Here is a 52,606-nt window from a genome sequence, read left to right as displayed (position 1 = left end):
ACCTATTTCAGGACGGGACAAAAAAGTATTATTTTAAGAGGCAGCAATGGCATTTAAACATATTTCAATCGCCCAAACTCAAGAGCTACTTAATAAAGAAGACGTGGTGATTGCAGATATTCGTGATCCTAATTCATATCAAGCAGGCCACATTCCTGGCTCTGAGCATTTGTCGAATACTAACATTGGCGAATTTATGATGAACAAAGAGTTTGATCAGCCAATCATTATTGTTTGTTACCACGGTATGAGTTCGCAAGGTGCTGCTAACTACTTATCAGAGCAAGGGTTTGAAGACGTATATAGTATGGACGGCGGGTTTACACAGTGGGAAGTACAGTTGCCGGAGCTAGTTGAAAAATGATAGAGCTTGGCAGTATTAATAATCCTCGCGCGGCGCAAGGTTTTATCGACTATATAAAAAGCCAAGGGCTTAGCGGCGAATTGCGCTCGAGTGATGGCCAAAATGTGATTATTTGTATTGCCCCCGAGCACTTTCATCAAGCTAAACCTTTATGGCAAGAGTTTGTTGAAAACCCTAACCATACCCGTTATCAAGATGCATCGTGGCAGGTTGGTAACACGCAATCGCCTCTTAGTTACCAAGGGCAGTCACTTAATTTAAAAGAACGCTTTAAAGCACTTAGCTGGCTCAACCAAACCGTCACTTTATTATGTGTAGGTATTTATATCGCTTTCTTACTCGGTGGTTTTGAGTCAATTTATGGTGTATTACAATTTAACCCTAATCAGCCCCTTACTTGGTTGACGCCTGCTATTGTGCACTTTAGTGCGATTCATTTAATTTTTAATATTATCTGGTGGATCTCACTGGGAGACGGTATTGAAAAGCTTGCTGGTAAAAGCACGTTAATAGGTTTGTTTTTAGTAACCGCTTTGTTTAGTAATTGGGCTGAGTTTCTAATGGTAGGCCCTAACTTTGGTGGTTTAAGTGGCGTGGTTTATGGTTTATTAGGGTATAGCTGGATATACAGTGCCCTTAACCCGCAACAGCCTGCACTTGTAAGTAATGCGATTATTGGTTTTATGCTTATTTGGCTTATTTTGGGCTTTGCTGAGATGTTGCCTGTAGGCATGGCTAACTGGGCACATTTAGGTGGATTACTCAGTGGCATGGCTTATGCACTAACCGCACAATTTTTTATAACTAAAAAAACTAATGGTAAAGGTATTTAGTAAATAGTACTTCACGAATAATCTCTTGCCCTGTTTCTTGTTTGAGCAGGGTTTTTAGTCTTTGCGCGCAACGCTTACGAATTTCTTCACGCCCTGTCAGTGACTTGATATTTTCTTCAGGTTCTTTTGATAAAATTTCAATAATCGCATCACGAAGCAATGGTGTGTGGTGTTCTACAACAGCAATATTAGCCATATCACTTAGCATTAAATCTACTGTTAAACGAACGTAACCTAGCTTTTTATTATTCTGAGCAATGTAATTAGCAATAATATCAGGCTCAAAACCAAAGTAACCGACGTTTGACTCTGCACGGCTAGTAAAGCTGGTTAATAAACCAAATAACATTGTTAAGAGTAAAATGCTTGCGTAGAGCGTTTTTTTCATATTAAGTAAAGTAATCCATATTCCTGCCATGATTAACAGTTTATACGTAATACCAATTAATATACAGGCTGAAGAGGCTATTATATTCATTAATCATCACTTTTTCATAACAGCCGCCAGTGGTATCATTTACTCGGTTGTTATTAAGTAGAGATATCGTGATTACATTCCCCCTTTCATTGAACGCTAATTGGCAGCATGGTGCCACTGTTAAGCCGCTTACTCATCATGAGAAAGATTGGCTACTTGAGCCGAATTCACTAACGGCTAAATTAAAACATCATGGCTGTAACTTTCATGTGCAAGTGCTCAGTGAAAAAGTATTTAAACTAAATGTTGAGCAACAATCGTTACTCGATGGTCAGTATAAAGAGGGCGTTAACCGCGAAGTATTACTTTGGTGTAATAATCAGCCAATGGTTTATGCGCAAAGCTGGTTGCCCGTAACCAAAAGTATGCAACAGCAGCAATTACTTGAGCTGGGCGATAAACCGTTAGGTGATGTCATTTTCCAACACCCTGATTTAAAACGCACTGAAATTGAAGTCGCCTGTTTTGATGAGCATCACCCAGTGCAGCAATTGATAGATCAACCTTCCGAGGGAAAGCGAACATTGTGGGGGCGCCGGAGTGTTTTCTCTCTAGCGCAAAACCGCTTTTTGGTTTGTGAAATATTTTTACCTAAGGCCTTTATATACCAATGAAACTTGCTTCATTAAAAGTTGCACACACACCCTATTACAAGCAACTAATGCGAACAGATAAACCAATAGGAACGTTACTGCTTCTTTGGCCTACTTATTGGGCTCTTTGGCTTGCAAGTCAAGGCGTTCCTAGCTTAGTAAATTTTGTTGTTTTTACTTTAGGCGTGTTTGTGATGCGTAGTGCCGGGTGTGTGATCAATGATTTTGCTGATCGCAAAATAGATGGTTCAGTGAAGCGCACGGCTCAGCGACCACTCGCCGCTGGGCTGGTGAGTAGTGGGGAAGCATTAAGCTTATTCGCGTTGCTGATTAGCATTGCTTTTGGGCTTGTATTGTTACTAAGCTGGCAAACAATTTTGCTCTCGGTAGGAGCGCTTGTATTAGCGTTTAGTTATCCTTTTATGAAGCGTTTTACCCATCTACCGCAAGTGGTTTTGGGGGCTGCGTTTAGTTGGGCGATACCCATGGCATATATGGCATGTAGCGGTTATGTTCCAGTTGCAGCATGGCTACTGTTTTTGGCTAATATTATTTGGACAGTTGCTTACGATACAATGTATGCGATGGTTGATAGAGATGATGATTTAAAAATAGGGGTTAAATCAACGGCGATTTTGTTTGGCTTTGCAGATAGAGCGGTGATCTTTTTACTTAATTGTTGTTTTGTAGGGTTGCTTGCGATTGTAGGAGTTATCTATCAACTAAGTTTTTATTATTGGCTTAGTTTATGTGTAGCGTCTGGCTTTTTAATTTACCAGCAGTGGTTAATACATAGGCGTAAAAGAGAGCAGTGCTTTAAAGCATTTTTGAATAACCACTATGTAGGGCTAGTGATATTTATTGGATTAGCAGCCTCCTTGCCACTCACTTTTTAAGTGAGTAAATGTCAACGAGGAGGATCAATAATTCCGCTGATAGACGTATTCATTCTAAACCAACCAGCGATAGAGTAACGATCATCGACAGCAGGAAGTACTTCATGCATAAAGCGATCGCTTTCAAACATCACGAGCGTGCCTGCTTGAGGTTTAATATTAACCTCGACTTGCTTGCTTTGCGGTTTGTAGATTACTAATTCGCCCCCACTAGGAGGAGTATTTAAATATAGTACCGTTGTAAAAATACGATTAGAACGACCCTTAAATGCATCATAGTGTTTTTTATAAAAATCCCCATTAAGGTACTTAGCATAATGGCATTCGTAGTCGAATAGGCCTAAAAAGAAACTGCGATTCAGTACTCCCCTCATTTCTTCCATAAGCGCTAAGTAATGAATCTGTGCCTCGCTACTGGCATCAAACCAAAATGTTTTATCTTTACGGATAGTTTTATCAACGTGTAAATCACTTTTTCGACCAATACCCGCAATATTAAAGTCAGGGTTTACTCTATAGCAATCAAGCATGAGTTGAGCAATGAGGGTCTTAGAGACCGCATTGTGAATTATTGTAAAACCGTGCTTCTCGATATCATCTAAATAGATTTCTGAAATGAAATAGGGGATCATTTTACGTACTAAGTATGAAAGGTTAGCCAGTTTAGCCTATTAAGCCGTTTACGCGAACTTAAATCTACTAAAAAGAAGCAAAAAAAGCCTGAAGTAATCAGGCTTTTGATTTATGTTTATTCACTAATAGACAGCGCTGTCTTTTTAATAAGTGAAAGCAGCTGATTTACATGGTCACCCTGAGGGACATGGTGGCTTGTTTTAACTATCAGTTGTTCTTGCGTTAAATCCTTATTTGTTTTCAATTGCACCAAACCAGTATGCTCTGCAACTGTGTTAGCATGTTCAATACTGGCAATTGCAAAGTGATTTGATTTACATAAACCATCCATCACTTGCTCAATGCTGCCCACTTTAATTGACGGTGTTTTATTTAGCCCCTCAATAGCTTCGTTTAACATGGCTTGGATTTGCTTAGACTGTGAGAAACAGCCATACATTGGGTAGTCAATAAGATCTTGTTTACTAATATCACTTTTTTCAGCGAGTGGGTGAGTTTTAGCTACAAATAAAATAAGTTGATCAGGTAAATGAATATCAGTACCTATGCTATTAATTGCTTGTGAGCATACGCTAATATCAATTTCACCAAGCTGAAGTTTACGCATTAATTCACTTGGTTCTTGAAGTTGCATCTCGATTTTTACATGGGGGTATTGTGCTAAAAACTGACCACAAGAAACAGGGACGATCGCACTTGCTTTATTGGTATAGCCAATTACTAACTTTTCATCAGAACAACCATTAACAGATTGGTATAGACGTTTTTTAGTTACTTCAAGTTCATTCAATGCCGCTTGCGCATAGCTTAAAAACAATTCACCTTCAGTGGTTAATTTTACCGAACGAGTAGAGCGTTTAACTAGCTCGTAACCCATTTCATCTTCTAATGTTTGGATGCTGCGTGTTAACGCTGATGTACTAATTTTTGTTGTTTCAGCTGCTTGGCGAAAGTGCCTAAGCTGACCTAGTGCTACAAATTGTTCTAGTTGTTCAAATCTCACTTTTATAGTCCTTTGTAATAAGTAAGCCACACGGAGGCGAACATAGTTGAAATAAACCTAATAGATACTAATGCATTGTACCTAATTTGAAAAGGCAATTTTACACAAATGTTACAACCATTAGTCTGGGTATTGTTTATTTATCTGTAGAAAAAGTGCTAAATTTTCGATGAATAAATCGACTAACTTGGGGTCGAATTGCTTGCCTCTTTGTTCTTTAATAAGCGCTATAACGTCATCCATTAACCATGCTTTTTTATAGCATCGTTCGCTGCCAAGCGCATCAAAGACATCAGCAAGCGCTGTAATGCGTCCCGTAATATGTATTTCTTCTCCTTTTAATTGATTAGGGTAACCAGTGCCATCCCATTTTTCATGATGAAGATAGGCAATAAGTGAACCGCATTTTAAAATTTCATTATTGGACTTGTTAAGAATGTCGTATCCAATTTGAGCATGAGTCTGCATGATTTTCCATTCTTCAGCATCCAGTTTTCCGGGTTTATTTAAAATGCTATCAGGAATGCTGATTTTGCCAATATCATGAAGTGGTGAGGCCAGTTTGATTATTTCACATTCAAATTCATTTAATCCGTATAGCTTGCCTAAAAGTTCACTGTATAAGGCAACCCTTTTAACGTGAGAACCGGTTTCTTTAGAGCGTTTTTCAACGGCTTCACCTAAAATATAGGATAACTCTTTTTGTGAATCTTTTACCATTTCACGCATTTTTAAATTATCGTAGGCAAGGGCGATATTGTTGGCAAAATATTCTAAAAGTTGGTGCTCCGTGCCTCCTAGTTGAGAACCCTTATGAATGTAAAGCATAGCTTCAAGGCCTGCTTGAGTAGAGAAATAGCCTACATAGTCATGATTTGTTTTATAAGAAGATTTACGATTATGCGCATCAATAAATAGCGCTTTTACATTCTCAGGAATATCACTATTCATTGGTAGGGATTTTACGCCCGAGGCAGCAAGCAACTCAAAGTCAGTTGCTGGAGATGTTTGCTGGTTTACTGCCGCGGCACAATAAATTTCGGTTTCATCTAAACCTAGTACATTTTTTACATGAGTTAAAATTGTTGATGCAAATTCATTAACACTGCCACACATTAAAAATGAACTTGAAGCCGTAATTATTCTTTCTAACCCTTTTTTATGGCGCTCAATAATTTGAATATCTCTGTGGGCTCGAAGTGCAGAATAAAGCAGCGTCTTCATTTTTATAGCGGTCAGCTCAGTTTTGTTTTTGTAGTCATTTATATCGTAATCACGAATGACTGCTTCTTCAGGCGCTTCACCTGGCTGTCCGGTCCTAAGGATTAAGCGTATATCGTGATTATTAATATCTTCGCGGATAAACTTTATGAGCTCTAGCCCAGCGTGACTAGTCTCCATCACAACATCAATTAAACCCACAGAAAAGTCAGGGTGTTGTTGTAATAATTGCTTGGCCTCTTGGGCAGAATATGCATGATGAAACCTGAGTGCTTTATTCTCAAACTTAAAGCCGGATAATACCAATTTGGTCACTTGATGAATGTCATCTTCATCATCGACAACTAATACATCCCAAAAATCGGGCTCGCTATTAAGTGTGGCCTCTTGAATTACCTCATTTGAAAATAAAAAGTCACTCAAATGAATACCCTTAAGTTTAATTATTCACATATAGAGTATAGTGTCTGTTTTTTAGTCTGCCTGTTTGCTGTGTGGTTTTTTTTCAATATTCTTCAACTCGATCTCTATAGCATCACAGGAAATATGAATTTCATATAAAGAGGTTAAAAGTGACAAAGCTAAGCATCCTAGGCTAATACCAAAGAGGACTACGCCAACGGTTTTAAACTCAATAAATAATGCAAACATCGAAATAGTACACATTAAAAATGAGGCTACACCATAAACTTGCATGGTTCTTATAAGTTTAATACGCTTTCTGAGGTTCGCTATTTGCTCTACGACAATTGGGCGAATCGTTTTCCCTTCACGGGCATTTAGCTCTCTAATTAATTGCGCTAATACTAAAAAACGATTTGTATAGGCTAACAGCAACAAGGATATTGCAGGAAAGAGTAAGCCAGGGGTTGTGAGGGTCATAACTAGGTCCAGTATAGCTGTAGGTTTAAACACCCAGCCTAGCAATCAAGTAAATGAAAGTAAAAGAGTTCGCTTATAAAATAACAGGAAAGTAATAAATGAATAATCCATTTCAATGGCTCACCATTTATAGTGCCGCGGATGCTGTAGAGGCGAATATTGTTAAAGGCTTACTTTTAGCCAATGACGTGAATTGTCAATTGTTAGGCGAGTCTTTACAAAGTGCGGTGGGTGAAATACCCATTGCACAAACTGAAGTTCGTGTTCAGGTTTATGCGATTAAAGAGCGCCAGGCGCGAGAAATATTGATAAACTATACACAAGAACAACAATCCGCTCCTGATTGGGTTTGCCCTAATTGTAATGAGCATAATGGGTCAACATTTGAAATGTGTTGGTCCTGTAGGACATCAAAGAATGACTAAAGCGAATAATTTTCAGCGAATTCGAGAGCTTAACTATTTACAGCAAGCGGTGTTAGCCGCAGCACTTATTGAGCGAATGCTACCAAATTACGGTTTATTTAGTGAAGCGACAGGGTTTGGTGATGAAACAACGCTGCGCAGTGCACTTAATGTATGCTGGGAAAAAATTCTTTTACCTAAAAGTAAAATTGATTTAGAAAAACAAATTGAAAAAATTGAACCTAATGTACCTGAGTTAGCAGACTTTGACATGTTTGGAACCTACCCAGCAATAGATGCTGCTACCGCTTTACTTGGTTTAATGCATGGTTTAATTGCTCAAGATGGCAGTGAGTTCGTTAGCATAAGTAAAATATCGCAAGCGACGGTGGCACGTTTTATTGAATACCAACTCACCGTTGAAGGTGAGATTGCTGATAACAAAACGGTGCGAGAGCATCCCCTTATGCAATATGAAATTGATGTACTCAGCGAAATGATTGATTATGTTGAGCAGATGGGAAGAGTGACGTCACAAAGTGTTAAATCACTTAAGCAGCATGCCATTGCTGATGGCCAAACAAACATTGGTTTAGCGTTATAAAATTAATCTAAGTAAATCTACTCGTTAGGAGAAAGTTGCAGTGCGAATTTTAGGCATTGAATCATCATGTGATGAGACTGGTATTGCTATTTATGATGATGAGCAAGGGTTACTCGCGCATCAATTATATAGTCAGGTAAAAGTGCATGCTGATTATGGGGGAGTGGTTCCAGAGTTAGCTTCACGTGACCATGTTCGAAAAACGCTACCGCTTATTGATGCAGCATTTGCTCAAGCCGGTTGTGGTCCTGAAGATCTTGATGGTATTGCCTACACCGCAGGCCCTGGTCTTGTTGGAGCTTTACTTGTTGGTACTTCAATCGGGCGCTCATTGGCTTATGGTTGGGGAATTCCTGCCGTTGCAGTACATCATATGGAAGGGCATTTACTGGCTCCAATGCTTGAAGAAGATGTACCAGGGTTTCCATTTATTGCGCTTTTAGTCTCAGGTGGCCATACCATGATGGTTAAAGTCGAAGGTATTGGTCAATATGAAGTGTTAGGGGAGTCTGTTGATGACGCCGCAGGAGAAGCGTTTGATAAAACTGCAAAACTCCTTGGTTTAGATTACCCAGGTGGGCCTCGGTTAGCGAAACTGGCTGAGCAAGGTGAGCCTAAGCGATTTATATTTCCACGACCAATGACTGATAAACCAGGGCTTGATTTTAGCTTTAGTGGTTTAAAAACGGCCGCGGCTATCACGATTCGTGATAATGATGATGCTGAGCAAACCAAAGCCGACATTGCTCATGCCTTTCAAACCGCCGTCATTGACACACTGGTTATCAAATGTAAGCGTGCGTTAAAACAAACGGGTATTAAGCGCCTTGTTATTGCTGGTGGCGTAAGTGCAAATGTGCAATTGCGCGCACAACTTGAACGCGTAATGCAAGGCATGAAAGGTCAGGTGTATTACCCAAGAACTGAGTTTTGCACGGATAATGGCGCAATGATAGCGTACGCAGGCATGCAGCGTTTAAAAGCAGGGCAATTTGCAAGCCTTGATATGAAGACTAAGCCACGTTGGCCAATAGATAGTCTTGAGGCGATTTAATTCGCGTTGTGATCATTTTGAGTTGGCGGCTTTTTTTTGTCGCCAATTTTAGGCTCTTGCCCACTGAACAAGCGTTTAATATTGCCGTGATGACGGATAATAATTAGCACAGTTAAAAACGTAACAGGTAATGTATACAATGGTTTTATCCACCATGTGTACAGCGGTGCTAATGCAACCGCAGTGAGTGCTCCCAAGGATGAATAGCGAGTGAGTGCAACTACAGCAACCCACGTTGAAATTAATAGCCCACCTAGCGTTAAACCTATCGGTAACAGGGTACCAAACGCTGTTGCAACCGCTTTTCCCCCTTTAAAGTTAAAGAAAACGGGAAACATATGACCCAAACAAGCAGCCACACCAATTAGTCCTAGAATTAGCGGATCTAACTTTAAAAAATAAGCGCCCCAAACAGGAATCGTGCCTTTAAGAATATCAAATACCAAAACTAATACGGCAGGTAAAGCTCCCCCTAAGCGAAATACATTCGTTGCGCCTGGGTTGTTCGAGCCATTCAAGCGTGGATCAGGTAGTTTAAAAAGCCGAGACACTAGAATAGCCGATGAAATCGACCCCAGTAAATAGGCTAAAACTAACATTAATACAGCTATCACGCGGTTCCTTATTTTTTAATTATGTATTTTCGGCTATCATTGGCGACAAAATTAACATCACAAACACGTGCGTTCAATATTTAGGTAATTCCTTTGCACCTACTGCACATTGTATTGTTAAATTTCTCATAGTTAAACACGCTAAAAGTATATAAATGATATAAATATAAATTATAGCGTGTGTAAACTCATTAAAGAGTTTAAATTTCCAGTTGGAGCAGTTATGGACAAGGTTTTTATATCACAACTACATGTTGACACTATCATAGGCGTTTATGATTTTGAAAAAGAAACTAAACAGAGCTTATTTTTTGATATAGAAATGCTATGCGACATCAAATCAGCTGCCACAACAGACGATATAAGTCTTGCATTAGATTATTCAAAAGTGAGTGAGCGTGTTATTGAGCACACAACGGCTAAGCCCGTTGAACTGTTAGAAACGCTTGTAGAGCAACTAGCTGCACTCATATTAGTAGAATTTAAGACCACTCAGGTAACGATTAAAGTAAGTAAACCTGCCGCGGTGGCGCAAGCACAAACAGTAGGTGTTGAAATTACACGCCAAAAGGCAGCCAATTAATATGGCCCAGATTTATATTAGCCTTGGCTCAAATGTAAATAAAGAGCACTACATTAGCCAGGCTTTGAAAACGTTAACATCATATTTCCCCCATCTTGAACATTCTAGTGTATTTGAAAGTGAGGCAGTAGGATTCACTGGTAGCAATTTTTATAATTCTGTTGTGGGTGCGCAAACAGAGATGCCGCTCGAGCAGTTATGTCAGTTACTCAAAAATATTGAGCAAGAAAATGGCCGAACAGCTAATGATAAGAAGTTTAGTCCGCGCACATTGGATTTAGATTTACTATTTTACGACGATATTGTCTGCGACTCACCAGCACAACTTCCGCGCGATGAAATAACAAAAAATGCATTTGTACTGCAGCCACTGGCAGAAATAGCCCCAAATTTTTATCACCCTGTTGCTGAGCAAACGATTGCCCAGTTATGGAGTAATTACAATAACCCCAATCAAAAACTATGGAAGGTGGAGTTTACTAACCCATGAGTATTATAGAAATTATTGTTTTAGCCCTGATCCAAGGATTGACTGAGTTTTTACCTATTTCAAGTTCAGCACACTTGATTCTTCCTTCGCAAATATTAGGGTGGGAAGACCAAGGTTTAGCCTTTGATGTAGCTGTACATGTTGGAACGCTTGTTGCGGTTGTAATCTACTTTAGAAAAGAAGTAGTCGAAATCTTAGGTGCCTGGTTTAAATCATTTGGTACACAAGGTGCAACCGATGACAGCAAACTCGGCTGGTGGATTATTTTGGGGACTATTCCTGCTGCTGTACTCGGGTTAATTTTCAAAGATTTAATTGAGTTATATTTGCGCAGTGCATGGGTTATTGCTGTAACGACCATTTTATTTGGTTTACTCCTGTGGTACGCAGATGTGAAAGGCAAGCAAACAAAAACAATTTACCAATTAAACTGGAAATCAGCCCTTATGATTGGTATGGCGCAAGCTATGGCAATGATCCCGGGTACGTCACGTTCAGGTATTACAATGACCGCTGGTTTATTGCTTGGAATGAATAAGCAAAGTGCGGCACGTTTTTCATTTTTACTGGCCATTCCTGTTATTTCGATGATGGGGTTGTACTATACAGTTGAGTTAGCGTTGGGTGATGAAGTTGTGGATTGGACTACGCTAATTTTAGGTGCGGGTTTATCATTTGTTTCTGCATACGCTTGTATCTTTCTGTTTTTAAAAATCATTGAACGTATGGGCATGATGCCATTTGTTATTTATCGTTTATTACTCGGTATTGGTTTAATTGTATTTTTAATGATTTAGGCAGTTATACATACAAATAAAAACGCCTTAGCTCACTGAGCTAAGGCGTTTTTTGTTATTAGCTAATACACATTTAGAATGTGTATTTAGCGCCTAGCGATAAACGGCGGCCTTTAACATCAAAGAACTCACCATCGTCGTACGTGAACGGGTTACGTGGTGGCTCACGGTCTAGGATGTTGTTAACACCAACACGTAACTGTAGCTCATCCATTAGGTAAGTTTTGTACATGAAATCAAATGTTGTGTAAGACGGGATATCATTGTAGTTGTTGTCTTCAATGGTCCAGTCATTATCATTAACAGTTGCATGACGGTAGTTCATGGTTAGCACATACGCTGAGTCATCATGAGAATAAACAGCATTAAAACGGCCCTTCCAGCGAGGTGAAGCTGTTTCGCCTACATCAGTTCTAAAATCTTCAGCACGGCCTGTAGAGTTATTGTTGTCCTCTATTAGGTAAGTTGCTGTTAGTTTCAATGCCAAGTCACCAGAGAACAACTCAGTGCGGTATGCAGATTCAACATCGATACCTTTGATTGCTACAGTTGCAGCATTGATAGGTCGATTGTAGAAGTTTGTGATCTCTCCTGTTTTAGAGTCTCGCTCCACGTTGTTACAGAATAGATTGTCTAATGATGTTGATTCATAACAAAGTTTAACATTATCTCGGCCATAATATTCAATAGCATCATCAATTTCAAATGACCAATAATCAAGTGTTAAATCTAATCCTTCAATAAACTCTGGAGTGTAAATAACACCGATTGTGTAATCGTTTGACGTTTCATTTTTAAGGTCTTGGTTACCTTGAATATAGCCAGGAAGACTACCGCCAGCTAACCACTCTTCAGAAGGCATCCAACCTTGAGGCAGGCCAGCAGCTTGGCAGTTTTTGATTACGTTATCTTTGTATTTGCTGCCTGACTCAGCGATAGAATCAGCTCTACACACATCCGCGCGACCTGAGCTAAACGTTTTTGAGTTAGGCGTAAATAAATCCCCTAGGTTGGGAGCGCGTACTGATTTAGAACGGTTTAAGCGTAAACGTAACTCATCAGTTACACCCCAGTTTAGGGCTATCTTCCAGGCATTATCTTCACCCGTTACCGAGTAATCCATGTAACGAAATGCTGTTTCAAGGGTTAAATCCGTTGTTAGGAAGGTTTCTTCTAATAATGGAATTGAAATTTCAGCTGAAAGTTCGTTTACATCTATTTCGCCGTCCATTGGTGAACTTGAGTTACCAAAGATCAGGCCTTTTTCCATATTTTCAGACGGTGTAATAGTTGCTGACTCGCGGCGGTGCTCAGCAGTAAAGGCCGCAGCAACATATCCTGCTGGTAGTTCAAATAAGGCGCCATCTACAGTAACAGCAAACACGGCTTGATCGTGTTGTGCAAAACGCGTTGCATCAGTCGCTATATAGTCTAGCTGTGCTTGTGTTGCCGAAGTCGCGCCCATTGTGTTAAATGGTGTACACCCTTCAATAGCCCCAATAACTTCGCCATCTGCATTACGCTTAGCACATACTACATTGCCTTGGTATTCAACGGCATCAATAGAGTTAGCCAAGTTTTGCGTTAATACTTCGCCAGTCCAAAGAGTATCTTGCTCGATACGGCCAAATTGTGCGTAAGCAGAGTAGCCCCAGTCATCGTTTAAGATACCTTCAGCGCCGATTGAAGTACGGAATACTTCACGCTCTTGGTTATATGCACGATCGCCCCATAAGTTTTCGTTAGCTTGGCGAAGTGTGACTGATGTTAGCCCATTGTCGTCCATTACTTTAGCCATATCGCTTTTTACAAATGCATTGTCGCGACGTATTGTATGGCGGAAGAAGGCAGGAGAGCTCTCTGTGGTTGCATCAGTTTTTGAATAAGTAAAGTCAAAAGTAAGTGCATGGTCGTCATTAAGTTCATAAGTACCATACGCTGAAGCAATCATACGCTCTAGTGGCGTTTGAAAGTAATCTTTATAGCCGTGGCCAAAAACACCATCGCCTTGATTTTGACCATCTTGGAAGTAGCTTGTAGCGTCTCGCCCAACACCTGGGTTTGGAATACGACCTAAACCATAGTCAAACGGTTTTAGGTTACCATTTGCATCAAAAGTGTAGTGGTGATTGTCATAGCCGTTATCAGCAAAGGCGTCTTTGGTAAAAAAGTCACCACCTTCTGAGTAGTAAGCAAGGCCAGTTGGTTGGCCTAAAACAACACGTGAAGGGATACCGTCGTCACCACTGGTATTTGCCGGGTTTGCGTACGAGTTAACAGGGTTGCGGTAAAAATCACGGCTCAGCTTGCCATAGCTTTTGTTTTCTGTGTAATTAAATGAAGCAATAAAAGAGAGTTTATCGCCTTCCATACCACCTGTAATTGAGAAGTTGTTTTGCTCGCCGCCACTTTGCTCTGGACGTACAGTAGAAACATCAAGTTCAATTCCATCCATTGATTTTTTAGTAATGATATTTACAACACCCGCTACAGCATCTGCACCGTAAACGGCTGCAGCACCACCTGTAGCAATCTCGATACGCTCAATCATTGTGGTAGGAATGTTGTTTAAATCAACCGCAGTGTCACCCACAGAACCTGGTACAAAACGACGACCATTAACGAGTACTAATGTACGCTCTGACCCTAAACCACGAAGATCGGTTGTGTTAAGACCTGACGCATAAATAGTATTAGTCGTTGTTTCTGGTGATAAGCCAACCGTCGCCTGTGGCATTTCTGCAAGCAAATCATTAACGTTAGTAATACCTTGGTTTTCCATCTCAACACCGCTGATCACAGTCACAGGCGTTGGCGAGGTTAGGTTAAAACGTTTGATTTTGGATCCAGTCACTTGAATTCGTTCAACAGGTTTAGCATCTGCCGTTGACTGAGCGAATACACTCGATGCGCCAATAGCACCTGTTACAAGTACTGTATTAACCGCTGCTGCGATAAGATTTAATTTTTTCAACATAACACCTTTTAATTTCGACAAGCTTTAAAGACTGATTAAAACTTGATGGAACTTATTTACTTTCACTACTGAGCCAGTTTTGGCTGACACCAAATAAACGTCAGAAAATGTAAGTAAATGTAACTTGCAGATGTTTTATCACAGTACCTAAATTGAGTCTTGAAAGGAGGGAATGTATCAATTGTTTCTTAATTGTGTATTTTGTATTTATTATGGGTATTTTTTGGTATGGTTTTGATTTTATAGTTTTTAATTTGTAATCATGGCTTTACATGGTTATTTGCAAGCTGTTTTCTTGAGCTGACTCACTTTGTTTATTAACTAAAACTAAATTATTTATAAATAACTTAGTCTGTTAATTGAGCTTTATTTAAGGTTTTGTATAAAAAATGACGCATGATTTTTGCGCACTTAAACCGTTGGCAATGAACTTTTTTGAAATTACTGTTTATGTGTCACTTTTTTGCAAAGGTGTTGTGCGAGATGGCAATGGTAACTAGGCGCTAAATTTGGCATTATATCAGGCCTATTATCGCTAATATTAATTGTGCTGCGCACCTAAAAATGCAGCAAAGGAACACAAATGCATATTCATATCTTGGGAATTTGCGGTACATTTATGGGTGGTATTGCCGCAATCGCTAAATCATTGGGTCACACTGTAACAGGGTCTGACCAAAACGTATACCCGCCAATGAGCACCCAACTGGAGTCGCTCGGTATTGAACTCACCCAAGGTTATGACACCGCCCAACTTGAGCCTGCACCAGATATGGTGGTAGTTGGCAATGCAATGAGTCGTGGTAATCCGTGTGTAGAATACGTGTTAGATAAAGGCCTTCCATATACATCGGGTCCTGAGTGGTTAAAACATAACTTATTACAAGACTCCTGGGTACTTGCTGTTGCTGGAACGCATGGCAAAACAACCACCGCCAGTATGCTTGCGTGGATATTAGAATATGCGGGCTTAAAACCCGGGTTTTTAATTGGTGGGGTTGTGCAAAATTTCGGAGTGTCAGCGCGTGTTGGCGAAACGCCCTTTTTTGTCATTGAAGCTGATGAGTACGATACGGCTTTTTTTGATAAACGAAGTAAGTTTGTTCATTATTTGCCCAGAACGCTCATTTTAAATAATTTAGAGTTTGATCATGCTGATATTTTTGACGATTTAAATGCAATAAAAAAACAGTTTCACCATTTAATGCGTACATTACCCAGTAGTGGAAAAGTCATTTGGCCTAGTGACGAGCTCGCCCTAGATGAAGTCATACAACAAGGTTGCTGGAGTGAAAGCGAAACATTGGGCGGTGACTGGGGCTATAACCTACTTAAAGGTGATGGCAGTGAGTTTACTGTATTACTAAACGATAAAATTGTTGGCACGGTTAAGTGGCAAGCTATTGGTGAGCATAATGTTAAAAATGCCATTATGGCGATAGCAGCAGCGCGCCATGTGGGTATTGCAATTGATCATAGCATTAGCGCATTAGCTGAGTTTATTAGCCCAAAACGACGCATGGAGCTCAAGGCGGATATCGCAAATATTAAGGTGTATGATGACTTTGCGCATCACCCAACAGCCATTAAAACCACACTGGCGGGACTGCGTGCTAAGGTTGGCGACGAAAAAATTATCGCGATTTTAGAGCCACGTTCGAACACCATGAAAATGGGCGTGCATCAACATACACTGTTAGCGTCGCTGAGGGATGCTGATGAGGTTTACTTATTTGAGCCAGATAATCTTAACTGGTCGTTGAATGAGCAAGCTCAGCAAGCTGGTATGAATTGTTTTACCAGCACCAACGAAATCGTTACGAAAGTAGTGAATGACGTAGTACCACAACAGCATATTTTAATTATGAGTAATGGCGGTTTTAATGGTCTGCATGAGCAATTAATTCGCGCGATTGAGACGAAGTATAATTAACTTAAAAAGTGAGAGCTTAAGTGCAATATAAAGAAACCATCACGCTTGCTTTTAGTGGGGCATCCGGTGCTCCCTATGGTTTACGTTTACTTGAAGTGTTATTAGCACAGCAATTTAAAGTATATGTGTTGATCTCAAGCGCAGCGCGCGTTGTACTGGATACAGAGTCAAACATTAAACTCTCAGCCAATGAAGATAAAGCAACTGAGCAATTGTGCGCGCTTTTTAATGCGCTACCTGAGCAGCTTCAGGTTTTTGGTAAAGACAACTGGTTTAGCCCTGTGGCGTCAGGCTCGGCAGCACCTAAAAAGATGATTGTTTGCCCATGTAGCGCAGGCTCGGTGTCTGCTATTGCTGTTGGTGCGTCAGATAACTTACTTGAGCGAGCGGCTGATGTGGTTATCAAAGAGCGTGGGCAACTTATTTTAGTGCCGCGCGAAACACCGTTTAGTGAGATCCATCTTGAGAATATGCTTAAACTAGCTAGGTTAGGCGTCACTATTATGCCAGCAGCACCGGGATTTTATCATCAACCAGAGTCTATAGGTGACTTAGTTGATTTTATGGTGGCACGAATTTTAGATCATTTAAACATTGAGCATACCCTTACTAAGCGATGGGGTTATGGGGAAGGTAAAAAGTGAGCGAACAAACCACAGCTTTAAAAATTAAGGGCCTCAGAAAGGTCTACAAAAATGGTGTTGAAGCAGTTAAAAATATTGACCTGCAGGTGCAAAAAGGGGACTTTTTTGCTTTGCTTGGTCCAAACGGAGCGGGTAAATCAACGACGATTGGCGTTATTTCGTCGCTTGTGAATAAAACGGCCGGCCAAGTAGAGGTATTTGGTCATAACATTGATACTCACTTGGAGGCCGCTAAATCAGAATTGGGTTTAGTGCCGCAGGAGTTTAATTTTAGCCAGTTTGAAACACTCACCCAAATATTAGTGAACCAAGCTGGGTATTATGGTGTGCCACGTAAAATAGCTCATCAGCGTGCCGATAAATACCTGGAGCAGCTAGGTTTACTTGAAAAAAAAGACAAGCAAGCACGTACTTTGTCAGGCGGGATGAAACGCCGCTTGATGATTGCTCGTGCGCTGATGCATGAACCAAAGTTACTTATTCTTGATGAGCCTACAGCGGGTGTTGATATTGAACTACGTCGCTCAATGTGGGATTTTTTAAGGCAGATTAACGAACAAGGTGTGACCATTATTCTTACCACGCATTACCTTGAAGAGGCAGAACTGCTTTGTAAAAACATTGCCATTATTGATTCGGGAATTATCGTTGAAAATACCACGATAAAAGCACTACTGGCGAAGTTGGACAAAGAAACTTTCATTTTAGATTTAAAGCAGCCTGTACAACCAGTTTCACTAGAGGGGTATCAATTTTCTATGGTAGATGATCATACCATTGAGGTTGAAGTGGCTAAATCACAAGGCCTTAACGCTGTATTTAGTGCGTTAACAGAGCAAGGAAATACGGTGCTAAGCATGCGCAATAAGGCAAATCGTTTAGAAGAGTTATTTGTCGGCTTATTAGAACAAGGGCGGGAGAAGTAAATGTTTAAATACGGCGTAGCCTTAAAAAGTTTATGGATAAAAGAGTGTATCCGCTTTTTACGTATTTGGGTACAAACACTCGTGCCACCTGCTATTACAATGAGCCTATACTTTGTTATTTTTGGTAATTTAATTGGCTCTCGCATTGGTGAAATGGGGGGCTTTAGCTACATGGAATTTATTGTTCCTGGCTTAATAATGATGTCGGTTATTACCAACTCATATTCCAATGTTGCATCAAGTTTTTATTCGACTAAATTTCAAAAAAGCATAGAAGAGCTTCTGGTTGCCCCAGTACCTAACTATATTATTGTATTGGGTTACATGGGAGGGGGGATGACCCGAGGTATGTTGGTTGGCTTAATCGTCACCTGCGTTTCTTTGTTGTTTGTCGATATTCAAATTCATAATGTGTTTGTTATTATTGCTACAGTTGTATTAACTTCAGCCGTGTTTGCACTGGGCGGTTTAATTAACGCGATTTATGCAAACAGCTTCGATGATATCAGCATTATCCCGACCTTTATCTTGACGCCATTAACCTATTTAGGCGGGGTGTTTTATTCAATAACTCTGTTACCTGACTTTTGGCAGGGCGTGTCACAAATCAATCCGATTATTTATATGGTTAACGCATTTAGGTTCGGGTTTTTAGGTGTATCAGATGTTGATTTATCAGTCGCATTTGGTGTGTTGTTTTTATTTATTACGGCCTTATTTACATTAGCGTTAACGCTAATCAAAAAAGGCGTGGGGCTTAGACACTGATGAGTGATGCAAATTCACGAAGTATTGTATCAAACCAAGATGGCTTGAATGAAAAGCTTGATGAGATTGTCAGCAAGCACTTAAAAGCTGAGTTTAAAAAGCCGATTGCCGCGCATACTCAATCTGCGTTTGATGAAGTAAACGAAAAAGTACACGCGTTTAGTGGTCCTTTGATTCTTGACTCATGCTGTGGTGTTGGTGAAAGTACAGCTAATTTAGCAAAGCGTCACCCTGATGCATTAGTCATTGGTATTGATAAGTCATCACATCGTTTAGATAAGCATGATGTGGAATATAAACAAACCGATTCAGGTCATTATATTCTAGTGCAAGCAGATCTAAATGACTTTTGGCGTTTGGCTGTGGCTGCGGGTTGGCAACCCTCTCATCATTACCTACTGTATCCAAACCCATGGCCTAAAGCGAAGCACATTCAGCGACGTTGGCATGGTGCAGCAATCTTTCCCTTTATTGTTAAGCTAGGTGGGCGTTTAGAGGTTCGCAGTAACTGGGATATCTATGTTAAAGAGTTTGCCCAAGCACTGCGCTTAACTGGGCACAATTGCGACGTTGAACTGTTTGAGAGTGACACTGCGATCACTCCATTTGAGCGTAAATACTGGGCGAGTGGTCAACAGAGTCACCGTTTAGTGATTGATTTAAGTTAATCGCTTGTATGAGTGGGTTTATTTGTGGAGCCGGTGCGGCAAAGTAATTGCCCTGCATTAAATGTACGTTGGCTTTTAAGAGTGTGTTGATGGTTGGTTTATTTTCAACACACTCGGCAATTAGCTCTAAATTTAATTGCTTTGCAAAGCTCGCAATATGTTCGATATACAGATAAATGTCAGTGTCATGGGCAACCTGTTTAACTAGTGAACCGTCAAGCTTGAGCCCATCGACATCAAGTTTTAGCACGTTAGAGATATTTGAATAACCTGCTCCAAAATCATCAATAACGACTTTAACACCACGTTGTTTAACCAATGCGATAAATGCTTTCACTTCAGAGAAGTTTGCAATAGCTTCGGTTTCTAAAAGCTCTAATGTAATGTTACTAGGTTGGGGGTAGCGATTAAGCTCTTGTTCAAGGTATTCGCTGAGGCCTGGATCTAACATATCGTGTACAGTGATATTAATGCTCCAACAAAAACTTGTCCGCCTAAAGCGCTCAAAACATTGAGTGAGCATTGTGCGGGTAAGAGCACCGTCCATGCGAGAGCGATTCACAACATTTAAAAATGACTCAGGCAGTAATATTTCACCATGGCAGGTGATCATACGTGCTAAACATTCGTACTTTAGAACATTACCACTGCTGTAGTCATATACAGGCTGGAAATACGCAATAATACGATTATTATCAAATGCTTCTCTGACCTCTTTAGCCATTTCAACATTATATTGATACTGATTTTTCACATCATGTAATGCATTTGAGTAATTAATAACGTTAAAGCGCCCTTGTTTCGCTTGCAGCGCAGCAATGTGGGCATTTTCAAGCAGCATTGCCTTGTTTCCGTGAGCAATACCTGCACATAGCGTAATATAAATAAACGGCTCCTTAAGCAAAGGAGAGCTGCAATTATAACCTTGAACTAATTCATTGAACCCGTGATGCTTTTCTTCAAATGGACCTATTAGGACCACTTTGTTCGTTGATAAACGAAATATCTCACTGCCTGCGGGACGGCGTTTAGCAAAGTACTCAAGTAAGTTTTTCATAACTTTATCACCTACTTTTGTACCGTAAAAACTATTAATATCCTCAATTTCATTGATCCAAATAACGGCAACTTGTAAATGAAAGTGAGAAGATTTGCTCATGTAATATTCAAGTGCAATGTGGTTTGCAAAACCGCTACTACTGTCTGTTGAAAGGGCGCGTTTGAGCAAATAAATATAAATGCTTGCGACTAATAAGGCGATAAAGAAGAAAAAACTCGCAAGTGCAGCCGCTTTTGACACGCTTTGGTTAAGGTGTTGATTGAGATCATATATTTTAATATCAGCACCCGTAAGGTAAGTATTGCCTGCGTTATCAATGTAAGGCACGAAAATGCTTTTAAAATGCCCCCATTGATCTTTTGAAATCTCAAATACAGGCTCGGTCGAATAAAATGCGCTGATATTGGCTTTAGTTGCTTCAGGGTAGAGATCAAAAAATTGAGTGACTTTCCCTGAGTTTTGATCCTCTTGGGTGTAGCTTGACGCAGTGAAATGTACACGGTTATCTTTTAAAACCATGGCATACACATAGGCAATATCAAGCGCGTTAGCGAACTCTGAAAGTTGACGGCTTTTTTGCTGAAACACAAATTGTGGGATCGATCTTCCAGACTTTAATGACTCATGGTAATCATGGCCTAATATATGTTTTACGCTTACTGCTGCATTTAATAACCGTGTATCTAGCTGTTGCATGATTTCTGCACGGGCAGTGTGGTAAGTATAATAAACGTAGCTGAGCAAACTCACTAAAAATATTAAAAAGCCTGCAACAATCCAGTTTGTCCTTAAACTCGTATTTACCATTTTTGTCCCTTATTTGTTTACTTGTGCATTATACAAAAAAAGGAACTGCTGCCTATAATTAAATCTTTCTTGGTTTATTAACTAATTTATCATTAATTTGTCATGCAATTGTCGGCTTTTATGGCTTTAAACGAGACATTTATACTCTATTGCAGTAAAGTTAGCGCATTTCGTGGAAACATTGCGGTTTAGTTTATTATTCAAAAAGCTATAAATGCTAGGTAATTTGATTATGAAAAACTGCACTTACTGGGTATTAAGATGGATCAAAAGCGTTGTGCCGTCGCCTCTAAAGAAACTCTGATGCGTATATTTACCGTGCCTGAAGCACCGGACTCAACATTGAGTAAAATTGAACTTGAGATTTCAAGCAATTTGGCTGGCTTCTTAAATGAGAACATCGCGGCTATAGAAAAGCCACTGCATGAAATTGAAAAAGACTTTCAATCGGCAGTGATCCCAGAAGATCCAACGTTTGTTTCTGCTTATGCACAAGACATAATGGAGCAACTGGTTGCACACTCTGTGCATACTGCTGCGCCTAGCTTTATTGGTCACATGACTTCTGCATTGCCGCACTTTGTATTGCCATTATCAAAATTAATGGTGGGGCTAAATCAAAACTTAGTCAAAATAGAAACATCAAAGGCATTTACCCCATTAGAGCGTCAAGTGCTTGGTATGATCCATCACCTTGCGTATGGGCAAAGCGATGCCTTTTACAGCAAGTGGATGCACAGCGCTAAAACCTCATTGGGAGCGTTCTGCTCTGGTGGCACCGTAGCTAATATCACAGCGTTATGGATAGCACGCAATCGCTTGTTAAAAGCCGATGGCGAGTTTAAAGGAATTGGCTCACAAGGGTTAATAAGTGCAATGATGCACTATGGCTACAAAGGGTTGGCTGTATTAGTTTCAGAGCGTGGGCATTACTCATTGGGTAAATCAGCAGATTTATTGGGTATAGGTCGTGATAATTTTATCGCGATAAAAACAGCCAATGACAATAAAGTAGACATTGCGGCGATGCGAGACAAAGCGCATGAACTTCAATCCCAAGGTATTAAGGTCATGGCGATTGTGGGCGTAGCAGGCACAACTGAGACAGGCAACATTGACCCCCTTAACGATATGGCTGATTTAAGCCAAGAGCTGGGGTGTCATTTTCATGTAGATGCAGCATGGGGTGGTGCGACACTGCTCTCACAGACATACAGACCTTTACTCAAAGGCATTGAACGTGCTGACTCAATCACAATTGACGCACACAAGCAAATGTACGTTCCTATGGGCGCGGGGTTAGTGTTATTCAAAGACCCAGCAGCTACTGATGCAATAGAGCATCATGCAGAGTACATTTTACGTAAAGGCTCAAAAGATTTAGGTAGTCATACACTTGAAGGTAGTCGCCCTGGTATGGCGATGCTAGTGCATGCTTGCTTACGTGTAATAGGCCGTAAAGGTTATGAAATACTGATCGATAAAGGGATTGAAAAAGCGCGTTACTTTGCTTCACTTATTAGTGAAAATGAGGATTTCGAGCTAATCTCTGAGCCAGAGTTATGTTTGCTGACCTATCGTTATGTGCCGAAGCAAATTCAGCAAAAGATCACTAATGCAGATGAACAAACTCGATTAGAGATATTTGCGTCATTAAATCGATTTACAGCTAGTATGCAAAAGCGCCAACGTGAAGCGGGTCGATCTTTTGTATCGCGTACACGTTTAACACCAGCAAAGTATGATCATCAACCAACCGTGGTTTTTCGGGTTGTACTTGCGAACCCACTTACATCCGAAGCTATTTTAAAAGAAATTTTAGCTGAGCAAAAAGAGCTCGCTAAAACAGATCCTGTCTTTAAAAAGTTTTTATCTAAGTACATGGATTAATTTATTGCTGGCGCTAGCCAAAAGCGCGCCAGCATAGCGTTATGAATGAAAACAACTGGCTCTGATCATCTCACTGATAATTTTTTGCGAAGGTTTAATTTTCTCCATTGCTAAAAACTCATCTGGCTGGTGGGCTTGATTAATAGAGCCTGGCCCCATTACGATAGTTTCACAGCCAAGCTGTTGAATAAACGGCGCTTCAGTACAATAATTTACAGCCACAGCTCGCTCGCCAGATACTCTTTCGGCCAGTTTAACGAGTGCAGAATCCGTACTGCCTGTAAAAGCAGGGATGGGTTCATGCATATCAATCACGCTCACCGCATCAGGGTATTGGTTATTAATATCTGCAGCTATATTTAACAGCATCGCTTGTAATTCTTGTACACTTAAACCTGGTAATGGGCGCATATCAATGTGCATTTCACAGCAACCACAAATACGATTTGCGTTGTCACCACCATGTATGTGCCCAAGGTTAAGAGTAGGGTAGGGTATAACAAAATGCTCAACTGAATATTTATTCTTTAATTCTTGCTTTAGCACTAGTAGCCTTGAGGTAACTTGATGCATAACTTCAATGGCATTCAAACCACGCTCAGGATCAGAGCTATGGCCTGAACGACCGACGACTCTAATTGCTGTACTCATATGCCCTTTATGCGTAAATACAGGCGTCATGTCGGTAGGCTCACCGATTATACAGCGTGCAGGTTTTAAATTTGAATGCTTACAAACTTGCTGGGCGCCCGCCATGGTAGTTTCTTCATCGGCAGTGGCTAAAATTAAAATCGGTTGCGATTGTTTGCTCTCATCAAGCTCACTTATCGCTTGCAAAATAAAAGCGAAAAAACCTTTCATATCAATACTGCCTAAGCCGTAAAGTTTATTATCTGACTCGTTTAATTTAAATGGATCAACGCTCCATCTGCTGTCATCAAATGGCACGGTATCAGTATGACCAGCAAGCATTAAACCGCCATCGCCTTTGCCGCGCTTTGCTAATAAGTTGAAACGACCTTTAGGACCTGAAAGCTCAGTTATTTCACACTCAAATCCGAGCTCTTGACACCAATTAGCAAGTAAATCGATAACCCCCTTATTACTCATAGACAAAGATTCATCTATTGAACTAATTGAAGGCGCAGCAATTAATTGCTGATACATAGACATAAAAGAAGGGAGTGACATAAAAAATTCCAAAATAATTATTCATTCTAATTGCATAACAATATAAAAGTATTTATGATGAATATCAATTCACTTTTTAAGCATAAATATATCAAAGTAGAGCCATGACTAATATACGACGATAACGAAATTTCATTCCTCAAAATAGTGCCTTGCAACGCACTTAAAATCTATATGTATACTTAATTATCACTAGAAAGAGTAACGAATGAACGTAGTAATTATTGGCGCGAGTGGTTATAGCGGTGCTGAGTTAGCCAGCTTAGTAGTAAAGCATTCCCAGTTATCCTTAACCGGTTGTTATGTGTCTGAACAAAGTTTAGATAAAGGCAAATTGTTAAGTGATTTATATCCAGAGCATCTAGGTTTATTAGATACCCCTTTATTACCGCTAAGCGAAGCCGCCTTTAATGAGATTAATAGTAATGCTGATTTTGTTTGTTTATGCACAGATCACAAAGTAAGTGTCGATTTAGCGCCACGCTTTTTAGCTATGGGCAAAAAGGTGTTCGATTTATCTGGCGGTTACCGTTTAAGCAGCAACGAAGATTACCAAACTTATTATGGTTTTGAGCATCAGCACACTGACTTATTAGCACAAGCTGCATATGGTTTAGCTGAATGGAATAGCGAAGCCATTAAAGAGGCCCAGTTAGTAGCGGTTGCAGGCTGTTACCCAACCGCAGCACTCAACGCATTAAAGCCATTACAACAAGCGGATTTATTAGCTGATCAACCAATCATAATCAATGCTGTATCAGGAGTAACAGGTGCTGGGCGTAAAGCCAGTATTGCCACTCATTTTTGCGAAGTGTCACTGGCACCGTATGGTTTATTTAACCATAGGCACAGCCCTGAGATTGAACAGCATTTGGGCCATAAGGTTTTATTCACGCCACATTTAGGGAATTTCCCTCGCGGTATCCTTGAAACTATTTATGTACAGTTAAAAGCAGACGTAACACCTGAACAAGTTACACATGCTTATCAGGTATTGGCAGATGAGCCGTTAATTCGTTTGTTGGGCAGCAAAATACCTTCTATTAAAGGGGTTGCTAAGCAGCCATATGTAGATATTGCATGGCAGCAACAAGGTAGCCAGTTAATTGTAATGGCGGCGATAGATAATTTATTAAAGGGCGCGGCTGGCCAAGCATTGCAATGTATTAATTTAGCTATGGGCTTGCCCCACAGCACAGGTTTAAAAGGGTAGTTTTAGTAATGCAGACATGGGTTATTAAATTAGGTGGCGCAGTACTAAATACTGAAGATGCAGCAAAAGCATTATTTGAAGCTTTAGCATCTCAGACGCAATCGCAATTTGTGATTGTTCATGGCGGTGGTGCACTTGTTGATAGTTGGTTAAAAGATGCTGGCTTTGCAACAGCCAAGCACCAAGGTTTACGTATTAGTCCAAAAGAACAGATGCCCTATATTGTTGGTGCATTGGCAGGGTGTGCCAATAAACAATTGATGAGCCAAGCAATCATTGCAGGGCATAAACCTGTGGGGCTTAGCTTGTATGAGGCCGGTATTATTTCTACACAAAAGCTAAAAGCATTAGGTCAGGTTGGTCAATGCCAAAGTGGAGCGCAAAGCGTTTTACCTGAGCTTTTAAAGCTAGGGCGTTTACCGTTAGTTAGTTCGGTTGGATTTGGTGAAGATGGCCTTTGGTATAACGTAAACGCGGATGAAGCAGCCGCAGCGATAGCCAAAGAGCTCGATGCTGAAATTATTTTTATGACGGATGTAGAGGCGGTTCTGGATGGCAATAAACAGCCTTTACATCAACTTGACACAAATCAGATCAATACTTTAATTGCAGAGGGAGTAATTGTGGGCGGGATGGAGGTCAAAGTTAAGACCAGTCTTCACGCTGCCCAACATTTACGACGAGGTGTGTATATTTCGAGCTGGCAAAAGCCAGATAATTTAATTGCTTTACTTAACGGTGAGCACGTCGGAACAAAAATTACACCATAGGTTTTACATGTTTAATCATTTTTTATCAGGTCTAGAGTTAGATCAAAAAGGCGCACTTAAATTACTCAATCTTGCGCAAAAAATTAAAGCTAATCCTGCTGATTTTAGCCAAGCGCTCGCGGGCAAATCAATTGTTACGTTGTTCGAAAAGCCAAGCTTACGTACCCGCTTATCGTTTGATATTGGTATTAACAAACTAGGCGGCCATGCGGTTTATTTGGATTCGCAAAATGGGGCTATGGGCGCTCGTGAGTCAGTAAAAGATTTTGCATTAAATATTGCTAGCTGGGCTGACGGCATAGTAGCACGGGTTAATCAGCATAAAACGCTGACTACACTGGCTGAGTTTTCTAGTGTGCCAGTGATCAATAGTTTATGTGACTTATACCACCCATGCCAAGCCTTGGCTGATTTTTTAACACTGCAAGAAGTATACGGTGATGTAAGCCAGCTGAAATTAGCCTATTTAGGTGAAGGCAACAATGTGACTCATTCACTTATGCTACTGGCCGCAACGCTTGGCACTGATTTTGTTGCAGTCTGCCCTAAAGGCAGCTCACCAGATTCGCAAATATTAAAGCAAGCAGAGCAAATCGCTGCAATGAATGGCGCATCAGTGATGGTGAGCGACCGTGTTGAAGCTGCGGTAGGTGCTAATGTTGTGTACGCCGATACCTGGGTATCAATGGGTGATGACACACCGCTTGAACAAGTTAAAGAAAAGTACATGCCATATCAGTTAAATGCAGCATTACTCGCACAAACAGGGGCTGACACTGTTTTGCATTGCCAGCCAGCACACCGTGAATTTGAAATTACCTCTGAGGTAATGGATGGCCCGGCATCAAAAATTATACAGCAAGCAGAAAACCGTATGCACGCGCAAAATGCACTGCTTGTTACATTACTAAATCCAAATTTTGTTTAAGGTATTATCAATGAGTTCAATTAAAAAAGTCGTATTAGCCTATTCAGGTGGTTTAGATACATCAGCTATCGTGCCGTGGTTAAAAGAAAACTATGGCTGTGAAGTTATCGCGTTTGTGGCTGATGTAGGTCAAGGCGCTGAAGAGCTGGAAGGCGTTGAAGAAAAAGCCATCGCATCAGGTGCATCAGAATGTTATGTGGTTGATTTGAAAGATGAGATGGTAAGTGATTACATTTACCCAACGTTAAAAACTGGCTCAATCTACGAAGGTACTTATTTGTTAGGTACTTCGATGGCACGCCCAATCATTGCTAAAGCACAGGTTGAAATTGCACGTAAAGTCGGTGCCGACGCGCTTTCTCATGGTTGTACAGGTAAAGGCAATGACCAAGTTCGTTTTGAATCGTGTTTTGCAGCCCTTGCACCTGACTTAAAAGTAATTGCACCTTGGCGTGAGTGGGATTTATCAAGCCGTGAATCGCTATTAGATTACTTAGCTGAGCGTGATATTCCTTGTTCAGCATCAGCTACCAAGATTTATAGTCGTGATGCTAACGCGTGGCATATTTCTCATGAAGGTGGCGAACTTGAAGACCCATGGTGCCAACCAAGTGAACAAGTATGGACATGGACTAACTCTCCTGAGCAAGCGCCCAATGAGGCAGAACTAGTTACCTTAAATGTAGTAGAAGGTGAAGTGGTTGCCGTGAATGGTGAGCAACTTAAACCTTACGACTGTTTAGTGAAACTTAATGATATAGCATCGCCGCATGGTGTGGGTCGTGTTGATATTGTTGAAAACCGTTTAGTGGGCATGAAGTCACGTGGTTGTTATGAAACACCTGGCGGTACCGTGATCATGGCTGCACTACAAGCAATTGACGAGCTTGTACTTGATAAATCAAGCCGTAAATGGAAGGAAGTGCTGGGCGGTGAGTTTTCACACCTAGTTTATGATGGTCGTTGGTTCACACCACTCAAAGACTCAATCTTAGCAGGCGCAGAAGCGTTATCAACACTGGCTACGGGTGAAGTTGTGCTTAAGCTTTATAAAGGTCAAGTTTCTGCGGTGCAGAAAAAATCACCAAATAGTTTATACAGTGAAGATTTCGCGACCTTTGGTGAAGATGATGTGTACGACCAATCACATGCTGAAGGGTTTATTCGTTTGTTCTCGCTTTCAAGCAGAATTTCAGCATTAGCGAAGAAGTAATTTAATACGCCCCGGTCGAACGGGGCAATTTCAGGGTTTGGAGATATTTCATGGCATTATGGGGCGGACGTTTTTCTACGGGTCCAGATGAAGCGTTTAAGCAATTTAACGACTCACTTCCCTTCGATTACCAACTCGCAGAGCAAGACATTGTTGGCTCTGTGGCATGGGCTGGGGCGCTTAAGCAAGTTGATGTACTAACAAGTAGCGAGCATGAAACGCTTGTTGCTGCACTATATGAATTACTCGATGAAGTTAAAGCTGACCCACTTGCAGTGGCGACGTCAGGCGCTGAAGATATTCATTCACATGTTGAAGCAGCATTGATTGAAAAAGTGGGTGACTTAGCTAAAAAGCTGCATACAGGGCGCAGCCGTAACGACCAAGTTGCGACAGATTTTAGATTATGGTGCCGTGATACTGCCGATCATTTGCTCGAGGCCTTAGGGCAATTAAAAGGCGAGTTTATTGCACTTGCTGAGCGTGAACTCGGTACTATTTTGCCAGGTTATACACACTTACAACGCGCTCAACCATTATTGTTTAGCCACTGGTGCATGGCGTACGTTGAAATGCTTGAGCGTGATGAAAGTCGTTTAAATGATGCCAAAGCGCGGATGAACTTTTGCCCGTTGGGAAGTGGTGCACTTGCGGGAACGGCGTACCCAATAGATAGGCAAACACTTGCCACGGGGCTAGGTTTTACCGCTGCGACTAAAAATAGTTTAGATTCGGTATCTGATCGTGACTTTGTTTTAGAGCTATTAAGCTGTGCATCTATTTCAATGATTCACTTATCCCGTATGGCAGAAGATTTAATCTTTTATAACTCAGGTGAAGCAGGGTTCATTGAGCTTGCAGATAATGTGACATCTGGCTCATCTTTAATGCCGCAAAAGAAAAACCCAGATGCACTTGAACTAATTCGTGGTAAAACTGGCCGAGTATTTGGCTCGTTTAGCGCCATGATGATGACCCTTAAAGCACTGCCTCTTGCGTATAATAAAGATATGCAAGAAGATAAAGAGGGTTTATTTGATGCCATGCCAACTTGGCTTGCGTGTATACATATGGCGCAAGCGTGCATCAAAGGTGTAAAAGTAAATGACAAACGTACGCTTGCTGCAGCTAAAGGAGGTCATTCAAATGCTACCGAGTTGGCTGACTATTTAGTGGCTAAAGGTATTCCATTTAGAGAAGGTCATCATATTGTTGGTGTGTTGGTTCAAATGGCTATTGCGCAAGGGAATAACTTAGAAGATTTAAGTTTAGAGCAATTTAAATCAGTGCATAGTATTTTTGAACAAGATGTATATCCTGTACTAGAGATTGATGCTTGTATTAAAGCACGCCAAGCTTTAGGCGGGACCTCGTTGGAGCGAGTGTCTGTTGCTGTTAAAGATGCCAAAAAAAAACAGCAAATAACGGTACGTGATGCAAACTTAGATGATGTTGAATCTATCGCTAAACTAATTCAGCATTGGGCAACAGTAGGTGAAAACTTACCGCGGGCCAAAAGTGATATGGTGCACTCAATTAATGAATTTGCTGTTACGGAAGTGAACTCAATGGTAGCAGGCTGTGCTTCTTTGTACATTTATGATACTGGTCTTGCAGAAATCCGCTCTTTGGGTATAGATCCTGAATCGGGGGTTTCTGGTCAAGGACGTCAGTTAGTTGAGCACTTACTAACAAAAGCCAAAAAATTGGCACTTAATCGCATCATAGTGTTAACGCGAGTACCAGATTTTTTTGAGAAACAAGGTTTTACATTCTGTACCAAAGAAAGCTTACCAGAAAAGGTAATGAAAGACTGTGAACTGTGTTTACGCAAAGACAATTGCGATGAAGTTGCAATGGAATTTATTTTGAAGCCAAGTCGGAATGCGGCGATCCCGTGTAAAAACGTAGCTTAAAATCCCTGGATATAAAAAACGTACGGTTACCCCTGTGCGTTTTTTTATACCTTACGCTATCTGGTATGACCACTGCAGGCTCAATATATAGAAAAAGATCATAAGCAGATCAATGTTTCTTAAAAGTTGGATCGCTATTTGCTTTATATTTATCAGATGGCTCAGTTAGGGTTCATCTTTGCAATACGCCAAAAAAATATCATAGCGTTATGCAATAACAACTTAAATTGCTTAAGTAATCTCAACATTTAACGAAAGGAACACTCTCATGCAAGTTACAGGTAACAGCCAGCTGCAAATGCAAGCATACAACACAATGCAACAATCTAAGCCGGCTTTGGAACAAAGCGCTAGTAATAAAACCCTACAATCTGATACAGTGTCTATATCACAAGAAGCACTAGCGGCAGCCGGTGGTGCTGAAATTCAACGCGGTGGCGGTATTATCGTATTAGACCCTGATAAACGCCCAAAATAAAATGTTATGAGAGACTGATGTATTTAACAGAACATTTTGGATTATCCTTGGGTGCCCTTGTAGTGTGGGGATTCATGATGGCGTTTTTCTTTAATCTATTTTTATGGTTTGCAGATCTAAAACGCAATAAAGTTTTGTTAATTACATCTTTCGTGGCATTTATTTCATATTTTGTAAGTGATCATTTATTTACATGGTATGAGACATCTAATATATATTTACAATGGGCTATTTACGATATATTGACACTTAGCTTCATATTAATAGGTGCCTTTTTCGTTAAGGGAGATAGTAATTCACCTGCATATCAATATGTGGTTTTAGGGTTGATAGTAAATACCTTATTATTCTTCTTTATGTACTACGACCTTCACGTAGTTGAAAACACGACACCATGGATCCTTTGGGACATATACTCTTTCGGGGTAAATATTGTCGACTTTACAATGATTGTGGCCTTAATTGTCGATCGTGACATTTTAGGACTCATTAGGCTTAAAAACGGAATTAAAGCTCTATTTTCAGCGCGTAAAACCAGTCATTCACTTTAAAGTTCATGTATATCAATGATGTTATAGGCCCCTATATCGGTGTGTTTATCGAATGGGGCTTTTTGATGGCTTTTTTATTTAAGCTTGTATCTCGCCTTAATAACCCTGATAAATCGATAGTTCAGTTAAGCTTTATTATGGCTTTTTCTTATATGTTGAGTGGCGCATTTAGCTTCTCATATTCAACCTACCTAAATTGGTTTATATACGATCTAATAACGATATTTTTTATTGCTTTATGGTTTCTCGTTATTAAGAAACAGCGTTTTCTTGCGCTTGTTTATATATTACTAGGTTTAGGACTTAATTCATTACTCATGATAACTACCCATTATGATATTTATGTTCGTCATAATAATGAGCATTGGTTCCTTTGGACTGTCTATTCTTATGGTGTAAACATCATAGACTTTTTAATGATAATGGCACTGACTACAGAAAAAGATTTTTTCTTTTTTAGAAAAGTCGTAAACGCACCGAGGTCAGGTTATTCGCACAATATAGATAAGCAGCCCTTGGATAACTGATGAGCTCAATAGGGTATTATTTTGAGCTTTATCTAGCTTCATTCATTATGTGGAGCTTTTTGATGGTTTTTCTATTTAATTTGGTAAGAAAATCAGCCCTTCCGAAGGGGGATACTGCTTTGATGGCGATATCCTTGACTATTTTTTTATTTTATTTGTTCTCAGACCCTCTCATTATTACGGCGATTGGCTTCGACATATTACACAGTAGTGGTACCTACCTGTTTTGGTTTACGTTTAATTTAGCTTGCCTATTAATAATCTTACGGCTCACCAGTGGTGCAAATCTTGGCAAACTCCCCGCTAAACTTTACGTCATTATAGGTTTAACGGTGAACATGCTGTTGTTTTTGGCAATGCATATCGATATTAATGTATTAATGCATTACGAGCATTGGTGGTTTTGGACTTTTTACTCGATTACCGTCAATGTTATGGATGTGATGATGATTATTGCACTGTTAACTAACAAAGACTTTTTAGGGCTGTTAGGGTGTTATAGATGGGGGGTTGAGACCAAGCAAAGTGCATGATCTCAATGTATTCACAGATCGTTTAAAAAGCTTTAAAAACGGTATTCCCAACTGGTTTTAAGCGCTGTATTTGTATCAGAATCACTATTAAGTTCGTCTTTAAACACAGAGCCACTCACTTTCCAAAGACCCGAAAAAATTGCTTGTTGATAACCTAGCTCTAACTGTAAGCGTTCAAATGAGCCTATCTCTTTTGCTGGTGCGGTTATGAGTGATTCTCCCTTCAACCAACGCACCTTTGCAAAACCGGCATAACCTTGCATTGTGTGATACTGAGCACCTAATACAGCTGATTTGCTGTTATAAGGTGTTGAACTGCCAATTAATCGGTCTTTATGGTTATAACCAGCACTTATGCTTGTTAAAGTGTCATTGCCATAGTTGCAATCCATGTTTGTGATACATTCTTGCTGGGTGTTTGTATATTCAAGGTAAGTTTTCAGTAAGTGCTTTTGATTACCATAAAAATGTTCAATGCCCAAGGTATAAAATGGCTCACTTGGTGCAAAGCCGCTGTCATTTCGGCCCATTATCTCTGCATAAACGCCAACCGCTTGACCTGCTATTTGCGTTGAATATTTGGCATCTAGACTAGTAAGTTGTTGTTTTTTATTTTCTGTTTCTAATGTTGCAGTATCAATAAAAGAGCTGGTTAAAAACTCAGATCCAGATGTACTGAACGCAATTTCTAAACCAGGTAATGGTGTGCTGGCAAAGCGCACCGCCCAATAATTACCTTCATCATTACTGCTAAGAGTTGGTTTTTGTTTAGCGAAAATACCAGTAAGTTGCCAGTTTCCCATGAATGAGAGAAAACTTGGCCCATCATATTGAGTATTAGCACGGTTAACTCTAATACCCTTCATGGGAGCTGCATTATTTGAAAGTAGTAGGGCGTTATCATTACTTGGTCCCCACCAGTGGCTTACTTGCTCAGCACTAATTGACCAGTCAGCAATTAAAACCGCTAAATAGCTCCCCTGATTGTTTATGTATTTATCATCAAGCGCTTCATCTGCATAATTTACACTGACTTTAGCGCTGACTCTATTACCAGTAATAGAGCCATAGCTATTTACTCCGCTTTTTTGCTGAGCGCGGCTGCCAAAACTTTGTTGTAAGCTTGTATCACTATTGTAGTGTGCTTTAACACCTGAACTGGTGCTTTGCTTTGCATTTGCGAGGGCATGTTTTACATGCTGTAAAGCAAACTGGCTTTGCACAGGTAAGGTATCAACATTGACATTGTTTAGGTCGCGCGCAATACCTTGCCACATTAAAGGGTAACTATTAATCGGTTGCTTAATAACACCTTGGTTAAAGAGCATTTCAATTGAAGCACGTAAAAGTGGATCATCTCCCTCAATCCACGGTCCAGCTAAACTCGGTAAAGAAAATGTGAGTAACGCGGCACAACTGGCAAGTTTAGTTAACTTCATCCGTGTAACTTTTCCTCTAAAGCTTTAACTACAATTGGATTAACAAACTCACTAACATCGCCTTTATGACGCGCTACTTCTTTAACAAGCGTTGAAGAGATAAATGAGTTCTTTTCTGAGGGGGTTAAAAATACACTTTCTAAATCAGGGTTTAGGCGTCTATTCATATTCGCTAATTGAAATTCATAATCAAAATCTGATACTGCACGAATACCACGGATCAACACATTTGCGTTGTGATCGCGAGCAAGATCAGCAAGTAAACCTGAAAAACCAATAACGCTTACATTTTCAATATGATTTAAAAGGCTATTAGCCAATGCAACGCGTTCTTCCAAACTAAAGCAAGGTTTTTTACTGGGGTTGTTAGCAATAGCAACAATCACAGTGTCAAACATTTTTGCCGCACGTTGAATTAAATCTGTGTGGCCATTGGTTAATGGGTCAAAGGTACCCGGGTAAATTGCTGTGACTTTCATAGAACTTAGCTTAGTGTTATTTTGTTGGCTATATTAGCAGTGTTTGCAGTGCAAATCAGCCCTCTTACTTATTCAGCTTTAACGTAAAGTTAGTTTAATTCATTTTCACTTATGTAAACGTTGATTTTAAGATAGAAATTTTCATGGTGGTGTTTTATTCGAATGGATTTGTATATACTGCGCCGCTAATATTAATTGCGTAAACTTTGAGCATTTGCTTTAAAAAAATCTAGAGTAGCCTAATATGAGTACCAAGGACAAAATAATTAAGACCAGCATTGCGCTGTTTAATGAGCACGGGGAACGTGCAATCACTACAAACCATATTGCTTCTCACATGGGGATCAGCCCCGGCAATCTTTATTATCATTTTAAAAATAAAGAAGACATTATTCGTCATATATTTGCTTTATACAGTGAGCACCTTCATACCCAATTTAGCCCTGTAGATGAAAATACAGATGGTTTTGTTCAATTAAGTGGGTACCTTGATGCCTTATTTGAATTGATGTGGCGATTTCATTTTTTCTACGATAATTTAGGTGATATTTTATCGCGTGATGATGAACTTAAAAAGAACTACATTGAGTTTCAAGCAGCGCTCTTAACTCAAGTACGCGGTATAATAATTAGCCTACGTGACAGTGGTTTAATGGAACTTAATGACGAAGATGCCACTGAACTTGCACATATGCTAAAGCTTACAGTGAGCTTTTGGACGCCTTACATCAAAGCGCGTCGTTTAAGTGGGGAGCTCGCTCAGCAAGATATTTATAAGGGTATTTTAAAAGTGCTTATGCTTTTTAAAGCGTATGCCGCCGAACAAAGTATTCCTAAACTCAATCAATTAAAAGAAAAGTACACCCAGCTATCGCAGCAAGCTATACCTGCTTAATTCAAACTAAGTTATGCGGTACTTGTTTATTTCCTAGACGCTAGATTTTTTGCTATAATCGCGCGCCCAGCACGTGGGTGCGTGAATTCTTAAATTGCCAAACGAGTAAACTATGCTTAAATTTATCGTCAAACTTCATCCTGAAATAGCCATTAAGAGCCGTTCAGTTCGTAAACGTTTTACAAAAGTGTTAGAAAATAACATTAAAATCGTGCTACGAAAGCTAGACGAGAAAGTGCAGGTTAAAAATAACTGGGACAATATTTCGGTTGTCACAAAAAGTGATAGTGCGCAGATGCGCCTTGACTTTATCGACGGTTTACAACGAATTCCAGGCATCGTTCAGTTTATTGAAGTAACAGAAACCCAGTACGATAACCTTCATGATATTTACGAAATTGCGTATGACTTAATTGGCCACACTATTGCAGGCAAATCATTTTGCGTGCGTTGTAAACGTCAAGGTAAACATGAATTCACCTCTACAGATGTTGAACGCTATGTCGGAGGCGGGCTAAACCAGCATGTTGAAGGTGCTCGCGTACAACTTAGTCGCCCTGAAGTGACTATTCGCATCGAAATAAAAGATGATAAAGCCTACATTGTTACGCAAACTCACTTTGGGATGGCAGGCTTTCCACTGCCAACGCAAGAAGATGTGCTATCACTTATGTCAGGTGGTTTTGACTCGGGTGTTGCTAGTTACCAAATGATCCGTAAAGGTGCGCGCACTCACTTTTTATTCTTCAACCTAGGTGGTGCCGCCCACGAGATTGGCGTAAAGCAAGCCAGTTACTACATTTGGAAACAGTTTAGCTCTACGCACAAAGTGAAATTTGTTAGCGTAGACTTTGAACCTGTGGTCGCTGAAATTCTTGAAAACGTTGAAAACAGCCAAATGGGCGTAGTGCTTAAGCGAATGATGATGCGTGCAGGTAGTAAAATAGCCGAGAAGATGGGTGTTCAAGCACTCGTCACCGGTGAGAGTATTGGTCAAGTTTCAAGTCAAACATTGGCTAATTTAAGCGTGATTGACCGTGTAACAGAAACGCTAATTTTGCGCCCGTTAATTCAACATGACAAACAAGAAATTATCAATATTGCGCGTAAAATTGGCACTGCTGAAATGGCAGAAACGATGCCTGAGTATTGTGGTGTAATTTCTAAAAAGCCGACTGTTAAAGCAAAAGTACAAGTCATTGAAGCAGAAGAACAAAAGTTCGATTTTGATGTGCTTGATACCGTTGTTAGCAATGCACGTGTGATGGATATTCGTGATATCGATGTAGAAGCCAAGCAAGAACTTAAAGAGGCTGAATCAGTATCCGAGCTTCCCGCCGGAGCTGTTGTTTTAGATATTCGCTCACCAGAAGAAGAAGATGCAAATCCGTTAGAGATTGACGGTACTGAGGTTGTGCATTTACCCTTTTTCCGCTTAGCAACTAAGTTTGGGGATTTACCGCAAGATAAAGACTACTACTTGTATTGTGCAAAAGGGGTAATGAGTCAATTACAAGCCCTTATAATGCATGAAAACGGCTTTGCTAATGTAAAAGTCTATCGCCCATAACGAGTAGAGCAACTTATTGTGAAAGCGCGAATTAATTCGCGCTTTTTTTATGCCTGATTACATCCAAATAATATTGATTGTATGGTGTTTTTATACCGATCAATTCAGCTTGTTGGCAAATATAGCCGCACATAGCATCAATTTCAGTAGGGCGATTATGCATAATATCCTGATGCATGGATGAAAAGTTATTTGCAGTCGCACCCATTACCTTATAAGCGCTTTCTAATGAGTCAGGTAGTGTTACAGCAATGCCAAGTCTGTTGGCTACTAAGCAAGCTTCGCTGAGTAAGTTGAAAATATCACTGTTGTATTTAGGTGAATTAAGCTCTCCATTTTTCACATTATAAAATCCACTTAGTGGATTAATTGCTATATTTATTAATAATTTCTGCCAGCGAATAGTGTCAATCTGCTTGCTGTAGCTAAGGTCAGGAATTGCGCAAAGAGTTGATACCAATTCGCAATATTGTTGATCGGCAGGGCTATTATAGGCCCCTAATATACTCTCGCCGTTTCCAGTATGTATCACCGTTGTTGAGTTTGCCTTGAAGCCCGCTAATCGTGTTGTTAAAAAATAAATGGGTTTGTTGTTTAATATGTTGTTCATAATAGGCGCTAAATCAGTCATCCCATTATGAGATAAAACCACTTTACATGAATCATTTAGGTAAGGGGATAATTGACTTAAAGCAGTCTCAACTTGATACGCTTTAACCGCAATAATAACAATGTCAATATTGCCTAAGCTGGCTAAGTGCTGGTTATTGAGAGTTTTAATATTGATTAAATGTTTGCCACTGCTGCCTTGATAATAATATTGCTTGCCTGACTTTTCGCTACGGGTGATTAAAGTTACATGGTTTGAAGTACTTAAAAAATAACTATATAACAGCCCTATAGCGCCATCACCCACAATAACAACATTACTCATGGCTCGGCTTTTTTCCAATATGAAATGCTAACTTGATAACAAAATAACTGGCGGCCCCAGCAAAGTCAGCAATAAAATCGGCCACAGAGGCTTGGCGGTAAGGGAGCATACCTTGCATTACTTCAATGGCAGCCCCATATCCGGCAAGCAAAAATATTTGCACCCATAAAGGTAGTTTAAATGCTTTGTCCATTACGACAGCAAGGGCAAAAAAGATTCCAAAGTGAGCTACTTTATCAACATGCGGAAATAAGCTTGCAGCGCCTTTTATTTCTTTGGCAAATAAAAAAGTAAAGGCCACTATGCTGACTAAAAAGAGTACTTGATAAACACGCCGAGTCACAAAAAAATCCTACATTGGCTATAAATAGAGCCACAGTATATCAAACTAATTTTGCATCGCACCTGAACGATATGCAGAAATATGTAAAGATTTATAATTTTGGCGTTATAATCCCAAGCATATTAATTTTTAAATCTTGTTAGGAGAGACGAATGCCTTCTTTTGATATTGTATCTGAAGTAGAAATGAACGAAGCACAAAATGCGGTTGATAATGCAAAACGTGAACTTGAGACCCGCTTTGACTTTAGAGGCGTTGACGCATCAATTGAACTTAACGACAAAACCATCAAATTAAAAGCAGAAGCTGATTCACAAGTTCTACAGTTATTTGATATTTTAGCGAACAAAATTTCAAAACGTGGAATGGATGTATCAAGCCTTGAGTTGCAAGATATTTCGCGTGCAGGTAAAAACGTGTTTCGTAATGTCGCGCTTAAGCAAGGTATTGAAAAAGACGTAGCTAAAAAAGTAGTCAAAGCCATTAAAGACTCAAAAGTAAAAGTACAAGCCGCTATCCAAGGTGAAGAAGTACGTGTAACAGGCAAAAAGCGTGATGATTTACAAGAGGCCATGCAAGTTGTACGTAGCGCTGAGTTAGGTCAGCCGTTCCAGTTTAAAAACTTTAGAGATTAAAAAGCTCGGTTGCTAGGAGCTAGAAAAAGCCAAACTACAGTATTGTAGTTTGGCTTTTTTAGTTTGGAGCTTATGATGATTTTTTAAATCTAGAACCCAGGACCTATGACTCTGAATTCAGAATATTTAGATGTATAGCCGTCCATTGACATTTATCCCTAAAATCATCACAATGACGGCCTATTTCCAAGGTGCTTACTAAATATTAAGGTATAGGTTTCAAGGTATTGAAATTTTTAGTGAGATAATCGGGAAGTTGGTGAGTAGCCATGAAGACTGCAACTCCAACACTGCCCCCGCAACGGTAATGCAAGTGCTAAGCACACGCTGAGTCCGGAGACCGGCCTTGGAGTAATTTACTATTTGCGTGTGCGGTGGGCACAGGCTTGGGGAACTCATGCTAAACAAATCGATTTTAGGCGTAGCTATCGCAGCTGCGTTATCATTTTCAGTGTCTGCTGAACAACAACCTATTGAACATATTACGGTTTCTGCTAATAAGTTTGAACAAAACATTAATGATGTACTTGCCAGTGTCACGGTGATTGACCGTGCAGACATTGAATCAAGTTATGTACGTGACCTACCAAGCTTGTTATCAAAAGAAGCCGGTTTTCAAATCAATGCAAATGGTGGCTTTGGTCAAAGTGCAGGGTTGTCTTTACGCGGCGCAAGCTCACGCCATACACTTATCTTAATTGACGGGGTTCGCACTGGCTCAGCTACTCTTGGCTATAAGAGTATTAATAATATTCCACTTAATAGCATTGAAAGAGTCGAGATAATAAAAGGCTCACGTGCAGCTGTTTATGGATCTGATGCGCTAGCGGGCGTAATAAACATTATCACCCGAAAAGCACAAAACACGACGATCGACCTTACTGCTGGTTCCGATTCTTATAAACAGTTACAACTTGCAACTAGTGGGCAGTTTAGTGATGTAGATATAGCTTTAAACGCAGGGTATGAAAAAACCGATGGCTTTGACGTATTGCAAGGGTTGGCGCCTGATGAAGATGGTTTTGAAAATAAAAACATCGGCTTTAATATCGCATATCAAGATGAGTATTTAGGTACATTTTTAGCCCAGGGGCAGTATGCTCAAGGGGAGGCTAGCTATGACAGTGCTTATAGTCCCGCTGACAGTACCGTTGAGCAAGGTGAATTTGAGAATTATCAAACATCATTAGGCTGGAAGAAAACGTTTGAAAACCACAGCCATTCGATTGATATTGCCACTTCAAACGACAGTTCTGATGATTCAAGAGTGAGTTATACCGGCGATACGGTTGTTGATAAGTTTGAAACTGAGCGTGAGCAAATTGATTACAATGGTCAATATTTTTTAAATCAAGTTTTGACTTTGAGTGGTGGTTTAAACTGGTATAAAGACCAAATAAACACAAGTTCAGGCAGTTATTTAAAAGACAGCCGTGAAGTGTTTGCAGCTTTTGCTGGTGCTTATTACGATGATGAGCAGGTGCTTGCTAATTTAACGCTCCGTCAAGATGATGATCAGCAGTTTGGTAATGAAACAACTTACACAGCCGCTGTGGGTTACCATCTAAACGATATAGCAACGTTTAGAGTGAGCCAAAGCACAGGTTTTAAATCACCTTCGTTTAACGACCTTTACTACCCAGGTTCAGGCAATCCAGCCCTAAACCCTGAGACTTCTGATAACCAAGAGCTTGGTTTATCACTAAACGTGAAAGACATTAGCTTAGATGTGGCAATTTTTAGAAGTGACATTGAGAATAAAATTGCTTGGGCACCTAATGCAGCTGGCAAATGGGTACCTACCAATATTAATCAAGCACGCCATGAAGGGGTTGAATTTAGCTTTATTCAACAGGTATTTGGCTTTGATCACGCATTCAATATGACTTACTTATCTGCTGATGATACACAAACGGGTGAATCGCTGACTTATGTTTCTAAGCAAAGTATAAATTGGTCGCTTAATAAAGCGTGGGGTGCATTTGATGCTGGCCTTGAAATGCAATACCGTGGTGATCGCCGTGGTAAATTAACTCAATTACCTTCTTATACGCTGTGGAATCTAGTGGGTCATTATCAAGCAACGGATAACTTAACTGTGTCGCTGCGTGTAGAGAATCTATTTGATAGAAGCTACAGCGCCGTTGATGCATATGGTAAAGATGTTGATGGCGATTATATAAATGACGAAATTTATTACTACAACACAGCAGAGCGTCGTGTGTTTGTTGGAGCCCAATACCAGTTCTAATAGTAAGGAAAATTAGCACTGAGTTTAAAGCTCGCCACCTACTTGGCGAGCTTTATTTACTTTAATTTATCAGCATAAAGTAGCTCAAACTTTTTAAGTTTAGGTGCAATCAATATACTGCAATATCCTTGGTTTGGATTTTCGTTGTAGTAATCTTGGTGGTATTGTTCTGCCGAGTAAAAATGACTCGCTGCGCTTATTTCGGTAACAATTGGTTCACGGATCTGTTTCTGCAATTCATTGATCATTGCAGTTGCTTGTACGTGTTGCTGCTCATCATGATAATAAATTACGCTGCGATACTGGGTGCCAACATCGTTACCTTGACGGTTTAGTTGGGTAGCATCATGCAGAGTAAAAAACATCTCTAGTAACGTGTTGTAGCTTATTTGGTTTACATCAAATTCAAGCTGAACAACTTCTGCATGGCCTGAGAGTCCAGTGCATATCTGTTTGTAAGTAGGGTTATCTGTTTCGCCACCAGTATACCCAGAGCTTACGTTCATTACGCCTTCTACACGGCGAAAAGCAGCATCAATACACCAAAAACAGCCTCCACCAAACGTTGCTACTTCAATTTTTTTGCTCATTGTTTACTCCCAAAAACGTTAAATCGCTAACATGTTCTAGCCTATCAGAAGAACGGTAACAGCAGGATTTTATTTCATAGATTAGATAGAGCAAGGAGAGGAGAGAAGCGTTGCTGCAAAGTGTAGCAACGCTCAACGCTTTTGCTTATATTTCTTTAAGCGGCTTTTCAGCTTCTTGTTGATTAAGCTTTTGTTGTAAAAACTCTGGTGACTGAGTATTACGTGCAAGCGCAGAGTAAGCCGCAGGCACAATAAACAGAGTTAGTAAGGTCGCGACAATGACCCCTGTAAATACCACAACACCTATTACCATTCTACTTTCAGCGCCAGGACCACTGGCTAACACTAGCGGCACTGAACTCATAACCGTGGTTAAAGAGGTCATGATGATAGGACGTAAGCGTTGTGTTGCAGCTTGAACAATAGCCTCACTAAACTCAACGCCTTTGTCACGCAGTTGGTTGGTAAATTCGACAATCAAAATACCATTTTTAGCACTGAGGCCAATCAGCATAACAATACCAATTTGGCTATAAATATTAAGGGTTAAACCTGTATACCATAAGCCAAATAGTGCCCCTACTAAGCCAAGAGGCACCGTAAGCATGATGACAAATGGGTGAACAAAACTCTCAAACTGCGCTGCAAGTACTAAAAAGGTCACTGTTAATGCTAAAATGAACACATATGTCATGGCAGATGCGCCTTCATAAAACAGTTGAGATTCACCTTTATAATCTACGGCACCGTCTATGTCGTTTTCTTCTGCTGCGACTTTGTTTAAGAAATTAAGCGCTTCTTCTAATGTATAACCATCCGCTAAATTTGCACTTAAAGTAATAGAGCGCATGCGGTTGTAGCGGTTTAATCGCGATGCGGTCGCTTCTTCTTTTAAGCTAATAATGCTATCGAGTGGAACCAACTCACCGCTACGTGATTTCAAATAGATATTTGAAATATCAGTCGGGTCGGTAAAATCAGCTTTAGTTCCTTTGAGTATTACATCGTACTCTTCACCTCGGTCAATAAAGGTCGTAGCACGGCGTTGACCAAGCATGGTTTCAAGCGTGCGGCCAATATCAGAAACTGATACACCGAGATCCGCGGCTTTATTTTTGTCGATGTTGATCAAAAACTGCGGGAAAGTTTCTTTGTAATCATGATCAATACGCACCAAGCCCGGGTTCTTCTCTGCTCGTTCAATGATTCTGTCACGCCAATCAGCTAACTGAGCGTAGTCATTGCCTTGTAACACAAACTCAATAGGGCGAGATGAGCCACCACCGCCAATGCCGCGGCGCATTATAGCAAAAGCGCGCACGTCAGTGACTTCTCTCATCTTGCCACTAATTTCACCCATCACTTCCCAAGTTGAACGCTTGCGCTCATCCCAGTCAGCCATGCCAATAATCGCAACGCCACCATTGCCACCCCAGCCCGGAACTCGCACAAGTACGCGGCTTAGTTCGCCTGACTCAGAGTACGGTAAGAGGCGATCTTCTATCTTCGCCATATTGGCGGCGTTATTTTCATAACTGGCACCTTCTGGGCCACTCATCATAATAAAAAAGGTGCCTCGGTCTTCTTTCGGAGTCAGCTCAGAGGGCACTTGTTGATACAGCATAAAGCTTGCCAAACCAGCCAATACCATGGTGAGTATTAAGCTCCACTTTCGGGCCATATTTGACCTCAGTGAATTACTGTAGGCATTTTCAATTTTGCCAAAAAAGAGATCCATTTTTTGGCTGAATTTACTCTCTTTTTCGGATGGTTTAAGAACTTTTGAACATAATGCAGGGGAGAGTGTTAGTGCCGTAATACTTGAGAAGAATACAGCTGCACTCACGGCCATAGCAAACTCAGTGAATAACGCGCCAATACGGCCATCCATAAACACTAAAGGAACAAAAACAGAGATAAGCACTAAGGTTGTTGCAACAATCGCAAACCCTACTTCACGGGCACCACGATACGCAGCTAAAAGTGGTGGCTCTCCAAGCTCTATTCTGCGGTGAATGTTTTCAAGCATGACAATTGCATCATCCACTACGAGTCCGATTGCTAAAACTAACGCTAACAGGGTTAGTAAGTTAATAGAGTAACCCATTGCGAGTAAAAACATAAAACTACCCACAAGCGCTACGGGGACCGTAATTGCAGGAATAAGCGTTGCACGTATATTCCCCAAGAAGAGATAAATAACTAATACGACCAATGCCATTGAGATTGCTAAAGTACGATACACCTCATCGATTGACTCTTTGATGAAGATCGAAGAATCATAGCTGTCTTCAATCGTCGTACCTTCAGGCAGGTTACGCTTTATTTTTTCAAGTTCAGCGCGTGCGTTATCAACCACGGTTAAGGTGTTTGCTTTTGCTTGCTTTACAATACCTAAACCAATCATGTTTCGGCCATTACCACGGAATAGGCTTTCATCATCAGCGGCTTCAAGGTGTACATCGGCCACTTCACCTAGACGAACTAAGTAGCCATCTTCGCCACGCTTAATGACTAAATTTCTAAAGTCTTGCTGGTCTTTGTAACTACGCGCTGTACGAACAGTGAAGTCGCGATCGATAGATTCAATCTCACCGGCTGGTAATTCAACGTTTTCTGTGCGAAGCGTATTTTCTATATCACTTGAAGTAATACCGCGCGCTGCCATTGCTTGGCGGTTTAGCCACACTTTCATGGCATATTTACGTTCGCCACCAACTCGGACATTAGAAACACCATCTACAACAGCTAAGCGGTCAACAATATAGCGTTGTGCGTAATCTGAAAGCTGCAATGAGTCCATGGTTGTACTGTTAAGAACAAACCAAGCGATAGGGCTCTCATCACTGTTTGATTTTGACACCTCGGGTGGTCGTACTTGCTCAGGTAGACTATCTAGCGCACGAGCAACACGTTCTCTCACATCATTGGATGCAGCATCAATATCGCGGCTAATATTAAACTCAATGGTAATGTTAGAACGGCCATTTCGGCTCGATGAGTTAATACTTTTTATACCTTCAATACCTGAGATACGGTTTTCTAGTACTTGCGTTATTTTGGTTTCGATAATTTCAGCTGACGCCCCAGTGTAGCTAGTACTTACACTCACTATAGGTGATTCTATATCTGGGTACTCGCGCAGTGGTAGCATCGAAAATGCCACTAAACCGAAAGTCAGTAGTAATAAGTTAATAACGATCGCAAAAACAGGGCGTTTGACGCTGGTATCAGTAATTTTCACTGTTTACCCCTTCACTGTGACTTTGCTACCAGAACGAATTTTAATAATTCCTTCTGTTACTACCTGTTGACCATCATTGAGGCCTTCATCAATTGCTACCCAGCCGTTGTGTCGGCCAGTAACATGGACTTCTACTTTTGTAGCAACACCTTCGGTTATTTGGAACACGTAGTGTCTATCTTGCTGAGGGATAATAGCCTTTTCAGGCACCATTAGTGCTTTATTCGTACTTAACTGTAAGGCGGTTTTTAAAAGCATGCCTGGGCGTAATAATCCAGATTTATTAACAAAGCTCGCAGTAACTTCAATGCTGCGCGTAACAGAATCTATACGTGAGCTTATGTGAGTTACTTGACCGGAAAATGTTTTATCAGGGTAGGCATCATTTTGTGTCATCACTTTCATACCAAGTCCCAGTTGAGCTAAGTATTTTTCTGGGACTTTAAAATCAACCTTGATTATACTGATATCATCTAAACTGGTTAATATCGTACTATTATTTACAAAGGCACCCACTGAAATAAGGCGTTTACCTAAAACACCAGAGAACGGTGCGGTTATAGTCATTTCGGCGAGTTTAGTTTTTGCATTTTGCAGTTGTGCTTTGGTAGCATCAACGCGAGATAACTGTTCTTCAAGCAATGATTTAGCGGTGGCTTGAGAGCGAGAAAGCTCAGTTAACCTGGCAAGTTGGCGTTCTTCTTCGCGTAAGTTAATTGCAAGCTCTTTAACCGTAAGTTGCTCTTGTTGAGATTGTAATTGGGCAAGTCTTTGCCCTTTATCAACGAGATCACCGTCATTAAAGTAAATGTCAGTAATGTAGTCGCTTTGCGCGCTGTTAATGTAAACTGCTTGATTAGCGCGGGCACTCCCGATAGCCTCGATAAGGATTGGGTTTTCTTGAGTGGTTACCGTATGAGCTGTTACTTTAGTTGCTGTTGGTTTAAAACCTAATTGTTCACCCTGGCTGCTTGGCAAATAAAGGTATACACACAACCCGATCAACACTGTGATAATAAATGGAAATAATGCTTTGCCTGACTGCTTTAAATACATCTTATTTATACCGAAAGATTAATTACCACTAGTGTACGAAATAACGACGTAAAAAGACTGCCCGTGTATCTCAGAAATCTGTCAGTTAGCCGTAAAATCGTTCGCTGTCCCTTTTTTGCAAAGGATAAATTGCACCTATGAAGATGAAAACTGGCTGTGAACGATGTCGGAAAATTCGTAAATTAGTAATTTGGGCTATAATTATGTTTGTTTTTTATATGATTTATTATGATGGTTAAAGACGCAATGTTATGTTTAAAGCTTCGCTCACAGGGTTCAAAAAACGGAATGGAAATTCTGTTGGTTGGCTCATTTGGCCTTGTGTTTATTATGCTGGTTAATTTGCTCCGCCCTGGTTTGATTAGCATAGTAGAGATTTTCTTGGTGAGTGTATGCCTTGTTGCCGTGTTTGTTGGTTTTTTAAAGACGCAAGAGCCATTTTACAGCTTAATTATCACAGAGCAGCTACTTACGTATCATCATAAGTATGGTTCATGGTCATTAAATAGGGAAAATCTGCACCATAGCGGAATACCAAAAGCGGAGCATGGACTTGAATACCTTGAGTTAAATGCTGTAGGCATTAAACTTAGGGATACGGATAATTTTTTAATGGATATTTCACCGCGGCTAGCGGGTAAACTATTAATAGAACAGCGCCACCTTTTTATGCAGGTTGTTCAAAAACATTGCAAAAATGGCAATTGCCCATCAGAATGGTTGGTAGAAGACAATAATTATACATCTTTAAACGGTCGCAAATTTAATGGATTAATTGCAATGTTCGCAAATCGAATGCGACATTTGCAGCAATTAACAGGGTATGACTTGCTGTTGCCTGCCAGTGTATTAGATAGAAGTATTTGGGATTTTAGCCATGGCCTAAACAGTTGGCAGCAAAATCCCAAACTCTTTATTCAATCTCAGTTAAAGGCTAAGAACGCCTAAATAGACGTCAGTAGGATAATGCGATGAGTCAAGATAGATCATTTATTAAAAGTGGAAGAAATACGATTATCCACAAAGAAAAAAAACTCGATTTAGTGATCGTAAACTCTGAAACTCACCCTAAAATTAAAGTGACTCAAAATGGCTTAGAGCCATTTAAAGAAGAGCTGCCAAAAAACCGTCGTGAAGCAAAAGAGCGTTATCTCGATATGGTATATATTAGTAGTGCTGATGTATTCGGTGAAGAAAAACGACTGCTATTCATACAAGCCTTGGATGGTCGAGAATACAAAGTAGATTACAGTAAAGTTGGCACAAAACTATTTGTACGTATCCATCAAGATAGTTATATGTAATCTCCTGCATAACTGGCATTGTTGTTGCTTATTATCTAATTAAAGAATGTAGCCTAAATAAGCGTGCTATATACCTATATGATGAAAATGAGGAAACATTGCATGAGAGCTCTATTCACTTTATTGCCTGTTGTTAGCTTGCTCAGTGCTTGCGGCGGCTCAGGTGGTGGGAATGATAACCCCGATGTGGCTGCATCGGTCAACGCAGGGATAGATCAGCAAGTTATTGAGAAGAGCGAATTTACTCTAACAGCGATAGGCTCACCTGCAAATGGAACGTTTTCTTGGCAAAGAATTAATGGGCCCGCTGTTGAAGGGTTACCTGCTGATGGCGATGAACAAACCTTAACAGCGCCAGATGTAAAGACGGACAGCCAACTACTATTACGGGTTAACTACCAAACAGCAGACGGTCAGTTAGTTAGTGATGACGTTATGATTGATATTGTCTCGAATAACCAACTACCCGAGGCGGTTGTTACACAAATTGCGCCTGCAGAATTACCTTCCGATTATAAAGACACCATTACGTTGAGCGGTGCTGAGTCATCAGATCCCGATGAAAATGGTGCTATTAATAGTTATCGTTGGCAGCAAATCTCTGGTCCAACTGTTGCGGTCGATAGCTACAATAATGAGACTATCAGTTTTTCTCACCCTCTATTAGATGTAAACACAACTTTAGTGTGGCAGCTAACCGTCATTGATGATGAAGGGGGAGAAGCGAGTATTCAATATAATCATAAATTAAACAGAACAGATAAAGTGGTTATTGCTAATGCGGGGGCTGATCAAACCGTAAATGAAGTTGAACTTGTTACGCTCGATGCAACGGCAAGTGAAACCGTCACCGAAACATTCTCCTGTCATTGGGAACAAATTGTTGGCAGTGTTACTTTAGCAAATCAAGAACAATGTATTACCTCGTTTACCGCACCAAAAACCGAAGCTGTTAATACGTTTAGTTTTGAGGTAACAGTGACCGATAGTAAAGGTCGAACAGACGCCGATGTCGTACAAATCAATATTGAATCTAAACCGTTAGGTCTAATTAATGATACAGGGGTGAATACGTGCTACAACAATACCCAACAAATAGCATGTGACAGCCCTGACTTTCCTCGCCAAGATGCAGCCGTTGGTCGGGACAGTGTTGTTAGTACGCATATCAATAAAGTAGGCGCTGGTGATTCAGCATTTGATTTTACTAAGTTAAATGAGTTTGCCGATGAGCTTCCGGACAATGCGAGTAACTTTAGTTGCGTTCGAGATAATGTCACAGGACTAATTTGGGAAGTTAAAAGCCCAAACACTGGCACTTTACCTAACGCAACCTCACTCAGAGAAGGACAGAACCACTATACATGGTATTTAAATGGAGAAACCGGCGTACAAGGTGGTAGTCAGCTAGGTGCAACTACCACATGCTCGGCAACAACGAATTGTGGTTTACAAGAGTATGTTAATGCCGTTAATAATTCAGATTATTGTGGTGGAACTAATTGGCGAGTCCCCACGTACACCGAGCTGATGACTTTATTGGATTATTCTCAACATGGGCAATCGTTATTAATTGATAATGATTACTTTGTTAATACACCTACTCAGCACGCTTTTGTAAACCAACCTTTTTTACCTTATTGGACCTCGCAAACAGCGGCAGATGGTACTAGTTTATCGCAGGCTTATATAATAGATATGAGCGATGGCAATGATTTAGCTTATCCTAAGAGTGAAACGGCATTTGTACGCTTAGTTAGAACAGCGGGGGCATCACAATGAAAACATTATTTGCGAGCATACTACTTTTAAGCCCAAGCTTTTTGGCTGCGCAAACGTGTTACAGCACGGTGCCTGAAACAACATCCACAGCGCGTTTTACACTTAACAATGATGGCACAGTGAGCGATAGCGTGACAGGGTTAATGTGGCAAACCTGTAGTTACGGGCAAAGCTATGATGCTGATACCACTAGCTGTACAAATAGCGCAATTAAAACCTCGTGGCAAGAAGCTTTAAGAGCGTCGGTTAACGACCGCACAGCAAATCATGATGATTGGCAAGTACCGAATAATAAAGAGCTAGCAAGTATTCTAGAGCACAGTTGTGTAACCCCAAGTATCAATGAGGTTATTTTCAAAGGGAATAAAAGTGAAAACTATTGGACGAGTACATCGGGCGTTATTGACCCCGGCTTTGCTTGGGTATACACATTCGACAGAGGCCTTAACAGTTTACATGCTAAAACCTCTAACGTTTACCTTCGCTTGGTGCGATATGAGGACTAAACCTGATTTAAATGTTGTTTAAACATGTCTAACCGCGCTTGTTCTAGCGCGGTTTTTATATCAGCACCTTTAATACCTTGAGCAATAAACTGTTGCGGGCTAATTTTTTTAGCTGCTTCAGTAGCACTTACTAGAGTGTGTTGCCGTTTTAATGGCCCGCAATTGGCAATCTCCGCTGCTTTTAATAAAGCACTGAATCGTTCTGGTCGGCGCCATAGGTCAAGTTGATTACAAAGTGCCAGTAACTCACTGCTGTTAAGTTGTTCATCTTTAAGGGTTGCGAGGTGCTGTTGCAAGTAGAGCGCCATATCCCGAACATCATTTGGCACCCGAATTGATGTCGCTAGTGTGATTATTGAGTCACGGCATAAATCACTGGTAGCTTGGCAAAATAGTAAGCTAGGCTCAGTCACCTTTTGACTGTTTGCATACTCATAGCGGGCTTTGATTTGCTGGTATTTATCAGAGCTCCACGATGAAGCCAATGCGTTGCTGATTGAAGGAAGAGCATTAAGGCTGTAAAGCGTTTGCAAAAACTCAGCAAAAGCGCCATCACTGAGCGACTTTTCACATTCAAGCCAAATACGTTCTGGTGTCAGAGTGTTCAGTTCACCTTGAGAAATCATGCTCTTTAATAGCGTTTTGGTCTCATCAGCAATAGTAAAACCAAGGTAATGATAACGAGCTGCAAAGCGAGCAACACGCAATATTCTAAGTGGGTCTTCACTAAATGCATCGGATACATGGCGAAGAATGCGGTTGTCTAAATCTAGTTTACCGTTGTATGGATCAATTAAGCTGCCATCGTCAGCTTTTGCGATGGCATTAACTGTAAGGTCGCGTCGGCGTAAGTCATCTTCAAGTGTAACATCTGCTGAAAACTCACAAGTAAACCCGGTATACCCTTGACCTTGTTTGCGTTCAGTACGAGCGAGTGCATATTCTTCTTTGGTTTTTGGGTGTAAAAAAACAGGAAAATCTTTACCGACTTGTACAAAGCCTTGCTGTAAAAGTTGATCTGCAGTTGCACCAACAACAACATAATCACGTTCTTTAATTTTACGTCCGAGCAGCTCATCACGCACTGCACCACCCACTAAATAAACTTCCATAGTCACGCCTAGAGTTAACCTGTTTAGGTTATTTTACGTTATTTAAGTAATAAAACGCTAACAAGGTTTTCACTTAGTGCATTTTTTTGCCATTATAGGCGCAGATTTACTCAGTAAGGAAGTTCAGGGTGTATTTAAGCTATTTTGGCTTGTCGGAAAAACCGTTTTCAATCGCGCCAAATCCACAATATTTATTTTTAAGCGAGCGCCACAAAGAAGCATTAGCTCACCTTACCTATGGTTTAGGCGAGGCGGGTGGTTTTGTATTGCTTACAGGCGAGGTAGGGACAGGTAAAACAACCCTAATTCGTAGCTTGCAAGAACAACTGCCTGAGAATACGCAAGTGGCAATGATCCATAACCCGGCATTATCACAGCTAGAGTTGTTAGCCAGTATTTGCGATGAACTTGTCATTAATTATGATGGCGTCAATGCCACACTAAAAACCTTAACTGATGCAATAAAAAAGCATTTAGAGGCTAATCATGAATCGGGTGGTCACACGATACTATTGATTGATGAAGCACAGCTACTTGCACCAGATGTACTCGAACAACTGCGGTTATTGACCAACATAGAAACCAACCATAAAAAGTTACTGCAAATAGTGTTAGTCGGTCAACCAGAGTTACAAGAGTTACTTAAGCGCAATGAATTAAGGCAATTAGCGCAGCGTATTACTGCTCGGTACCATTTATTGCCGCTGACCGAGGGGCAAACTATTGCTTACATCAAACATCGTTTATATGTTGCCGGCTGTGAACGTGCGATGTTTTCGGCTGATGCATTAAAAACTGTTTATATTGTTACAAAAGGTATTCCTAGGTTAGTTAACTTACTATGCGAGCGTTGCTTAATGGGAGCGTTTTCTAAACAAGTTATGGTCATTGATAGTGAAATTGTGATGCGTTCAGCAGAAGAGGCGTTACCGCCAAGCGTACTGCAAAGTGAAGTTCAAAGTGAAGCAAAAACCAGTAAGCTTTTAATACCTTTCGTTTTTATAACAGTGTTAGGCGCCGGTGTTGGCTTGTCGTTTATTTTTTAGTCGTGGTGAATTATGTCGTTTTTATTAGATGCATTAAAACAATCTGAGCATCATGATGAAGCATCTGCTTTTGATCAAAATGCTCAACAAATTAAACAACAACAAGAGCTTAAAAGGTATCGCTTAATCGCAATGTCACTTGCCTTATTGTTGGCTTTAGCGCTGACCTTAGTGGCTGGCTTTTCAATTGGTAAGTGGTTTCAGACTAAGAGTATTCCAACAGATAGTGCGTCAGAGCCTAGCCTTAAAGAGTTATCAGCAACTGATGAAAAAGTGATTCAGCCGAATGAAGACGTTTCTAGCGTGCAAAAGAGCAGCGATACATTGCCTAAGAATGTACCGCAAGAAGTTCAAAATGCACCCGCACAGTTTACTAATTCACAGCAGCCTGTGATGGCCCAAGGCTACGCGAACCAATCTCAACAGTATCAATGGGTCCAAGTGCCTGTTAATGCTGTACCAACTTACTCGCAAGGGCAAACTGTTTTAGTCCAAACTCCAAATGGGTATCAGCAAGTGATTAATGCCCCTACAGCTCAGTTTCAGCCGCAGCAGTATTCACAGCCACAGCAATACGCTCAACCTCAACAGTTTGCACAATCACAGCCAATAAATACTCGCTCAAGAGATATTGATTTAAGCCAATATAAGGTGCTTGGAAAGCCCATTGAGCAGTCAAATTCAGCGAACCAAATAGTACCGCAGCGCGACGATGAGTTAGAGACTGTGCCTAGTGAGCTTAAAAATGCGTTTGCCCAAGCAATTAAAGACACTGAAACAGTCACGACCAATCAAGTTACCCAAGCAACAAGAAACTCTTCTTACGCAGAGCCTATTGAGCTATTACCAGACGGCTTATTAGCTTTGCTACCTAATATTAAATATCAGGCACATATTTATTCATCGTCCGTTGAGAAGCGTTGGATCAAGCTTAACAACCGTGAACTGTATGAAGGTGATAGTTTAGATGATATTGAA

The 52,606-nt window shown here is 40.5% G+C and carries 52 protein-coding genes and 1 riboswitch (1 of these 53 running past the window's edge); of the genes, 35 read left to right on the top strand and 17 right to left on the bottom strand.

Annotation, left to right across the window (positions count from 1 at the left end; genetic code table 11):
- The first annotated feature begins 46 nt into the window (after window positions 1–46).
- Window positions 47–364: a thiosulfate sulfurtransferase GlpE gene (gene glpE / locus CSC79_RS06740; RefSeq protein ID WP_099295066.1), complete on the top strand. Its 318-nt coding sequence runs from the start codon at window positions 47–49 to the stop codon at window positions 362–364.
- A complete protein-coding gene (gene glpG, locus CSC79_RS06735) occupies window positions 361–1,197 on the top strand; it encodes a rhomboid family intramembrane serine protease GlpG (RefSeq protein WP_099295065.1) in 837 nt (278 codons plus the stop codon). The genes glpE and glpG overlap by 4 nt, the downstream gene beginning before the upstream one ends.
- Here glpG and CSC79_RS06730 read toward each other — a convergent pair.
- Window positions 1,178–1,585 carry a flagellar basal body-associated protein FliL gene (locus CSC79_RS06730; RefSeq protein ID WP_099295078.1) on the bottom strand — a complete coding sequence of 136 codons (408 nt, stop codon included), beginning with the start codon at window positions 1,583–1,585 and terminating at the stop codon, window positions 1,178–1,180. The two genes, glpG and CSC79_RS06730, sit on opposite strands and share 20 nt — an antisense overlap.
- 158 nt (window positions 1,586–1,743) lie before the next feature.
- Here CSC79_RS06730 and CSC79_RS06725 point away from each other — a divergent pair, with 158 nt between their 5' ends.
- Window positions 1,744–2,289, top strand: coding sequence for a chorismate lyase (locus CSC79_RS06725; RefSeq protein WP_099295064.1), 546 nt, complete (start codon window positions 1,744–1,746; stop codon window positions 2,287–2,289).
- Entirely contained in the window at window positions 2,286–3,164 is an 879-nt protein-coding gene (ubiA, locus tag CSC79_RS06720; protein WP_099295063.1) for a 4-hydroxybenzoate octaprenyltransferase, read from the top strand. Before CSC79_RS06725 ends, ubiA begins: the two co-directional genes overlap by 4 nt.
- Window positions 3,165–3,175: 11 nt before the next feature.
- Here ubiA and CSC79_RS06715 read toward each other — a convergent pair whose 3' ends face one another.
- The 4 genes from CSC79_RS06715 to CSC79_RS06700 form a co-directional block, all read right to left on the bottom strand.
- Window positions 3,176–3,796, bottom strand: a complete 621-nt coding sequence (locus CSC79_RS06715; RefSeq protein WP_099295062.1) for a 2OG-Fe(II) oxygenase — start codon at window positions 3,794–3,796, stop codon at window positions 3,176–3,178.
- Between the two features lie 116 nt (window positions 3,797–3,912).
- Window positions 3,913–4,800 (bottom strand): LysR family transcriptional regulator, encoded by an 888-nt coding sequence (locus CSC79_RS06710; protein WP_099295061.1) that lies wholly within the window; start codon window positions 4,798–4,800, stop codon window positions 3,913–3,915.
- Window positions 4,801–4,920: 120 nt separating this feature from the next.
- On the bottom strand, window positions 4,921–6,444 hold the full coding sequence (locus tag CSC79_RS06705) for a DUF3369 domain-containing protein (protein WP_099295060.1): 1,524 nt from the start codon (window positions 6,442–6,444) through the stop codon (window positions 4,921–4,923).
- Window positions 6,445–6,495: 51 nt separating this feature from the next.
- On the bottom strand, window positions 6,496–6,903 hold the full coding sequence (locus tag CSC79_RS06700) for a DUF2721 domain-containing protein (RefSeq protein ID WP_099295059.1): 408 nt from the start codon (window positions 6,901–6,903) through the stop codon (window positions 6,496–6,498).
- Between the two features lie 98 nt (window positions 6,904–7,001).
- Here CSC79_RS06700 and CSC79_RS06695 point away from each other — a divergent pair, with 98 nt between their 5' ends.
- From CSC79_RS06695 to tsaD, 3 genes are read left to right on the top strand one after another with little or no spacing between them, the layout of a single operon-like run.
- Window positions 7,002–7,328 (top strand): DUF2007 domain-containing protein, encoded by a 327-nt coding sequence (locus CSC79_RS06695; protein ID WP_099295058.1) that lies wholly within the window; start codon window positions 7,002–7,004, stop codon window positions 7,326–7,328.
- Window positions 7,321–7,911, top strand: a complete 591-nt coding sequence (locus CSC79_RS06690; protein ID WP_099295057.1) for a YjaG family protein — start codon at window positions 7,321–7,323, stop codon at window positions 7,909–7,911. The genes CSC79_RS06695 and CSC79_RS06690 overlap by 8 nt, the downstream gene beginning before the upstream one ends.
- 40 nt (window positions 7,912–7,951) lie before the next feature.
- Entirely contained in the window at window positions 7,952–8,965 is a 1,014-nt protein-coding gene (gene tsaD, locus CSC79_RS06685; protein ID WP_099295056.1) for a tRNA (adenosine(37)-N6)-threonylcarbamoyltransferase complex transferase subunit TsaD, read from the top strand.
- Here the strand turns inward: tsaD and plsY are convergent.
- Window positions 8,962–9,579: a glycerol-3-phosphate 1-O-acyltransferase PlsY gene (gene plsY, locus CSC79_RS06680; RefSeq protein WP_099295055.1), complete on the bottom strand. Its 618-nt coding sequence runs from the start codon at window positions 9,577–9,579 to the stop codon at window positions 8,962–8,964. The genes tsaD and plsY overlap by 4 nt on opposite strands.
- 223 nt (window positions 9,580–9,802) lie before the next feature.
- Between plsY and folB the strand changes: the two genes are divergently transcribed.
- Genes folB through CSC79_RS06665 form a run of 3 tightly spaced genes read left to right on the top strand, consistent with a single transcriptional unit; the run spans window position 9,803 to window position 11,449 of the window.
- The gene (gene folB, locus CSC79_RS06675; protein ID WP_099295054.1) at window positions 9,803–10,162 is read left to right on the top strand and encodes a dihydroneopterin aldolase; all 360 of its coding nucleotides are present in this window, start codon (window positions 9,803–9,805) and stop codon (window positions 10,160–10,162) included.
- A 1-nt stretch (window position 10,163) separates the two neighbouring features.
- A complete protein-coding gene (folK, locus tag CSC79_RS06670; protein WP_099295053.1) occupies window positions 10,164–10,652 on the top strand; it encodes a 2-amino-4-hydroxy-6-hydroxymethyldihydropteridine diphosphokinase in 489 nt (162 codons plus the stop codon).
- Entirely contained in the window at window positions 10,649–11,449 is an 801-nt protein-coding gene (locus CSC79_RS06665) for an undecaprenyl-diphosphate phosphatase (protein WP_099295052.1), read from the top strand. Before folK ends, CSC79_RS06665 begins: the two co-directional genes overlap by 4 nt.
- Before the next feature lie 73 nt (window positions 11,450–11,522).
- On the opposite strand, the gene CSC79_RS06660 is transcribed toward CSC79_RS06665, so the two are convergent.
- On the bottom strand, window positions 11,523–14,426 hold the full coding sequence (locus tag CSC79_RS06660) for a TonB-dependent receptor (protein WP_099295051.1): 2,904 nt from the start codon (window positions 14,424–14,426) through the stop codon (window positions 11,523–11,525).
- A gap of 583 nt (window positions 14,427–15,009) precedes the next feature.
- Here CSC79_RS06660 and mpl point away from each other — a divergent pair.
- From mpl to CSC79_RS06635, 5 genes are read left to right on the top strand one after another with little or no spacing between them, the layout of a single operon-like run.
- Complete coding sequence (gene mpl / locus CSC79_RS06655; protein ID WP_099295050.1) at window positions 15,010–16,359, top strand: UDP-N-acetylmuramate:L-alanyl-gamma-D-glutamyl-meso-diaminopimelate ligase; 1,350 nt, start codon at window positions 15,010–15,012, stop codon at window positions 16,357–16,359.
- Window positions 16,360–16,379: 20 nt separating this feature from the next.
- Complete coding sequence (locus CSC79_RS06650) at window positions 16,380–17,003, top strand: flavin prenyltransferase UbiX (protein WP_099295049.1); 624 nt, start codon at window positions 16,380–16,382, stop codon at window positions 17,001–17,003.
- Complete coding sequence (locus tag CSC79_RS06645) at window positions 17,000–17,929, top strand: ABC transporter ATP-binding protein (RefSeq protein WP_099295048.1); 930 nt, start codon at window positions 17,000–17,002, stop codon at window positions 17,927–17,929. Before CSC79_RS06650 ends, CSC79_RS06645 begins: the two co-directional genes overlap by 4 nt.
- Entirely contained in the window at window positions 17,930–18,697 is a 768-nt protein-coding gene (locus tag CSC79_RS06640; RefSeq protein ID WP_099295047.1) for an ABC transporter permease, read from the top strand. It begins immediately after the preceding gene.
- Window positions 18,697–19,365: an SAM-dependent methyltransferase gene (locus CSC79_RS06635; RefSeq protein ID WP_099295046.1), complete on the top strand. Its 669-nt coding sequence runs from the start codon at window positions 18,697–18,699 to the stop codon at window positions 19,363–19,365. Before CSC79_RS06640 ends, CSC79_RS06635 begins: the two co-directional genes overlap by 1 nt.
- On the opposite strand, the gene CSC79_RS06630 is transcribed toward CSC79_RS06635, so the two are convergent.
- On the bottom strand, window positions 19,295–21,232 hold the full coding sequence (locus tag CSC79_RS06630) for a bifunctional diguanylate cyclase/phosphodiesterase (RefSeq protein WP_099295045.1): 1,938 nt from the start codon (window positions 21,230–21,232) through the stop codon (window positions 19,295–19,297). The two genes, CSC79_RS06635 and CSC79_RS06630, sit on opposite strands and share 71 nt — an antisense overlap.
- 261 nt (window positions 21,233–21,493) lie before the next feature.
- Between CSC79_RS06630 and panP the strand changes: the two genes are divergently transcribed.
- Entirely contained in the window at window positions 21,494–23,122 is a 1,629-nt protein-coding gene (panP, locus tag CSC79_RS06625) for a pyridoxal-dependent aspartate 1-decarboxylase PanP (protein ID WP_099295044.1), read from the top strand.
- 39 nt (window positions 23,123–23,161) lie between these two features.
- Here the strand turns inward: panP and argE are convergent, their stop codons facing one another.
- A complete protein-coding gene (gene argE, locus CSC79_RS06620; protein WP_099295043.1) occupies window positions 23,162–24,313 on the bottom strand; it encodes an acetylornithine deacetylase in 1,152 nt (383 codons plus the stop codon).
- A gap of 208 nt (window positions 24,314–24,521) precedes the next feature.
- Between argE and argC the strand changes: the two genes are divergently transcribed.
- The 9 genes from argC to CSC79_RS06575 all read left to right on the top strand — a co-directional run bounded on the left by argC (window position 24,522) and on the right by CSC79_RS06575 (window position 32,442).
- Window positions 24,522–25,526, top strand: coding sequence for an N-acetyl-gamma-glutamyl-phosphate reductase (gene argC, locus CSC79_RS06615; RefSeq protein WP_099295042.1), 1,005 nt, complete (start codon window positions 24,522–24,524; stop codon window positions 25,524–25,526).
- 8 nt (window positions 25,527–25,534) lie between these two features.
- Window positions 25,535–26,296, top strand: a complete 762-nt coding sequence (argB, locus tag CSC79_RS06610) for an acetylglutamate kinase (RefSeq protein ID WP_099295041.1) — start codon at window positions 25,535–25,537, stop codon at window positions 26,294–26,296.
- 7 nt (window positions 26,297–26,303) lie between these two features.
- Window positions 26,304–27,224, top strand: a complete 921-nt coding sequence (locus CSC79_RS06605; RefSeq protein WP_099295040.1) for an ornithine carbamoyltransferase — start codon at window positions 26,304–26,306, stop codon at window positions 27,222–27,224.
- Between the two features lie 10 nt (window positions 27,225–27,234).
- Complete coding sequence (locus CSC79_RS06600) at window positions 27,235–28,437, top strand: argininosuccinate synthase (RefSeq protein WP_099295039.1); 1,203 nt, start codon at window positions 27,235–27,237, stop codon at window positions 28,435–28,437.
- 50 nt (window positions 28,438–28,487) lie between these two features.
- Window positions 28,488–30,353: an argininosuccinate lyase gene (argH, locus tag CSC79_RS06595; RefSeq protein WP_099295038.1), complete on the top strand. Its 1,866-nt coding sequence runs from the start codon at window positions 28,488–28,490 to the stop codon at window positions 30,351–30,353.
- A gap of 268 nt (window positions 30,354–30,621) precedes the next feature.
- Window positions 30,622–30,831 carry a hypothetical protein gene (locus CSC79_RS06590; RefSeq protein ID WP_099295037.1) on the top strand — a complete coding sequence of 70 codons (210 nt, stop codon included), beginning with the start codon at window positions 30,622–30,624 and terminating at the stop codon, window positions 30,829–30,831.
- Window positions 30,832–30,848: 17 nt separating this feature from the next.
- Window positions 30,849–31,382: a hypothetical protein gene (locus CSC79_RS06585; protein WP_099295036.1), complete on the top strand. Its 534-nt coding sequence runs from the start codon at window positions 30,849–30,851 to the stop codon at window positions 31,380–31,382.
- Between the two features lie 65 nt (window positions 31,383–31,447).
- Window positions 31,448–31,909, top strand: coding sequence for a hypothetical protein (locus CSC79_RS06580; RefSeq protein WP_099295035.1), 462 nt, complete (start codon window positions 31,448–31,450; stop codon window positions 31,907–31,909).
- A gap of 134 nt (window positions 31,910–32,043) precedes the next feature.
- Window positions 32,044–32,442: a hypothetical protein gene (locus CSC79_RS06575; protein WP_143483820.1), complete on the top strand. Its 399-nt coding sequence runs from the start codon at window positions 32,044–32,046 to the stop codon at window positions 32,440–32,442.
- Window positions 32,443–32,474: 32 nt separating this feature from the next.
- On the opposite strand, the gene CSC79_RS06570 is transcribed toward CSC79_RS06575, so the two are convergent.
- Window positions 32,475–33,881, bottom strand: a complete 1,407-nt coding sequence (locus CSC79_RS06570) for a capsule assembly Wzi family protein (RefSeq protein WP_099295033.1) — start codon at window positions 33,879–33,881, stop codon at window positions 32,475–32,477.
- Window positions 33,878–34,360, bottom strand: coding sequence for a pantetheine-phosphate adenylyltransferase (gene coaD, locus CSC79_RS06565; RefSeq protein WP_099295032.1), 483 nt, complete (start codon window positions 34,358–34,360; stop codon window positions 33,878–33,880). Before coaD ends, CSC79_RS06570 begins: the two co-directional genes overlap by 4 nt.
- 244 nt (window positions 34,361–34,604) lie before the next feature.
- On the opposite strand from coaD, the gene CSC79_RS06560 reads away from it, so the two are divergent.
- Both CSC79_RS06560 and thiI read left to right on the top strand, forming a co-directional pair.
- Entirely contained in the window at window positions 34,605–35,255 is a 651-nt protein-coding gene (locus tag CSC79_RS06560; RefSeq protein WP_099295031.1) for a TetR/AcrR family transcriptional regulator, read from the top strand.
- A gap of 112 nt (window positions 35,256–35,367) precedes the next feature.
- Window positions 35,368–36,825: a tRNA uracil 4-sulfurtransferase ThiI gene (gene thiI / locus CSC79_RS06555; protein WP_099295030.1), complete on the top strand. Its 1,458-nt coding sequence runs from the start codon at window positions 35,368–35,370 to the stop codon at window positions 36,823–36,825.
- Between the two features lie 31 nt (window positions 36,826–36,856).
- Here the strand turns inward: thiI and CSC79_RS06550 are convergent, their stop codons facing one another.
- Window positions 36,857–37,759, bottom strand: a complete 903-nt coding sequence (locus CSC79_RS06550; protein WP_099295029.1) for a 2-dehydropantoate 2-reductase — start codon at window positions 37,757–37,759, stop codon at window positions 36,857–36,859.
- The gene (locus CSC79_RS06545; RefSeq protein ID WP_099295028.1) at window positions 37,752–38,102 is read right to left on the bottom strand and encodes a VanZ family protein; all 351 of its coding nucleotides are present in this window, start codon (window positions 38,100–38,102) and stop codon (window positions 37,752–37,754) included. Before CSC79_RS06545 ends, CSC79_RS06550 begins: the two co-directional genes overlap by 8 nt.
- Before the next feature lie 152 nt (window positions 38,103–38,254).
- On the opposite strand from CSC79_RS06545, the gene CSC79_RS06540 reads away from it, so the two are divergent.
- Both CSC79_RS06540 and CSC79_RS06535 read left to right on the top strand, forming a co-directional pair.
- Window positions 38,255–38,737, top strand: coding sequence for a YajQ family cyclic di-GMP-binding protein (locus CSC79_RS06540; RefSeq protein ID WP_099295027.1), 483 nt, complete (start codon window positions 38,255–38,257; stop codon window positions 38,735–38,737).
- 205 nt (window positions 38,738–38,942) lie between these two features.
- Window positions 38,943–39,101: riboswitch (cobalamin riboswitch) on the top strand.
- Window positions 39,102–39,134: 33 nt separating this feature from the next.
- On the top strand, window positions 39,135–40,988 hold the full coding sequence (locus CSC79_RS06535) for a TonB-dependent receptor (protein ID WP_099295026.1): 1,854 nt from the start codon (window positions 39,135–39,137) through the stop codon (window positions 40,986–40,988).
- Between the two features lie 56 nt (window positions 40,989–41,044).
- Here the strand turns inward: CSC79_RS06535 and msrA are convergent, their stop codons facing one another.
- The 3 genes from msrA to CSC79_RS06520 all read right to left on the bottom strand — a co-directional run bounded on the left by msrA (window position 41,045) and on the right by CSC79_RS06520 (window position 45,878).
- Window positions 41,045–41,578 (bottom strand): peptide-methionine (S)-S-oxide reductase MsrA, encoded by a 534-nt coding sequence (msrA, locus tag CSC79_RS06530; protein WP_099295025.1) that lies wholly within the window; start codon window positions 41,576–41,578, stop codon window positions 41,045–41,047.
- A 145-nt stretch (window positions 41,579–41,723) separates the two neighbouring features.
- Window positions 41,724–44,822, bottom strand: coding sequence for an efflux RND transporter permease subunit (locus CSC79_RS06525; RefSeq protein ID WP_099295024.1), 3,099 nt, complete (start codon window positions 44,820–44,822; stop codon window positions 41,724–41,726).
- A gap of 3 nt (window positions 44,823–44,825) precedes the next feature.
- Window positions 44,826–45,878 carry an efflux RND transporter periplasmic adaptor subunit gene (locus CSC79_RS06520; protein WP_099295023.1) on the bottom strand — a complete coding sequence of 351 codons (1,053 nt, stop codon included), beginning with the start codon at window positions 45,876–45,878 and terminating at the stop codon, window positions 44,826–44,828.
- A gap of 231 nt (window positions 45,879–46,109) precedes the next feature.
- On the opposite strand from CSC79_RS06520, the gene CSC79_RS06515 reads away from it, so the two are divergent.
- The 4 genes from CSC79_RS06515 to CSC79_RS06500 all read left to right on the top strand — a co-directional run bounded on the left by CSC79_RS06515 (window position 46,110) and on the right by CSC79_RS06500 (window position 49,470).
- Window positions 46,110–46,826, top strand: coding sequence for a DUF2982 domain-containing protein (locus CSC79_RS06515; protein ID WP_237113976.1), 717 nt, complete (start codon window positions 46,110–46,112; stop codon window positions 46,824–46,826).
- Window positions 46,827–46,849: 23 nt separating this feature from the next.
- A complete protein-coding gene (locus CSC79_RS06510) occupies window positions 46,850–47,182 on the top strand; it encodes a hypothetical protein (RefSeq protein WP_099295022.1) in 333 nt (110 codons plus the stop codon).
- 102 nt (window positions 47,183–47,284) lie between these two features.
- Entirely contained in the window at window positions 47,285–48,964 is a 1,680-nt protein-coding gene (locus CSC79_RS06505) for a DUF1566 domain-containing protein (protein ID WP_099295021.1), read from the top strand.
- The gene (locus CSC79_RS06500; protein WP_099295020.1) at window positions 48,961–49,470 is read left to right on the top strand and encodes a DUF1566 domain-containing protein; all 510 of its coding nucleotides are present in this window, start codon (window positions 48,961–48,963) and stop codon (window positions 49,468–49,470) included. Before CSC79_RS06505 ends, CSC79_RS06500 begins: the two co-directional genes overlap by 4 nt.
- On the opposite strand, the gene CSC79_RS06495 is transcribed toward CSC79_RS06500, so the two are convergent.
- Window positions 49,467–50,582: a tRNA nucleotidyltransferase gene (locus CSC79_RS06495; RefSeq protein ID WP_099295019.1), complete on the bottom strand. Its 1,116-nt coding sequence runs from the start codon at window positions 50,580–50,582 to the stop codon at window positions 49,467–49,469. The two genes, CSC79_RS06500 and CSC79_RS06495, sit on opposite strands and share 4 nt — an antisense overlap.
- Before the next feature lie 128 nt (window positions 50,583–50,710).
- Between CSC79_RS06495 and CSC79_RS06490 the strand changes: the two genes are divergently transcribed.
- Together CSC79_RS06490 and CSC79_RS06485 are read left to right on the top strand one after the other, a co-directional pair.
- Window positions 50,711–51,628 (top strand): AAA family ATPase, encoded by a 918-nt coding sequence (locus CSC79_RS06490; RefSeq protein ID WP_099295018.1) that lies wholly within the window; start codon window positions 50,711–50,713, stop codon window positions 51,626–51,628.
- A gap of 12 nt (window positions 51,629–51,640) precedes the next feature.
- A protein-coding gene (locus CSC79_RS06485; protein WP_099295017.1) for a general secretion pathway protein GspB crosses the window boundary here: on the top strand, window positions 51,641–52,606 show its 5' portion. It continues 87 nt past the right edge of the window; the window shows 966 of its 1,053 coding nt (coding positions 1–966); it begins with the start codon at window positions 51,641–51,643; the stop codon falls past the right edge of the window.

The sequence above is a fragment of the Pseudoalteromonas sp. 3D05 genome, assembly GCF_002723455.1.
In the GTDB taxonomy this organism is placed as follows: Bacteria; Pseudomonadota; Gammaproteobacteria; order Enterobacterales; family Alteromonadaceae; genus Pseudoalteromonas.
This window is presented reverse-complemented; position numbering and strand designations above follow the sequence as displayed.

What these genes read in the sequence shown, in the direction of transcription:
- ubiA (WP_099295063.1), top strand. Translation starts at nt 2,286, where the DNA reads ATGAAACTTGCTTCATTAAAAGTTGCACACACACCCTATTACAAGCAA.
- panP (WP_099295044.1), top strand. Translation starts at nt 21,494, where the DNA reads ATGGATCAAAAGCGTTGTGCCGTCGCCTCTAAAGAAACTCTGATGCGT.
- CSC79_RS06590 (WP_099295037.1), top strand. Translation starts at nt 30,622, where the DNA reads ATGCAAGTTACAGGTAACAGCCAGCTGCAAATGCAAGCATACAACACA.
- glpE (WP_099295066.1), top strand. Translation starts at nt 47, where the DNA reads ATGGCATTTAAACATATTTCAATCGCCCAAACTCAAGAGCTACTTAAT.
- mpl (WP_099295050.1), top strand. Translation starts at nt 15,010, where the DNA reads ATGCATATTCATATCTTGGGAATTTGCGGTACATTTATGGGTGGTATT.
- CSC79_RS06690 (WP_099295057.1), top strand. Translation starts at nt 7,321, where the DNA reads ATGACTAAAGCGAATAATTTTCAGCGAATTCGAGAGCTTAACTATTTA.
- CSC79_RS06535 (WP_099295026.1), top strand. Translation starts at nt 39,135, where the DNA reads ATGCTAAACAAATCGATTTTAGGCGTAGCTATCGCAGCTGCGTTATCA.
- CSC79_RS06515 (WP_237113976.1), top strand. Translation starts at nt 46,110, where the DNA reads ATGGTTAAAGACGCAATGTTATGTTTAAAGCTTCGCTCACAGGGTTCA.
- glpG (WP_099295065.1), top strand. Translation starts at nt 361, where the DNA reads ATGATAGAGCTTGGCAGTATTAATAATCCTCGCGCGGCGCAAGGTTTT.
- CSC79_RS06550 (WP_099295029.1), bottom strand. Translation starts at nt 37,759, where the DNA reads ATGAGTAATGTTGTTATTGTGGGTGATGGCGCTATAGGGCTGTTATAT.
- coaD (WP_099295032.1), bottom strand. Translation starts at nt 34,360, where the DNA reads ATGAAAGTCACAGCAATTTACCCGGGTACCTTTGACCCATTAACCAAT.
- CSC79_RS06510 (WP_099295022.1), top strand. Translation starts at nt 46,850, where the DNA reads ATGAGTCAAGATAGATCATTTATTAAAAGTGGAAGAAATACGATTATC.
- argB (WP_099295041.1), top strand. Translation starts at nt 25,535, where the DNA reads ATGCAGACATGGGTTATTAAATTAGGTGGCGCAGTACTAAATACTGAA.
- msrA (WP_099295025.1), bottom strand. Translation starts at nt 41,578, where the DNA reads ATGAGCAAAAAAATTGAAGTAGCAACGTTTGGTGGAGGCTGTTTTTGG.
- CSC79_RS06500 (WP_099295020.1), top strand. Translation starts at nt 48,961, where the DNA reads ATGAAAACATTATTTGCGAGCATACTACTTTTAAGCCCAAGCTTTTTG.
- folK (WP_099295053.1), top strand. Translation starts at nt 10,164, where the DNA reads ATGGCCCAGATTTATATTAGCCTTGGCTCAAATGTAAATAAAGAGCAC.
- argC (WP_099295042.1), top strand. Translation starts at nt 24,522, where the DNA reads ATGAACGTAGTAATTATTGGCGCGAGTGGTTATAGCGGTGCTGAGTTA.
- folB (WP_099295054.1), top strand. Translation starts at nt 9,803, where the DNA reads ATGGACAAGGTTTTTATATCACAACTACATGTTGACACTATCATAGGC.
- CSC79_RS06630 (WP_099295045.1), bottom strand. Translation starts at nt 21,232, where the DNA reads ATGGTAAATACGAGTTTAAGGACAAACTGGATTGTTGCAGGCTTTTTA.
- CSC79_RS06660 (WP_099295051.1), bottom strand. Translation starts at nt 14,426, where the DNA reads ATGTTGAAAAAATTAAATCTTATCGCAGCAGCGGTTAATACAGTACTT.
- CSC79_RS06570 (WP_099295033.1), bottom strand. Translation starts at nt 33,881, where the DNA reads ATGAAGTTAACTAAACTTGCCAGTTGTGCCGCGTTACTCACATTTTCT.
- CSC79_RS06730 (WP_099295078.1), bottom strand. Translation starts at nt 1,585, where the DNA reads ATGAAAAAAACGCTCTACGCAAGCATTTTACTCTTAACAATGTTATTT.
- CSC79_RS06715 (WP_099295062.1), bottom strand. Translation starts at nt 3,796, where the DNA reads ATGATCCCCTATTTCATTTCAGAAATCTATTTAGATGATATCGAGAAG.
- CSC79_RS06585 (WP_099295036.1), top strand. Translation starts at nt 30,849, where the DNA reads ATGTATTTAACAGAACATTTTGGATTATCCTTGGGTGCCCTTGTAGTG.
- CSC79_RS06540 (WP_099295027.1), top strand. Translation starts at nt 38,255, where the DNA reads ATGCCTTCTTTTGATATTGTATCTGAAGTAGAAATGAACGAAGCACAA.
- thiI (WP_099295030.1), top strand. Translation starts at nt 35,368, where the DNA reads ATGCTTAAATTTATCGTCAAACTTCATCCTGAAATAGCCATTAAGAGC.
- CSC79_RS06695 (WP_099295058.1), top strand. Translation starts at nt 7,002, where the DNA reads ATGAATAATCCATTTCAATGGCTCACCATTTATAGTGCCGCGGATGCT.
- CSC79_RS06605 (WP_099295040.1), top strand. Translation starts at nt 26,304, where the DNA reads ATGTTTAATCATTTTTTATCAGGTCTAGAGTTAGATCAAAAAGGCGCA.
- CSC79_RS06560 (WP_099295031.1), top strand. Translation starts at nt 34,605, where the DNA reads ATGAGTACCAAGGACAAAATAATTAAGACCAGCATTGCGCTGTTTAAT.
- CSC79_RS06640 (WP_099295047.1), top strand. Translation starts at nt 17,930, where the DNA reads ATGTTTAAATACGGCGTAGCCTTAAAAAGTTTATGGATAAAAGAGTGT.
- CSC79_RS06600 (WP_099295039.1), top strand. Translation starts at nt 27,235, where the DNA reads ATGAGTTCAATTAAAAAAGTCGTATTAGCCTATTCAGGTGGTTTAGAT.
- CSC79_RS06505 (WP_099295021.1), top strand. Translation starts at nt 47,285, where the DNA reads ATGAGAGCTCTATTCACTTTATTGCCTGTTGTTAGCTTGCTCAGTGCT.
- CSC79_RS06580 (WP_099295035.1), top strand. Translation starts at nt 31,448, where the DNA reads ATGGCTTTTTTATTTAAGCTTGTATCTCGCCTTAATAACCCTGATAAA.
- CSC79_RS06520 (WP_099295023.1), bottom strand. Translation starts at nt 45,878, where the DNA reads ATGTATTTAAAGCAGTCAGGCAAAGCATTATTTCCATTTATTATCACA.
- CSC79_RS06665 (WP_099295052.1), top strand. Translation starts at nt 10,649, where the DNA reads ATGAGTATTATAGAAATTATTGTTTTAGCCCTGATCCAAGGATTGACT.
- argE (WP_099295043.1), bottom strand. Translation starts at nt 24,313, where the DNA reads ATGTCACTCCCTTCTTTTATGTCTATGTATCAGCAATTAATTGCTGCG.
- CSC79_RS06635 (WP_099295046.1), top strand. Translation starts at nt 18,697, where the DNA reads ATGAGTGATGCAAATTCACGAAGTATTGTATCAAACCAAGATGGCTTG.
- CSC79_RS06495 (WP_099295019.1), bottom strand. Translation starts at nt 50,582, where the DNA reads ATGGAAGTTTATTTAGTGGGTGGTGCAGTGCGTGATGAGCTGCTCGGA.
- CSC79_RS06700 (WP_099295059.1), bottom strand. Translation starts at nt 6,903, where the DNA reads ATGACCCTCACAACCCCTGGCTTACTCTTTCCTGCAATATCCTTGTTG.
- argH (WP_099295038.1), top strand. Translation starts at nt 28,488, where the DNA reads ATGGCATTATGGGGCGGACGTTTTTCTACGGGTCCAGATGAAGCGTTT.